Raw genomic sequence first — 56,192 nt, 5'->3', positions numbered from 1 at the left:
CTTGCGCTCGTCATGGTGATGGCGCGCGACGAGGCGGAGCAGGCGCGGGGGCTATCGCTGTTCATCGCGGTGTCCTCGATCGGCGCGTCGGCCGGATTAACCCTCGGCGGGGTACTGACCGAGTATCTTTCCTGGCGATGGGCGCTGCTGATCAACGTGCCGGTCGGTATTCTGGTGGTAATCGTAATCGGTCGTCTCGTCGAGGAGACGCATCCGAAGCCGGCGCGCCTCGATGTCGCCGGCGCGCTGACCGCTACGTTCGGCTCGGTCGCATTGGTCTACGGGTTCATCAGCGCGGCCGACAGGGGTTGGGCGACGGCGAGTATGTTTGCCTCCTTTGTCGGTGCCGCGATCCTGTTGACCGTCTTCTTCCGGATCCAGAAGAGCCATCCGGCCCCGTTGCTCGACCTGCGGCTATTACAGGACCGATCGCGGCTCGGTGGACTCGCGGTTATGGCCCTGATCGTCGGCGTGCACTTCGCGGTGCTGTTCCTGCTCGTGCAGTATCTCGAGCGTGTGCTGGGCTGGACGCCGCTTGCCGCCGGTCTCGGCTACATGCCGCTCACCATCACGGTCTATGCGATCAGCGCGTTCGCGCCGCGGTTGATCACGACCTTCGGCGCCCGCGCGCTGCTGGTTGCGGGAAGCACTGTCGTGTCGGTCAGCCTGGCGGGGTTTGCGCTGCTGGGGGAGAGCAGCCGCTATTTCCCGGACGTGCTCGTTCCGTTGCTGATTCATGCGGTCGGCATCGCCTTCATCTTCGCTCCCGGCACCGTTGCGATCCTGCACGGCGTTCCTGAAGAGCATGCTGGCACCGCTTCGGGCCTGTTGCAGATGGACCAGCAGATCGGCGGTGCACTGGGGATCGCGGCGATCACCTCGATCTACGCCTTCGCCGCGGTGCCCGGACGGTTTGCCTCCGGGCTGCCGGCGGCATTTGCAGGGGGCGCGGTGATCGCCCTCGTCGCAGCCATTATCGCCTGGCGTAGCATCAGCCGGCTGCGGACGGGCGCTCGACAATATGACGCGCCGTCGCGATCGTCCACGTGACCGAGGCTTGATCGATCGCGGCGTGGACCGGCGAGGCCGCCATCTCGGTGGTCACGCCGGTCGCCGCGCGATGCCCCGCCCCGGCAGATTCCCAAACGAGCATGTCTACGACGAACCCATCCTCCCGCTCGCAGATATGGCGGGAGACGAAGCCGGGCTGAATCCCGAGCCAAAGATCGATGTCGGCATTCGCGGCGATGAAGTCGGCCATCGTCAGGCCGCTCGACAGACGGAAGGTGGTGATCTCGATTGCGCGGGGCATGGGCTCGTCCTTGTTAGTGTGTCGGCAATTTGAGATCAGACGACGTAGCCGCCCGCGACCTCGATCGTCAGGGCGTTGATCCAGGCGCTGTCCTCGGAGAGCAGACCGGCGACCACGCGACCGACATCGTCGGGCTCGCCGACGCGGCCAAGTGCGGTCTGCCCGGCCAGCAGCGCTTCGAACTCGTCGTTCAATCCGCCGCCGAGTTCGGTACGGATCGGGCCCGGCGACACCGCGTTGGCGCGGATGCGGCGTTCGCCGAACTCCTTGGCCATGTAGCGGGTCAGCACCTCGAGCCCGCCCTTGAAAGCAGCATAGGGAGCCACGCCGGCGGTGGCGACACGGGTCGTCGCGCTGGTGAGGTTCACGATCGCGCCGCCATCGGCGATCAGAGGCGGGAGCGCCTGCGTCAGGAAGAACGGACCCTTGAGGTGGACGGCAAACAGACCGTCGAACTCGTCCTCGGTGACCGTGGCAATGGATTTGAAGAGGCCATAGCCGGCATTGTTGACGAGATGGTCGAAGGTCGTGCGACCCCAGGTCTGGGCGAGCGCCATCACCACCGCCTGCTTGAACTCGGGAAAGGACGCGATGTCCGACACGTCTAGCTTCAAGGCGACGGCCTTGCCGCCATCCGCCTCGATCGCCCGCACGACCGCGTCGGCGCCTTCGGGGTGGCTGTTGTAAGTGAGGATGACGCCGCTACCGCGCGCCGCACACTGTAGCGCCGTGCTGCGTCCGAGGCCCCGGCTTCCGCCGGTGATGATCGCAATGGTCATTGTTCGTCTCCGCTTGTTGCTGAGAGACGTCTACGGATGGGTGGCCTTTGCGACTGCCCGTGTTTCTGCCGCGATCCTGCCTATTTCTGCTCGATGAACGCCGGGGCGGGCATCGTGCGCGCCGAACCCACCGCTCCGTACCGTGCATCGCGCCATCTCGGGGTAGTATGGTCGCCTGTATGATTCTAGTCAGGTGGATGCCGGGCAGCTTTGAGCGCCTCTGCCCTGGCAAGGACCCTTCCTGTGGACCAACTCCTCGCCATGCGGGTCTTCGTCCGGATTTCGGACGCCGGATCTTTTGCCAAGGCGGCAGACTCGCTCGACCTGCCGCGTTCGTCCGTCAGTAAATTATTGCAGGACCTCGAGCAGCACCTGCAGACGAAGCTGGTCGAACGCAACACGCGCGGGCTTACGATCACGCCGGAAGGCGAGGCGTACCGGGATCACGCCGTGCGGTTGCTTGCCGAACTGGACGAGTTGGACGCGACCGCAGCCGGCACCCAGGCGGTCCCGCGTGGGAGATTGCGCGTCGATATCGGTTCCTCGCTCGCAAACCTCGTACTCATTCCGCAACTACCCGACTTTCGTGCGCGGTACCCCGAGGTCGACCTGTTCCTCGGCGTTAGCGACCGGCCGGTCGACCTGGTGGGCGAGGGCGTGGATTGCGTTATCCGGGGCGGCGAACTGCCGGACAGTTCGCTGATCGCGCACCGGCTCTGCACGTTGAACTCCGTCACCTGCGCGACGCCTGCCTATCTGGCGGCAAACGGCATCCCGACCCATCCGCAAGATCTGGAGACCGCCCACCTGGCCGTTACGTATCTGTTTCCACAAACGGGCAAGTCGTTGCCCCTGCACTACAGCCGGGGTGCGGACGCTTATGAGATCAATCCACGATCCGCTGTGAGCGTCAGCGAGAGTACCGCGCATACCAACGCGGTGCTCGCCGGGCTGGGGATCGGGCAGATCTTCGATTTCAGCGCCCGGCGGCATCTCGCCGACGGCAGGCTGGTTGCGGTCCTAGAGGATTGGCGTCAACCGACACTCCCGATCCATCTCGTCTACCCCGCGACGCGCCACCCGAGCGCAAAGCTCAGGGTCTTCGCCGACTGGGCGGTGGAGATATTCACGCGTGAAAATGTCGCGTTTGGGTGAACGATGGCCCGTGTCGGCTGACTATCCACAGGGGTGGATGATGTCTCTACCGTGACGCGCTTCTAGCCGGTCACGGCCCCACTTACTTGGGTGTCAGGACGTCGACCCGACCTACCGGGCCTGCCCTTCAGTCATCACGGAGACCCACCATGTCAGACCGGCTCGACGGCAAGATTGCCGTTATCACAGGCGCCACCAGCGGCATCGGCCTTGCTACCGCAAAGCTTTTCGCCGCCGAGGGCGCGCATGTCTTCATCACGGGACGTCGCCCAGAGGCGTTGCGTGCCGCAGAGGCCGAAATCGGCGGAAACGTCACCGGAATCCAGGCGGATTCATCGAACGCCGACGATCTCGATCGGCTCTTCGCGCGGGTCAAGGAAGAGGCAGGTCGTATCGATGTCCTGTACGCCAACGCAGGCGGCGGTGGCATGCTGCCGCTCGGCCACATCACCGAAGAGCATGTCGACGATATCTTCGGTCGCAACGTCAAAGCGGTGATCTTCACGGTCCAGAAGGCACTTCCGCTGCTGGTGAAGGGCTCGTCGATCATTCTCGCCGGTTCGAGCGCCAGCATCGAGGGTTCGGCCGCGTTCAGCGTCTATTCGGCCTCGAAGGCGGCGGTCCGCAACCTCGCGCGCAGCTGGATCCTCGATCTAAAGGAGCTGAGCGTCCGTGTGAACGTGTTGAGCCCAGGGCCGGTCAGGACGCCGTTCCTGCTCGGATTTGCGGGAGACGACACCGTGCAGCAGCAAGGAATGCTCGACTTCCTCGCGACGCGTATCCCGCTCGGCCGGGTCGGCGAGTCCGAAGAGATTGCCAAGGCTGCGCTCTTCCTGGCCTCTGACGATTCCAGCTTCGTCAACGGCACCGAACTTTTTGCCGACGGGGGGCAGGCGCAGGTCTGAACGTCTGCGGAGCATCGTCGTCGCGCCGTGCTCCGCATTCATCCGGTGTTTATGGCATATCGCGCGGCCAGCGGGTCGCGCGCTTCGATCAGGAGGACCAACGATGGCGTATGATCTCTACTGGATCAGCGGCAGCCCCAACGCTTGGCGCACGATGCTCACGCTCGAGTATAAGGGCATTCCCTATGTTTCGCATCGGCTCGATCCGAGCAAGCAGGAGCACAAGACGCCTGAATTTCTGGCGCTCAATCCGCGCGGGAAGGTGCCAGTGCTGAACGCGGACGGCGTCGTCATCAGCGAGTCCATTGCAATCATGGCGTTCCTCGAACGCGCACATCCAACACAGCCGCTGTTCGGTGAAACCCCGGAAGAGACCGGACTGGTCTGGCAACGTATCTTCGAGGTGGTCAACACCGTCCGCGAGCCAATCGAGACAGGCATTATTCGGGCACTATCGTACGGCGAAGCCCTCAAAGACCCCGAGGCTATGCGAGCTGCAGCAGCACTCGCGACCGACAGTCTGGACTGGCTGGAAGGCGTATTGACCCAGCAACCGTACCTCGCCGGCAGCAAACTCTCGGCTGCCGACATTGTGACGATGCCGATCCTCCAGATGCTCGTCCGGTTTGGCTCCAGGCCGGACGCGGTTGCGCTCGGGCTGAATTTTCATGCTCTTGCCAACAGCCACCCATCTATCTCGGCATGGCTAGACAGGATCGAGCAAGTTCAGGGTTATGACGCAGCCTATCCGCCCCATTGGCGGGTCTAGCTGCGCTACCTTCGTGCTTGCTAACGCTTCGGACCAAAAACGGTAGGGCACAAACCGGTATTTATCTCAGCGACCGTAAAGTCGGGGCACGACATTTGGCTGGATTGAACACCTGAATGAATGACCGTTTTCGGGACGTTGCATCCAGCCTCTCAATGTCCGGTTATGGGTCAGCGCCACTGCGAAACTGGCGGCAGCTTTCGACCAACTCGAGACATTGGTAACGTTAATGTGACCGACGGCTTTTACTGGAACCCGCCAATCGTTATTCCGATTATCGTTGTTGATGACGAGGCTTCCCCCGTTTCGGCGGAATCGAAGTCAGAAAATCCAATCGACTAGCAACTCGCCACCGGAGACCTCAAGTACCGTCCCGGTGACATATGGGTTGGTCATGAGAAAAACAGCTGCGTGTCCGACATCTCCTGCTGTCCCCAACCGCCTGGCCGGGAACTTGGCGCGTACCTTGGCGCGGATTTCCTCCACGTCCGCCGGAGGCAGCACTTCCCAGAAATTGGTATCGATGAAGCCGGGCCGGATCGTGTTGACGCGGATCGGAGCTAACTCAATTGCGAGCGATTGTGACAGCAATTCGACCGCCGCAAAGGTTGAGGTGACCGCGGCTAGGCCAAGCTTCGCGCGGGCACCGGTCCCGCCCGTCAGGAAGGTCATCGAGCCGCCAGCCTGCAGGTGCGGGGCGGCATATCGAGCGCAGGCCCATGTGCCGAGAAACTTGGCCTCCAGATAGCTGCGGACGCCGCGCATGTCGGGGTCCATGAACGATCCCCAAGCACCGAGCGCCGGTCCGGCGGTGACGATGAGGTGATCGAAGGGCCCGATCGCCTCGAATGCGGCCTGCACTGCTGTCTCGTCGCTGATATCCAGAACGACTTGCTCGAACGCCGCAAGCTCCGGATGTTCCTCGACCGACGTATTGCGGCGGCTGGCGACCGTAACGGCAGCGCCCATGGCATGGGCGGCCTGCGCGACCCCGAGGCCGATCGCCTTCTTACCGCCGACGACGACGACCCGCTTGCCGGTGAGGTCGAACGATGGTGTCGGCGTAGGCACTTGCACTGATGCGGAATTGCTCATGACAAATATTCTTTCATTCGAAGAGGAAAGCCGGCGCGAAGGTCGGTCAGGCTTGGGCGCGATTGGCTTCCTCCGCCGCGCGAGCCAGGGCTTCCACCCATTCCTGGTGGTAGCGATACAGCAGGCCGGGATTCTGGCGTCCGACCATCTCCAGGAAAAAGGAACCCTGCTCGGTCTCTTCGGTGAGGAGGTGGCAGCCCTGTGCAGTGGGGGTGATGACCCAGCCGTGATAGGCGGTGGAGCCCGTGTCGTCACCGTCGACCATGGTGGCCCATGCGAGCCGCCTGCCAGGGACGCATTCGGTGACTTCAAGGCTCATCGGATAGCCCGCAGTCACACGGGTGAGCCTGGTCCCGAGGGCAAGTTCCCGCTCACCGCCGAGAATCTTCACCTGGTTCTCGGGGGGGAAGTGACGGTGCCAGTTCTCGGCATCGACGAGCAGTTTCCAGACCGTCTCGGCGGACGCTTCAACGTCAATATCGTTCAGCCCGTAGATCTCCGAGATCTTGGGGTGGAACTGCTCAGGCCAGATGACGTGGTCGTACATGCGTCAGTGCTCCTTCTTGGGCAGGACTCGGAGGTTCATCTCAGTTGGGCCGGTCTGTCAGGTCAGCGAACACCAAAGCCTGGCGCCATTCGGCAGGGCTGGTTCGCATGCCCTGGCGGAACGCGTCAGCCATCGCCTCGGCCAGCCACGATGCGTCGAGCCCCCCGAGATCCACGGCACCCAGCCCGGCGTCCGCCGCCAGCCCAGCGGCCACCGTCTTCGCCTCCCCGTCGTCGCTGGCCAGCAACACCTGTGTGCCCGACGCCGCCAGCCGTTCGGGAGTCTCCCGCAGCACCCGCATCACGATGGTGTTGAACACTTTCACCACGCGCGCCTGCGGTGCGGCGGCTTGGAGCCGTTCGGCGTAACTCAGCCCATTAGGACGCGGCGAGGCGTAATTGCGGCCGGGATCCGGCTCGCGATTGTTGGGATCGAGCACGATTTTTCCGGCGAGGAGGTTCGGGTCGGCGGGCATCACGCCGCGCGGCGTCCACAACACGACATCGCCGAACGCCACCGCCTGTTCCTGGGTCATCGCGTGAGCACCGGCCAAGCCTTTCACCGTCGCCGCGGCCTTGACTGAGTCACGCGACCCGAAGGCGACCTCGTGACCCGCGCGCGCCCAGATGCACCCCAAGGTTTCCCCAACCTGCCCCACGCCTACGATCCCTATGCGCATCATCTTTCTCCGCTCGTGATACCCTCAACGTAAGAGCGGACAGTCGCTCGAGGAATGACAGGTGGTGTTGTAAGTGAACCAACAGAATGTATTGAATAAGAGATGGACACTCTACGTGCCGCTGTCGTCGTTCTCCGCGTTGCCGAGGCTGGCTCCTTCGCTGGCGCCGCGCGCTTGCTCGGCGTGACCCCGGCCGCCGTCGCGCGCCTCGTCGGGCGCTTTGAGACCGCGCACGGTGCGCGCCTGTTCCGTCGATCGACCCGCACACTCTCCCTGACGCCCGACGGTGAGCGCTTCCTCGCTGAGGTCCGAGGCCCGGCACTCGCGCTCGCAGCGGCCGCCAGTCGGCTCGGCGCACCGCTCGGGGTCGCGGGTACGGTGCGAGTGACCGCCGCCGCCTCGCTCGCTCCGACCCTGCTGCACGCACTGGCTTCGCTTCTGGATTGTCATCCCGCGCTGCGTGTGGAGCTTGCATTCGATGACCACCTTGCCGACCTTGGCGGCGGACGTTGGGACCTCGCGGTGCGCATCGCGCCACGTATCGCCGACGCGAGCCTCCTCGCACGGCGCCTCGCACCGTTGCCGCTCGTCACCCTCGCGGCGCCCGCTTACCTTGCCAAGCACGGTGTGCCGCAGACGCCGGATGACCTAGTAAGACATCGGCTGGTCGGGGTGCGGTTTCCGGCAACGGGGCGCATGATGCCCTGGCTGTTTCGCACACCTAGTGGCACGCGCCGTCTTCAACCTGACTTCGCACTCATCGTCGACGGATCAGACGCCATGCGCGCAGCTGCGGCGCTCGGAGCAGGCATCGTGCAGGCTGGCTCGGAAGGCACGGCGACGCTCCTGGCCTCTGGCGGTCTCGTGATGGTGCTCGAAACCTACGCGCCGCCTCCTTGGGCCGTGTGGATGTTGCGTGCGCCGGGTCCTGCAGGATCGGCGCTCGCCGCAGTCATGGGCGCATTCGTTGCGGCGTTTCGGCGGAAGGAGAACTGACAGCAGACTCGATGGTACGCGTTCCAACTCCGGTGAGGTGAACTCCGCTGCCGATGCCTACAAAGTGGGCATCGAACGAGCGGCGCGGTATGGCCGCAGCTGGGGACTTCCCACGTTACCGAACACGATGGTTCGTCGGGAAATGCCCTTCCTTCGAATACAGCTCGTTGCCGCGAACGGCCGCTTCACCCCAAAACGGTCGTTCGCTGTCGCCCTACTCAACGACGGGTTTGTCCCACCTTCCGCCCGCTCCCGCAGCGCTGCCGGTTGGTCGCGGACTGATGAGTGGATGTCGGAAGTTGGGAACGCGGAAAGGCTTCGGGAATGGCAACTTTTTGGGTCTTTTACGGTGCCGCGCCGTCCAGCGTAGGAGGGGGATAGCATCGATCGGGCGCCAGCTCCGCAAGGAACGTTAGACAGTCATGTTGCCCAACCCGTTAGCCAAGGCGTCGAACACGGTGCGGAAGCGGGCGCTGGTCTTTAGATCCTCATGCATGACGATCCAAATCGGCAGGTGTAGTGCAATTGCAGGAAGAACGCGCACTAAGGCCTTGTCGCGCTGCGCGACAGCGGATTGGCACAGGCCGATGCCGAACCCTGCGCGAATAGCAGCAAGCTGGGCAAGGTTGCTGTCTGTCCTTAACGCGAAGCCGTGCCGATCAAGGGGCGGAAGCTGCTCGACCATCGCGCGCAGCGCCGGCGTTTCGGCGTCATGCCCGATCAGGTCATGGGCGGCGAGTTCTTCCATGTTGGCCGGCGTTCCACGCAGGTCTAGATAGCTTCGGTGTGCGTGAAAACCGAGTTCGACAGGCGGGAGGCGGCGCGCGAGCAAAGAGGTCTGTGTGGGCTCGGTCATGCGAACGGCGATGTCGGCCTCACGCGCGAGCAGATCGTCGACGCGATCCGATAGCATCAACTCGACCACAAGTGCCGCATGGTCGCGTCGCAGCAGCGTCAAAATCGGCGGTAGATGTTCGACGGCGACGACGTCACTGGCGCTGATCCGCACCGTTCCTGTGACGCTACCCAGCGTACCGCTGGCAGTGCGCAGCAGCGCGGCGGCCGTGGTCGCCATAATCTGCGCATGCGATCGGAGCGATTGGCCAAGATCAGTGGGTTCCAGCCCGCGCTGCGACCTGACGAACAGGTCGGCGCCCAGAGCCGCCTCTAGCGCGTCGACATGACGCGCAACCGTGGGTTGCGTGAGCCCAAGGCTGCGAGCAGCGGCAGACAGCGAGCCTTCATCAAGAACGGCGAGCAACGTGCGGTAGAGGGCCCAATCAGGATCGTCGCTCATTGGTTTTTGTATAGCGGATCAACGTTCTTGGGCAATTTTCGATGTTGTTGCGATCGATTAATTCGGTCGTACGGCAACGGAGACAAACGATGACACAGCAAATCACGGTGTTCGGATACGGGGCGGTCGGCCGGCCAATTGTCGAGAAACTGGTGGCTCGTGGAGACCGCGTGCGAATCGCGACGCGCCGCCTACCTGCGAACCTTCCTGCGAACGTCGAGCACATGCCGTGTGACGTCCTCGACGCCGCCGATGTCCGAGCGGCGCTCGCGGGTGCCGCGCAGGCGGTTCTGGCAGTCGGCTTTGCCTACGATTCGCGGCTGTGGCGCACCGTTTGGCCGCGGGCGATGACCAACATGGTTGAGGGATGTGCGGTCGCCGGCGCGCGGTTGGTATTTATCGATAACCTCTATCAGCTCGGACCGCAGACTACGCCGCGCACGGAGGAGATGCCGCTGACCAAGGTCGGTGAAAAACCCGTGATCCTGGCCGAGGTGACGCGCATCTGGCAGTCGGCGCGCGGCCGGGTGCATGTGGCGGCGCTGCGCTGCACTGATTTCTACGGACCTGGCGTAACGGTGTCGCACCTTGGTGCGCTCGCCATCGGTGAAATCGCGAAGGGCAAGCCCGCGCAGATGCTAGTGCCGACCGACACGCCGCACGACTTCGCGTATGTGCCCGATATCGCCCGCGCAACAGTGCTATTGCTGGATGCGCCGGACGAGGATTTCGATCAGGTTTGGAATATGCCCTGCGCGCCGACCCGCACGCCGCGTGCGCTGCTGGCGATGGCAGCTGCCGCTCGTGGCTACACGTTGCGGGTGTGGGGCGTACCGCTGGCTCTGCTGCGTCCGCTAGGGTTGTTCTACCGTTTTGCCAAGGAAGTCGCCGATGTCGGCTTTACCTGGGACCGCTCTTACGTCGTCGACGGCGGCAAGTTTGCTCGCCGCTTCGTCTTCGACCCGACTCCGTTCGAGGTCGGCGTGCCCGTGACCGTTCACGCTTTTGCGGGCGGTCGATCAGGAGGCTACGAGTGAGAAGAACGGAGCTAGCGACGGTTATGCAAAAATGGAAAATGGCCGGTGCGGCGGCTGTGCTGTGCGCAACCGGCGCTGCTGCCGGCGCACCACAGGTAGCGGCGCGGATGGACCTTCCCGTCCAGACGCTCGATCGAACACCGATCACTTCCCCCGTCGATCACCCGTTCCGAGGGACGATCGCGCTGGAAGTGGACGCGCGGGACGTGGCGCACAGGGTGTTCGTCGTCCACGAACGCGTGCCGGTGCAACACGCGGGCGCGATGACGCTGCTCTACCCACGCTGGGAGGCGGCAAGCCACGGGCCAAGTCTCACCGTTACCGAGCTGGCCGGGCTGACGGTATCGGCGAACGGAGAACCGATCGCGTGGCGGCGGGACGCGATCGAGCCGCACGCGTTTCATCTGGAAGTTCCCGAGGATACCAAGACGATCGACGTAAGCTTCCAGATCATCGCGGATGAAGATCGACTGTCGGGCGACGTGGTCGCCGTGGCTTGGCAGCACCTGCTGCTGTACCCGGCCGGGTGGTACGCTCGAAATATCGCGGTAGCACCGTCGGTCATGCTGCCGACGGGATTGAGCGCATTTTCGTCGCTTGACGTTGCCGATCCGGAAGAAGGCAAGCTTAGCTTTAAACCGGTTTCTCTGGAGCGGTTGCTCGACTCGCCGGTCCTCGCAGGACGTCACGCCGCACGCGTGCCGCTCGCACAAGACGGCGCAGGCGCGGTAACGCTCGACCTCGTTGCAACAAAAGCCGGCGATCTTGCCGTTCCCCCCGATCGCATCGCGGATCTGCGTCGCATGGTAACGCAGGCGGGCGCGGTATTCGGCCCGCCGCCGTTCAGCCGCTATGAGGTGCTGGCACGGATGAGCGACGACGGCTCGTCCGGCGGCACCGAGCACCGGGCGTCGGCCGAAATCGGCATGGCCTCGTCCTACTTCCGCGATTGGGCCGGGCAGCTCAACAATCGCGACATCGTCGCGCACGAGTTCGTCCATGCTTGGAACGGCCTCTACCGCGTGCCCGCGGACCTGTGGGCACCCACTCCCAATGTTCCGCAAAGCGGCAGCCTGCTCTGGATGTACGAAGGCCAGACCGAGTTCTGGGCGCGCGTGCTCGCCGCTCGTTCGGGGCTGCGGAGCCGCGAGGAAACGCTCGACAAGCTTGCGCTCGATGCGGCCGAGGTCGTCAATCGACCGGGACGCGCATGGCGGTCGCTGTCGGACGACGTGAACTACCCGTCATTCATGCTCCGCCAATCGGTCCCTTGGCGCGACTGGCAGCGGCGCAAGGATTACTACTTGGAAGGCGTGATGCTGTGGCTCGACATCGATGCGCTGTTACGCGAACAGACCCACGGGCACCGTGGAGTCGATGATTTCGCGCGAGATTTCCTCGCAGGTGCCTCGGCGGAGCATCCTGTTCGCACCTATACCTTCGACGACCTCTGCGCTGCTCTGCAACGCGTTGCGCCATTCGCCTGGCCGAGCTTCATCAACCGCTGGATCGAAGGACATGGGGAAATGGACCCGTCCGAAGGGCTCAAGCGGCATGGATGGCGTCTCACCTATGATGCAGAGCCGACGCTAACATTCCAGCAGAACGAGCAGGAACTCGGAGGAGCGGACCTTTCATACTCGATCGGCCTGACGGTTGCAGATGACGGGAAGGTGCGCGCGGTGAATTGGGCCGGGCCGGCGTTCCGCGCAGGGATGGCTCCCGGCGATCACATTACGGCGGTCACGGGGGCGCCATACACACGTGGCGCGCTCCAAGATGCAGTACGGAATACCCCAGCGAACCCGATTGCGCTCACCTGGCAGCACGACGGAAATTCCGTGACACGAACGATCGATTATCGTGGCGGACTGCGATACCCCCACCTGACACGCGTCCCCGGTCATCGGGATGGGCTGACTGCGCTACTCGCTGCGCGATGAAGGCGCGGTGTGCCACTCTCTTGCTCCAACGAGGTCTTAGATTTACGCCCAAGGATAATTGCGCGCGCAGTTTTGCCGGTGAGGCAATATGAATAACTGTCCGGAGTTGGGGACCGCGAAGCCGGCGCCGAGCGGCCGCTATTGGGTCTGGCCGGAAGCCGTAGGGCAGGGCGCGTTATGCTACCCTTTTTCTTTCGGGGCTGGCACGCGGCCAGTCCCGAACGTTATTGGCGATGGTGGCGCGCATCATCCTGATTGCAGTGAATAATATTGATCGCATTTCGATGTATCTTGAAAGACCACGTTGACCGCCGCGATGAATTATCGAATTATATTTTTGTAAAAATCTTGAATTAGTCTCGGTGTTCGGGGGTTAGCGTAATGCGTAAGCTGTTGTCTGGGGTTGCCGCGTGCAGCCTGATCGTCCTGACGTCCGGCTGCGGTAGCGACGACGGTTCGGCTACGACGCCGCCAATCACGACGGTCCCCGGTGCCACGCCGACGCCGACGCCGACGCCAGCACTGACGCCGGCTCCAACGCCCGCGCCGACCCCTACGCCGACGCCGGCTTCTTATGTCTCCCCTTGCGATTTCACGCGCAGCCAGGCGGTGAGCCTGCTGTTTGGCGCCGAGGTGCAGGCGAAACCCACGTTCCCCTCGCCCAGCACCTATCGGTATGCGTCCGCGTCGGCTGCACTCGTAGATCTAGGAACGAACTCGTCCTTCCAGCTCGACGCCGCGACCCGCAACGTGAGTTTGGTACGCAACGGCGCGACAATCGCCTCATTCACAGGGGCGCAGCGCAATATCCCGGAACCCGGTGACGAAGGTATCGCCTATAGCGCAGGCGCCAATCTTTTCGGATTTGGCTGCATTCCGTCCAGTCTCGCCCTCGCCTATACGGTGACCGCGGTGTACGCGGTCAATCTGGACCCGGTACCGCCTGCTGCGGATACGTCCGGTCTGATCCTGGTCGGCGGTACACCGACGATATCGTTGAGTGAGCTGTCGTCGGGCAGCTACGGCTCATTGGTTTCGCTCAGCATTCTGACGACCGGCTCCGACAATACGGAAGACTCGACCGACGCCCGGACCATCACCACCGTCACCTTCGACCTCGCGAGCGGCGTGCTGAAGGGGACCCTGACCGGGGTGGGCGATAAGACCTATACCGTGAATTTCACGGCCACGCTGATACCCGGAACGACGCGGTTCCAGGGCGTCGTGACGACCGCAAGCGGGGCGACCGGCAAGCTGAGCGGCGGGTTTTTCGGTCCGGGTGGCAGAGAATATGGCTTCACCCTAGCAGTCGACGACGGCACGGCGCACATCACCGGCGTAGGCTTGGGTAAAAGAAGCTAGACTGACACGGCAGCACGGTTGCGGGATCGTGCGCGGCGGCTTCGCCTCTCGCACGGTCCGGCGCCGGAACGATATGCCGCGTCGGTTCGCGTGAGTAGCGCTCTCTCGCCCCTTTGCCCCGCGCCCGGGTAAGGCTCGCGGCATGACCCGTGCTCCCCTTACGCTCTACAACAGCCTCTCCCGCCAAAGAGAGCGCTTCGTGCCGATCGATCCGGGCAATGTTGGCATCTATTCCCTTGGGCCGACGGTCTACAATCACGCGCATATCGGCAATTTGCGCGCCTACGTCTTCACGCCACGCTGTGGCGCGTGCTGACGTGGAAATCCTCGAAAGCAGCCGGACCGCTTTCCTCTCCCATCACGACATTCGCGACCGGATTGCCGCCTTCACAATCGGTTCGTCGCGAAGATTAACCAGCGTCCGAAGTTGGGAAGTGGGGGAAGGGGCGTGAGCGTCCGATTATGGGTCTCAGCAACTACAGAAATTCTATGGCTTGTGAAATCCAAAGTCGAGTCCGCTCCTTTATCCCGATAAAGAAGCGGACCTTCCTGAGAAGTTATTAAATTCGGGCGCGAAAACCAAAGAAAAATGCACGACCTGTATATTCATAAAAGGCAGGAACGTTGCTGTAGGTCGAAAAGCGCTTAGTGGCTGAATCCAGCAGATTCGATCCCTGTGCGTAGATGGTAACCTGGGGAAGAATGTCGTAGGATACGCTCGCCGCCAGTTCGTGGTAAGGTGTCTGCTTGATCGCAAGGCTGTCGATATAGCTGTATTGCGACGATACGAACTTCGACTGGTACTGGTACGACACGGAGGCATTGATCCCGTGCTTCTCGTAGAACAGCTTGGCGTTAGCCGAGAACGGTACCGCGTCTTCCAGATTAACCGTCGGGCGCCCTTCGCGTTCGGCGCGCGAGCGATTGTACGTGGCGTTGGCCTGTACGCCCAGACCATTGTCCAGGAAATACTGCCCACCGACCTCGATCCCGTAGACCGTGGCGCTGTCGCCGTTGACGTAGGTCAGTTCGGTGAATGGGAAGCTCGCCGGCGCGCCTGCGACCTGGTTCGTCGGCACCAACGTGAACGGCACGGCCTGCGTCGTGACGAAATTGGTTAGGTGCTTGTAGAAAGCCGCGACGGTGAGGGCGAGGCGGTTGCTGGGATAATATTCCAGCGACACGTCCGCCTGGTCCGCCGAGACCGGTTTGAGGTCTGGATTGCCCGCGTTCGTTACGACGGGAGTGTTCGACTGGGCGGCCGAATAGTCCTTGGCCGAGGAAAGCTGGCCGAAGGTTGGTCGCGATATGGCCTGAGATGCTGCTAGGCGGAGCCTCAAACCGTCCGCAAGATCGTATGCGAAGTTGGCGGAAGGAAGAAGGCGCGAATAGTCGCCGCCACCGACGATCGGCTGGATCGGGTTGAAGACGACATTGGCGGTACCGACGCCGATGACCTGATAGCTGCGCACCGATGCGCCATAACCGAGCGAGTCCACGCTGGAGTTGACGTAACGCAGGCCGAAATCACCCCGCCAGCGTGTTCCCTCCACGTTGAACTGGAAGTAGGCGTTCCAGGTCCGCTCCTTGATCGCATAGGACGCAAGCAGATCGGGGACGATCTGCTGGTTCGAATAGCCGGTCGGATAGGGCAGGCCGGTCGAGGGATTGAGAACGTTCGGATTATTCTCCGCCTTCGACAATGCCGCCAGATAGGTGTCGATGTCGAATGACGGGATGCTACGTGGGAAGTCACCCGACAGGTTCGGCAGGATGTTCGACACCTGGCCTTCCCGCACCACGTCCGCCCCGATGTCGGAAAACGAGAAGGGGTAGCCGGCAAAGTTTTCGGCGGTGGTGTACTGGTTGTCGATGACGGCGACGGTCTTCTTGCGGTTGAGATAGGCGCCGCCGAACGAGAATGACTTCATCGTTCCGTTGTCGACCTCGTACACCATGTCGAGCTTGGCCTGGGTGCTTTTGTCCGCGATGTTCTGGCCCTGGATGCCGATGTAATGCGCTCGCAGATCGGCATTGCCGGCGTCCTCCAGCGGGCGGTTGGTCAGCGTGCCGTTCGCGTTCGGGATGGTCAGCTGCAGATCGGGCAGGCCGCCGTTGCGGGTCGACACGACCGCCTGCGATCCGGGGATGCCGGCAACGACGAACCGGTTCTGGCCGCCGGTATTGTTGGTCGCCTTGCCGAACGACGCGTCGGCGGCGACCTTGAGATTGTCGAACGGCTTCCAGTCGATATGGCCGCCATATTGATAGGTGATCGAATGGCGCGGCTCGGTCGTCGCCAATATATCGATTGTCGCCGGATTGACCGTGTAGTTGGTGACGACCTTGTTGCTGTCGACCTTGACGTTGTCGAGGTCCCAGCGGACACTGCCATCGTCGGCCAGCGGCGACAGGCCGACCGACACCCGGTGGTTTTCCTGGTTGTCGGTGTAGTTGCTGTAGATGCCGTCGATCCGCAGTTCGAAGCGGTCGGACGGCTTCCACTGATAGGCCGACGACCCACCCCAGCGTTCGCGTTCCCCCAGGACATAGCCGACGCTGTAGAAATACGGCACGATGACGCCGCCGCTGGGAACGTTGACGATACTGCGCTGGCCATTGGCGGCCGTCGCGATGTCGAACGTGTCGGTGCTGGAATATTCGCCGAGATTGTCGGTGCGGAACTTGTACTTGTTGTAGGTGCCGGAGACCAGCAGGCCCATCGTGTCGTTGGCAAAAGTCGTACTGACGACGCCCGACGCCTTGATTCCACCTTTCTTCGCGAACTCGTTATACTGGCCTTCGACCGAGCCAGCGGCGTGGAAGCCCTTGTGATCGAACGGCCGTGCGGTGCGAAGGTCGACGTTGCCGCCGATGCTGCCCTCGAGCTGCGACGCCTGTGCCGCTTTCTGGATTTCCGCGCCCGCGATCGCCTCGGACGGCAGCACGTCGAACGCGAAAGAGCGATCCGGGCCGTCGGTCGGCAGGATGCGACCGTTCAGGGTCGTCAGCGCAAAGCTTTCGCCGAGACCACGGACGGTGATGCTGCGACCCTCGCCGCGACCGTCGCGGCCGACCGTGACGCCCGGTATGTTCGACAACGCTTCGGCGACGTTACGGTTGGGGAACTTACCCAGTTCCTCCGCGGAGATCGCGTCGACGATGGTCGAGGCGTCGCGCTTGGTATCGACGGATCGGAGCAGACTGCCGCGAACGCCGCGAACGACGATCTCTTCTCCGGCGGGCTGTTCGGTTACCTCGGCAGGATCGCCGCTCTGGCCGGGGCCGGACTGAATGGTCGACCCAGGGTTAGGCTGATCGGTCGGCGAGACAGCGGTTTGCGCCGCTGCCTGGGATGCGATGAGAAGCGCCGTCAGACTGACCCCAGCGCGTACGGCGTTATGCCATCGTTTTGCACCGACCATGTGTCGTTCCTCCCTGAGAGACTGGCCGGCTGCAGGGGAGCTTCCGGCGATCACTTTGTTGCGCTTTGCTAACGCACACGCATTTCCGGTGTCAAACGCTTTGAAACGAAACTATCATATAATTACGTTAAGCTGGGTTGGGCGTGATCAATTGGACACACTGGGCGAAGCGGGCAACGCCCTTCGAGCGCGTGGTGCCGAGTTTGTGCTTTTGTGGAGGTCTCACGCAAGTGGCTCAAAATGTTTCGGTTTGCATCGTTTGATTGCGCTTTTTCCTCGGCTTGGTTAGCGTAAGGTCAATTCCCGGGGCTCCTCGAAGCCCTGATCGAGCCGTCTGGTCGCTTCGCCGCGAGCAATCACGGCGCCGTTCAGGACGAGTCAGATATGTCCTGGGATGTCCTTGCGCCGATCTCTGATGGAGCTGCCGAATGCCGACTCAAGACAACGCCGGAATGCTGTGATGAGCCGGGTATCCCGTGCGGTCCTGATTGCTGCAATTGCCATGCCGATCTCGACCGCCGCCGCTGCTCAGGCGCATAGCCAAAGCGATCCACTGGCACCGAGCGGCCAGTTTTCGGTATACCGCACGGCCGCCGCTCAGACGCCACCGATGGGATGGAATCCGTGGAACGCCTTCCATGCCGATGTCGACGAAGCCAAGGTGCGCGCCGTGGCGAAGGCGATGGTCGATAGCGGTCTGGCAACCCGTGGCTACCGCTTCGTCAATATCGACGATGGCTGGGCGTTGCGACGCTTGGCCGATGGTCGACTGAGGATCCGCGACAACACCTTCCCGTCGTCCGCAACCCCCGGCAGCGATACAGGCTCGTTCAAGCCGTTCACCGACTATATCCATGGGCTCGGGCTGAAGGCGGGGATCTACACCGATATCGGCCGCAATACCTGCATGCAGCGCTGGGATGCGGACACTCCGAACCTCCCAGTCGGTACGGTGGCCGAGCGGCAGGTCGGCAGCTACGGCCATGCGGTCCAGGACATGCGTACAATCTTCGCCGACTGGCACTTCGACTATATCAAGGTCGATGCCTGCGGGGTGGCCGATTATACGCACGCCGACCCTCCGGTGACGTCGGGGGCGTACGACACGTTCGCGCCGCTGATCGTGCGCGGCAACATTCCCGCCTCCAACCCGCAAGCCGTCGAGGGGCTATATGCCGCCTTGGGCGAGGCGATCCAACGCTGGGGTGGTGGCAACGCAACGCTGTCGATCTGCGCATGGGGAGAAGCCTTGTCGGCTCTGTGGGGCGGGAAGCGAGGAAATCTGTACCGGACGAGCCCGGACATCGAATCCAACTGGAAGAGCATGGTGTCCAATATCGACAGCGTGATCGATGGCGCGCTCTATGCGGGGCCGGGGCATTGGAACGACCCCGACATGCTGGAGATCGGCCATGGCGATTTCGACGCGGCGCATCTGACCGAGGCGCGGTCGCATTTCACGATGTGGACGATCATGGCGTCGCCCCTGTTGCTCGGATACGATCTTCGCCAGTCTGCGCCCGCATTGTTCGACATCGTCGCCAACCCAGAGGCGATCGCGATCAACCAGGATCCGGCCGGCAACCAGGGCGTACCCTACCGGAACGGCGATGCGATGGTCGTGGTGAAGACCTTGAGCGGAACCGGCGCGCGTGCGGTGGCGCTGTTCAATCGTGGAACTAAGTCGGTCGAGGCCAGCGTGTCCTGGGCTCAACTCGGCTTTGCCGCGGGTAGCGTCGCCAAGGTGCGCGACGTCTGGGCGCATAGCGATCGCGACGCGACCGACAGGATCAGCGTGACGTTGCCTGCGCACGGCTCGGTCCTCCTGCGACTACGAGGAACACCGTCGGAGGTCGCAGCTACCTTCCTGACAAACATGCCCGGCCGGGTGAACGTTGCCGTCGATGGCCTGACACAGGCGACCGCACTGCCGATGGGACAGTTTCCCGCGCGCGTCGGTGCGGCGCCTGACGGCAGGATACTCAAGACCAACGGGATCGGTGCCTTTGCCAATTCACGACTCGAAGTGCGTGCTGATCGGGCGTTTCATCGCTTCCTTACCGCGCCGATCGTGCTGAGTGGCGGGCAGCCGGTTCGCTTCCGGGTCTATGCCGATCGCAAACTGGTAGGCGAGGTCACTGGATCACCGACGCGGGCCGCACCGCCGATCGACGTCGACATCGCGTCCGCCAAGATCGTCGAACTGGTGGCCATGACGAATGCCGGGACGACGCGACCGCCGATGATCGCTTGGGGCAATGCGCGGTTAATGCGCTGAGCAAGCGTGAGGAACGAAACAAAACACGGCATCTGCGCGATTGATGCGCGGTAGTCACGCTGATACCGATCCTACGGCGCGATAGAGGAATGACGATGGTCCGAGACACCAGTGAAAGACGGCTGAAGATCAGCACGCTGGTGCGCGAACGCGGCAGCGTCCAGGTTGCGCCGCTCGCCGAAAACTTCGGCGTGTCGATGCAGACGATCCGCAAGGACCTCCGGTTTCTCGCCACGCGCGGCGTCATGGAGCGATCTTACGGCGGGGCGATCAGCGCGGACGCGGTGAACGTCACGGCCGAGGCACCGGTCGAGGTCAAGCGATCGAGCCACGCCGATGAAAAGGTGCGGATCGGCATGGCGGCGGCGGCGATGGTATCGTCCGGCGAGTCGATCGTGCTCGATTCCGGCACCACGACATTGCAGATCGCACGCTTCCTGCCTGACGACGAGGACATCACCGTCCTCACCAACGATCTCGATATCCTCTCGGTACTCGCGACCAAGGAACGCCTGAACATCGTCATGCTTGGCGGCATGCTGCGTCGCAAGAACCGTGCATTCTACGGCGCGCAGACGGTGGCAGCGATCGAGAATCTGCGCGTTGACAAGCTGTTCCTGGGCGTCGACGGGTTCGATATCGAATGCGGGATCACGACGCATTACGAGCCGGAAGCGATGCTCAACCGCAAGATGGTCGAAGCGGCGCGCGAGGTGATCGCCGTAACGGATGCGTCCAAGTTCGGCCGGGTCTGCCTTCACCGGATCGTCGCTGTGGAAAATATCCACCATCTCGTCACGTCCGCCGCCGTTCCCGAGGACATACGTTCCGCCTCGCAGCGTCTGGGTTTCCGCATCGACGAGGCTTGACCGTCCTCAAGCTGGGCGGTCACGTCCGGCTTGAGGGGGATAATTCAGCCCTTCAGTTTGAAGAAGCGCCGCGCGTTGGCATAATAAATCTTGTCGATAACCGCGCGCGGCAAGGCGAGGCCCGGCGCGTCGGTCTTGATCGCGGCGATCGGCTGCGACAGCGGTGTGGCGAGATAGCGCCAGTCCGACCGCCACGCATCATCGGCTTCCTTGGAGAAGTTGCCGGTCGTCGGCGGGTTCTGCGCCCGCGCGTTCGGGTCTGCCGGGCTGTCGGTCAGGTCGGTGCCGTACATCAGCCGATCCTGGTACTTGATGAAGAAGTCGCGGACCTTGGCGTGGTTCGCGTTCGACTGCACCTGGACCTGGCTCATCCTCGCGGCGAGGTCGACCACCGCGTTGGGATGCCGATCGAGGAACGTCGCAAGTTCGTCGACGCTCCATTCCAGGCTCGCCATGTGTGCGCCGTCGAAGGCGAGCTTGGGATGGCGCGCCACGAACCGGTCGCGCACCGCCATCAACCGCTCGTAGCTCGGCTCCTCGGGGTGCTTGAACATGTAATATTCGGGGTGTTCGCTGAAATAACTGCGATCATTGTCCGTCGTCATCTGATCGAGCGACAGCCAGCAATTCTTGGGCTCCCCCTGGTGCGCGATCAACGGAACGCCGCGAGCCTGGATATGCGCCATGATCGGATCGAAGCGGGGATCGTCGAGAAAGACGCGCTTGCCGCCTGAGTCCTTGGCGATCATGCCGATGTTCTTCCACACCTTCACTGCCACGGCGCCGCGCGCAAAGCCCGCATCCACCGCGTGTTGGGCCGCTGCGGTCCACCCCTTGGTGCCGAAACCGTCCATCGAAAAGGTCGTGGCGAAATGGAAATGCCGGGGATCCGCGTCGTGCATCTTGTAGGCGATCGCCGCTTGTTGGGCGAGCGGGGGGAAGTCGGGATAGTCTACGTTGATCGACAGAAGTTCGAACCCGTCCTTGCGCGCGATGGTCAGGAAATCGCCGCTGTCGCGATTGGCGTGGACATGGGCATCGAGCTTGGCGACTCGCGCGAAGTCGGCTTCGCTATACGTGTCGACGGCAGGCGCCGCGCCGATCAGCGCAACGGGCGCGGTTGCGGCAAACAAGGCAGGAATGAAGCGCATGACGATCTCCAAAGGAAACGTAACGAAATAACCTTATGTTGCGTTTTGATTTGCGCAAGCGATAACGATCGGGCACATTCAGTCCCAGGCCGCTCTCCGTCATGAAGCGACCGAGTTTGCGAGAGGCCTCACAGTGTCGAACTCCCATTTTTCTCGTAGGCGCGTCCTCGCACAGTTATCTGGCGGCGTAGCTACGCTTCTCGCCGCGGCTCCGTCGGTGGCCCGAGTAGCGGTGAAGGGAGCGCCAAATGCGCGTCTCACCGACGGCGTGCTTACCATCGAGTTCGACGCCGGGCTCCATTCCCGGATTTCGCGCGGCGACACGGTCTTGACTGCGATGGAGCCGGGTGAGGCCATCCGCCTCGACGGGCTTGGTTCCAACGGCCAGCGCGTGGTCGACCGTTTCCTGCTGATCGACCAGACGCGCGAAACGGTGTCCGGTCCGCATGGGGCAGGACATGTCCACCGCCTCCGCGGGACAGCGGCGGGTGGCATCGAGAAGCGCGTATCGGTGACGTTCCTGGATAAGTATCCAGGGCTCGCCTTGCTGGATGTCCAATACCGCAACGTCGGGACGGCGCCGCTGGCGGTGGCCGGCTGGCAGGCGGCAACGCACGATCTGCTGCCGCACCCCGACGGTGCATGGAGCTTCTCGGGCGCCTCATACCCTGATCGCCGCGATTGGGTGCAGCGGGTTTCACCCGGGTTCGGCCAACGCAATTTCATGGGAATGAACGCGTCCGACTACGGCGGCGGTACCCCGGTGGCGGTGGTATGGCGCCGCGATGTCGGGCTCGCGGTCGGGCATATCGACGTCGTGCCGCGCCTCGTCTCGCTGCCCGTTGGAGGGCAGCCGGCCGGCACGCGGATCGCGATCGCCGACGATGAGCCGGTATTGCTCGCGCCGGGTGCGTCGCTCGACCTGCCGCCGGTGTTCGTGATGGTGCACGAGGGCGACCATTTCCGCCCGCTCGACGCGTATCGCCGGCTGATGGCGGAGCGCGGGGTGGCTGCTCCCGCGATCCCCGAGCCGAGCTATGCGCCGGTCTGGTGCGCGTGGGGCTATGGCCGCGATTTCACTACCGATGAGGTCCTGACCGCGATGGGCAAGGCCAAGTCGATCGGCCTCGAATGGATGGTGATGGACGACGGCTGGCAGACGTCGGAAGGCGACTGGAAGCTTAACCGCACCAAGTTTCCCCGCGGCGATGCCGACATGAAGGCGTTCGTCGGCAAGATCAGGGCGGCTGGCATGCGCCCGCGGCTCTGGCTGGCGCCGCTCGCTGCCGATCCGGGCACGGACCTGTTGCGCGATCATCCCGACATGCTGCTGCTCGACCGCAACGGCGCGGCGCAGAATGTAAGCTTCTGGGATGCCTTCACATTATGCCCAGCTTACCCGCCGGTGGTCGAGCATTTCCGGGCCCAGGTCCGGCGCATTATCGGCGACTGGGGCTTCGAGGGGCTGAAGCTCGACGGGCAGCATCTGAACGGTGTCGCCCCGTGCTACAATCCCGCGCACAACCATGCGCGCCCGGAAGAATCCTTTGAGAAGCTGCAGGATTTCTGGAAGGCGCTGTATGACGAGGCGATGGCGATCAACCCGCAGGCGGTGATCGAGCTCTGCCCGTGCGGCGATGCGTTCGCGTTCCACAACATGCCGGGCATGAACCACACGCCGGCGTCCGACCCGACATCGTCGTGGCAGATCCGGTTGAAGGGCAAGACGTTCAAGGCGATGATGGGGCCGTCGGCGCCGTTCGCCGGCGACCATGTCGAACTGAGCGACCGCCACGACGATTTCGCCACGCATTACGGGATCGGCGCGATCGTCTCGACCAAGTTCACGTGGCCGCACGATCCGGTCAACACCACCGATCCGCTGCCACCCGGGGGTATCGCGCTGACGCCCGAACGCGAGGTACTGTGGCGTAAATGGATCGCTCTCTACCGCGCGAACATGCTGCCCAAGGGCGAGTATATCGGCGGGCTGTACGATATCGGTTTCGACAAGCCGGAGGCGCACGCGATCCGCGCCGGCGGCGGGATGCATTATGCCTTCTACGCAGACACATGGTCGAGCAACGTTACCCTGCGCGGCCTGCCGCCGGGACGACATCGCCTGACCAACAGCTTCACCGGACAGTCGCTCGGCACCGTCAGCGGACCGGTAGCCACGGTGCCGGCCAAGTTCGACCATTTCCTGCTGATCGCCGCCACGCCCGTCCAGCAGAAGGTCTCCGCATGAACACCAGCGTTACGCCGACCAGCCGCGCATGGTTGTTCAATGCCATGACGACGGTCGTGCTTTGGGGAATATGGGGCGCGTTTTCAGGACTTTCGCCGCAGCACGGTTTCCCCGAGACACTGGTATATTGCGTCTGGGCGCTGACGATGATCCCGCCCGCCCTGGTCGTGCTCGCACAGGCCAAGTGGAAGCTCGACGTCAATCCACGAGCGGTCGCCTACGGCGTCGCGGTCGGCGCGCTAGGGGCAGGGGGGCAGATGGTGCTGTTCTACGCCGTGACCCGAGGGCCCGCCTATCTGATCTTTCCGGTCATCTCGCTGTCCCCCGTGCTCACGATCATCCTGTCCTTCCTGTTCATGGGCGAGCGCACCGGCCGGCTCGGTGCGCTTGGCATCGTTCTGGCCTTACTCGCGTTGCCGACCTTCGATTTCGCACCGGGCGGTGATGCCGCGGGCGGGAGCTGGTTGTGGATGGCGCTGATCGTGATGGCCTGCTGGGGGTTGCAGGCGTATTTCATGAAGTCCGCCAATCGCATCATGTCGGGCGAGAGCATCTTCTTTTACATGACCGTGACCGGACTCGCGCTGGTTCCCGTGGCCCTGTGGCTGACCGATTTCAGCCGCCCGATCAATCTGGGCCTCGATGGCCCGCTGCTGGCGGCGGGGATCCAGGTTCTCAATGCGATCGGCGCACTGACGCTGGTGTTCGCGTTTCGCTACGGCAAGGCGATCATCGTCGCGCCGCTTACCAATGCCGGCGCGCCGCTCGCAACCGCGATCATATCGCTGGTGGCGCTTGGCGTGATGCCCGGTTCGATCAAGCTCGTCGGTATCGTCCTGGCGCTGACCGCCTCGCTGATGCTGGCATTCGAACCCGATTCCATCGCCGAAACCAACGAAATCTCGTCAGACTAAATATCTTTCGTTTTGCTTCGGTTAATTGCGGTTGCGTGTTTCGGCTGCTACGTGGCGATCAAAGGAGAAGACCGTGCAATTGATCGGAAACATCGTCGCGCGTCATAAGCAGGGTGAGCAGATTGGCGTCACGTCGGTCTGTTCAGCGCACCCGTTGGTCATCGAGGCGACCTTCGCTCATGCCCTGCGCCATGACACACCCGTCGTCTTGATCGAGGCGACATCGAACCAGGTGAACCAGGATGGCGGCTATACCGGCATGGTCCCGACCGACTTCCGGCGTTTCGTCGAAGCGATCGCCGATCGCACCGGCTTCCCGCTGGAGCGCCTGGCGCTAGGCGGGGATCATCTGGGCCCCAACGCCTGGACCAGCCTGCCCGCCGACGCGGCGATGGCAAAGGCCGAGATCATGATCGCCGACTATGTTCGTGCGGGCTTTTCCAAGATCCACCTCGACTGCTCGATGTCATGCGCCGACGATCCGTCGCCGTTACCCGAGCGCCAGATCGCCGAGCGTGCCGCGCGCCTGTGCCGTGTCGCGGAAGACGCCTATACCGGCGATGCAGCCGATGCGCCGGTCTATGTCATCGGCACCGAAGTCCCCGTACCGGGCGGTGCGGCGGAGGATCTCGAGACGCTCGCGCTAACCACGCCCGAGGCGGCGCTGGCGACGCTGGACATGCACCGCGACCTGTTCGCCGAGCGTGGGCTGGATGCGGCGTGGAACCGCGTGATCGCGACCGTGGTACAGCCCGGTGTCGAGTTTGATCACATGAAGGTCGTCGATTATCGGCCCGAGGCTGCGGCCGAGCTCAGCGCGGCGATCGTACCGGTCGATCATATCGTGTTCGAGGCGCACTCGACCGACTACCAATCCGCCGCCGCGCTCGGCGCACTGATACGCGACCATTTCGCGATCCTGAAGGTCGGCCCCGGCGTAACCTTTGCGTTGCGGGAGGCCCTGTGGGCGCTCGACGCGATCGAACGCGAGACGGTGGAAGCGTCCGAGCGTGCCAACCTGCGCGACGTCACCCTCGCGCGGATGAAGGCGGAGCCGGCCAATTGGCGTAAATATTATCACGAGACCGGCAAGGCGCTCGATCTCCAGCTGCAATACAGCCTCAGCGATCGCATCCGCTACTATTGGCCGGATCCTGCGATCGCGGCGGCGCAGGCTAAGCTGTTCGATACGCTGCGAACGTACGTGCCGCCGCTGCCGTTGCTGAGCCAATATCTTCCCGTCGCCTATGCCGCCGTCCGCGCCGGCACCGCGACCCTCGACCCGATCGATCTGATCGTCGCGCATATCGGCGCGACTCTCGATGCCTATCATGGAGCTTGCTACCGCGATGCTTGAAACCTTTGTTGCGCCCGCCGATGATGCCTCCGGCGAGGAGAGCTGGACCCGTCGCGAGATCCTGCAGCAGCCGGCGACGCTGCGTGCGACGCAGGCCATGCTTATGGCGACACGCGACGCGATCGATGCGTTCGTCGCGCCGTTGCTCGCGCAGAGGGATCTCCGCATCATGCTGTGCGGTGCGGGCACGTCGGCGTTCATCGGCGAATGCCTTGCACCCTGGCTGACCGCGACGCTCGGCCGTCCGGTCGAGGCGGTCGCGACGACGGACATCGTCGGCGCACCGCATCTGTGGCTGGACGCCGCGCGACCGACATTGATGGTGTCGTTCGGCCGTTCGGGCAGCAGTCCTGAGAGCATCACGGCGGTAGACCTTGCGGATGCGCGGCTGGCCTCGGTCCATCATCTCGTCATCACCTGCAATGCCGAGGGCGCCCTGTCGAAGCGGACGGCGACGAACGTGCATGTCGTGCAATTGCCCGAAGCGACGCATGATCGCGCTTTTGCGATGACCTCCAGCTTCTCCGCGATGATGCTGGCCGCGTTGTCGATCTTCACCGGCATCGACACGATGGACGAGCGGGTGGAGGCGATCGGCGAGTCGGTGGCGGCGATCATCGCGGAGGCGGACGGCACGGCAGCGACGCTTGCCGCACGCGACTTCGAACGCGTCGTCTATCTCGGCAGCGGCGTGTTCCAGGGATTGGCACGCGAAGCGGCGCTGAAGCTGCTCGAGTTGACGGATGGCGCCATACCCACGGCATTCGATTCCGCGCTCGGCTTTCGGCATGGCCCGAAAACGATCGTGACTCCGCGTACGCTGGTCGTCGTGTTCGTGTCGAACGATCCGCTGACCAGGCTCTACGATCTGGACATCATCGCGGAATTGCGCGCCGACGGCAACGCCGCCGCCGTACTCGCGATCACCACGCAGGACGATGCCGGCGAGTCATTGCGCGTGGCAGGTGCAGCGGGCTTCGTCGATGCGGATCTGCTCTTCCCGTATATCGTTCCAGCGCAGCTGTTCGGGTTGCACTGTTCGCTGCGGCTCGGGCGTACGCCGGATCGGCCCAACGCCAGCGGTACGGTAAACCGCGTGGTGCAGGGGGTGCGTATCCACGCGCTCGCTGCATGACTTTGTTTCTCGGCGTCGATGGCGGTGGGACCAAGACCGAATTCGTCTGCATCGACGGCGAGGGTCAGGTCGTTGCGCGCGCGTTGACGGGCACGACCTACCATCTCCAGGTCGGGTTCGACGAGGCGGTCGCGCGGATCGGGCAGGGGGTCGAGGCGGTATGCAGCCAGCTTGCGGTATCGCCCGCAGACCTTGATTACGTCTTCCTAGGCCTGCCCGCCTACGGCGAGGATCCGGCAATCGATCCGCGATTGTTCGAGGCCTGCGGTCGCGTACTCGGCCATGATCGCTATCGCTGCGACAATGACATGGTATGCGGCTGGGCAGGATCGCTGGCCTGCGCCGACGGGATCAACATCGTCGCCGGCACCGGATCGATCGGCTATGGCGAGCGGCAGGGGCGCACGGCGCGCGCTGGTGGCTGGGGTGAAATCTTCAGCGACGAAGGCTCGGCCTATTGGATCGCCATCCAGGGTCTCAACGCCTTTACCCGGATGAGCGACGGGCGGTTGCCTGATGGACCGCTGCGGCAGGCGTTTGTCGATGCGCTTGGCCTTTCCAACGACCTCGACATCTGTGCGCGAGTGATGGGGGAAAATGGCCTGTCCCGCGATGGCGTCGCAGCGCTCGCGCCGATCGTCGTTGACGCGGCGATCGCTGGGGACACGCATGCCAATGCTATCCTTGAGCTCGCTGGATCAGAACTGGCCAACATTGCACAAGCGCTACGTCGACAGTTGAAATTTGGGGAAGACGAAACCGTTCTCGTCTCTTGGTCGGGTGGGGTGCTAACGAAGCAGGATACGGTGAGAACCTCCATGCAGCGGCAACTGCAAAGCGGCGGATCGTACGAGTTTATCGCTCCCCGTCATCAACCTGGGGTTGGCGCTGCCCTTTATGCTGCGTCGCTATGGCGATCCGCTGGCAGCTTGAGCGATCCCTCCTTCCGTTAAGATCAGACAGCCTTCCTAGGCGCTAGCCTCTGTCTAAGCTGTTACGCGCGCCTACGCACTGATAAGGTGAACGAACGTCTGAAGTTGGGAAGCGCGGGAGGCGGCGCGAACGTCCGCAACTGGGTCGTCGCTGACGCGGATCGATCGACGATTTTCCGCGGCGGTGGTCTCAGCTAGCCTAGTCGCGCCGAACCTGTATGCCAGTAAGTAGGTCGCTGACGGGAGTTGATAATGGATTTGGTGTCCAGGCGGACGATGCTCGCTGCCCCGTGCTTCGGGACGCTCGCCCTAGCCATGGCGGCAGATGCAAAAACCGCGACGACACCCGGCATGCTTGCCAACATGTCCACCTGGATGGACCTGGCGTCCGTACCGGGCGCGAGCTGGGCAATGCTGGACCGCTCCGGCGCCATCTCGTCTGGTGCGGTCGGCTACGCAAAAGCTAATGCGGTGCCCGCGACACCCGATACATTGTTCGAAGCAGCTTCGCTGTCGAAGGTGGTTCTGGCGGTCGCGGTTCATGACATGGTGCGGGAGGGCTTGATCGACCTCGACCGTCCGGTGGCGGAGCATTTCGCGTTCACGGATGATGCTGCGACGCGATCGATTACGCCTCGCCACCTGCTCTCCCACTCTAGTGGCTTGCCTAATTGGCGCGACGAAGCGGGCGAGTCACTAACAGCCGCGTTCGCTCCCGGCACACGATTCCGCTACTCTGGCGAGGGCTTCGTCCTGCTCGGCCGGTTGGTCGAGGCAGTTACAGGACAGACCGCCGCTCAGGTGGTTGAAACGCGGGTCCTGCGACCGGCGGGGATGGGCCGAAGCACCTATGGATGGGCGCGAGGCACCGAGCCAGCGGTCGCCTGGGCGCACGACGGAGGCGGCGGTGTACTCGTGGACAAGGGCCCAGCGGGCTATGCGATGCGTCGCGATGCTGGCCCGCCGAAACCAGTCGACCGGTGGACGCTAGGCGAACGGGAGAAAGCGGTCATCGCACTTGGCAAACCGGCGATGCCAATATTCATGACGCCCAACATGGCAGCCGGATTGTGGACCACCGCCAGCGACTACGCGCGGTTCCTAGCTTTCGCACAGCGCTATCCGGGGCTCTCGACGAAGACCACACGAGTGAAGGGAACACTCGACTGGGGGCTAGGCTGGGGAATGGAGAGTGACGGTGGGCGGCGTTTCGCTTGGCACTGGGGCACCAACGATGGCGTCGCGAACCTATTCGTGGTGGACCTCGTGTCGGGCCTGGCGATCGTGGTCCTTACCAATGGCGATGCTGGGCGTAAGGTATACGAGCGTGCTGCCCGCACTGTCTTCGCACGCGAGTTCGATGCGTTCGCCTGGCTGAAGTGACCTCTGGCGGCCCATCCGGCTCTGCTTGCGATATGGAGAGGGCTCCGCTTTCAAGTCGCAACCCTGTTACCCGGCGCATCTCAGTCGGATTCTGGAGTATGAACAAGACGCTCGCAATGGCAGGGGATGGGTCACGCTGATCGTAGATAGCGTATCGCAGCCTCCAAAATGTTGCCGCCCATGAGGACAGGTACATCGGGTTCCAGTTCCCATCTGGGTTTATCCTGGACGTCGTAAACTGGCTCTGCTGAGTATTGCAGCGCCAGACCAGTGCGGTCGAGCCGTAACGGAAAGACCGCGGCACCTACCCGCATCATTGGCGTTCCTACGATAGCTGCACGCCCGAGACCACGCATGCCCATGGGAAAGCCTTCCGCCATGCTGGCGCTCCACCGCGTTGTGAGGACAGCGACCTTACCGGTGTAGGTAAAGGGGCCCCGCGGCTCGACGGTCTCTGTCCAGGCAGCACTCAGTCGGTTGCCGTCGCGCCTGCGCATGCGGGCATAGGGCATCGTCTCGGTGATAAATCGCCCCATGATCGGGCGGGCGACCGCGGTGTCGCCGCCGCCATTCTGACGAACATCGATGATGAGTCCGGGTGCATTCCGGAAACTTGCCAGCGCCGCGTCGAAGGCCGTCACAACCGCATCGTCAGCAAAGCTGCGAACGACGATGCAACCAATGCCATGAGCTAACATCCGGCTCTCGACATTGGGGAGCGTAACAGGTTGCTTCACGCGAACGGGAACGACGTGTTCCGAACCTGGGGTCGACCGCACCGTTAACGTCCTTGGCATGCCGCGCCGCCCCGATACCGCCACGTTAAGCGCAAACGCCGTTGCCGCTGGATCTGGACGGCTAAGACAGCGCGGTATTATGTCCGAGGCGATCTGCCCAATCGGCCGGCCGTCGATCGCCAATACGCTCTGGCCAGGCGTAATGCCCGCATCCGCTGCGGGCGACCCATCGCGAACGCTTGTGACAAACGCCGTACCATCGCGGTTGGGTTCGACCCACAGATCAAAATATGGCCCGCGCGCCGCATCCGGTGCCGGATCATTCAAGTGGGTGTGCGCGTCGTACAGTTCGCCGATCACCCGGCCAACAACGCCGGCGAACGCTTCGGACGATTGGGCGGCAGCGGCGAGCGGGCGATACATTCGCCTTACTGCTCTCCAGTCGGTGCGTTTCTCCCCGAAATAGCAGTAGCGCTCGTCCAGTGTCCGCCAGAGCTCGTCGAAGTCCTCGACATAGGTCACGTCATGAGCCGGCTCTCCCGCCTGGGCCATACCCGGCGGGAATGCCGCAGCCGTACCCAAGGCGATACCAGCATGAATCAGCGAGCGACGGGTCATGGGGTGGTGCATGTGATCGGCTTTCGCTGGTGGTCTTCCATGCGGTTAGCTGAATGAAATCTCGCCGCCTTGAACGATATTGCTGTCGCGCGAACGGTGCGAGCTTACCTGTTTGCGTAGCGTGCCGGCGATACACCGACGATACGCTGGAATTGCCGTGTGAGATGGCTTTGATCGGCATAGCCCACATCAAGCGCAACCTCCGCGATTGGCTGACCTGCCAAAAGCAGGCGTCGTGCTGCGACGATGCGGCACTGATTGCGGTACGCAAGGGGGGTGATCCCGACCGCCTTGCGGAAGCTACGCGCAAGATGGAAGACGCTGATCCCGGATACGGTCGAGAGCGTGCCCAACCCAAAGCCGTCGGCGAAGTGGGCGTCGATGTAGCTTCGAGCGCGCGCAACGGCATCGCTGGATACGCGGGTGTCATCCGACGATTGTTTCACCTGGTCGGCGAACAGGACCCCAGCCAAATCGGCGAGCGCGCTTTCCTGTTCCAATCGCCCCGCGTCGTCGCGACACAATAAAGTGTGCGCATCAGCAACGATGGAGTGAGACCGATCGCCAGCCAACACGGGGGAGTCAAACCGCGGCGCGTTCAGGCGCGCGGCGATGTAGGGACGTATCGCTTCGTCGGGGATGTACGCGACGCGATAGCGTAAGGTCTCACCTCCCGTCGTTCGGTTGGCATGCGGCTGGTCGGGATGAAGACGCAGTACCTGACCTGCCTCGACGTTGTAGGTTCTGCCGCCAACAGCGAGGGCCTCACAGCCTGCCATGACCGCGCCGACTACCCATTCCGCATGGCTGTGCTCGGGAAAGGCTCGCTCGTTATACTCGACGGATACGAGTTCGACGCCTGGTAGGTAGGAGGGGCGGGAGAAGTGGGCATCATTTCTCACTGGCTCACTCATGTTAACGCGCCGCCTACCCAGAGCCGAACGCCGATCAGTCCAAGCAAGTATGTCATTGCGCCTTACCGATCCACGCGCGGCCGGATCCCAAATCGACCGTCAGATCGCGCCTGCCCATCAGTTGCATGCCGATATTGCCGTCCATTATCATATTCGGAAAGACGCGTGCTTGCCCGGTAAATACCACGTCGCGCCTAATCGTTGCGCTAACCGGCTGAGCCGTCCGAATGTCCGCGCGTAAGCCTAGATGCGGCGCGATCTGCGGCGACACGAAGATGGTCGGCCCTGCATTGGCAGAGTCCAGTTCCATCCAGGCACGGCCCCGGGGGGTGTTTACCCCGATGTTGACATCGAGGGCGGCACCTTCTGCTCCCCGCACCAGCCGAACCGGCACTTCAAGACCGGACTTCATACGCGCCGCGAGGGAGCCCGGTGTTTCGATCACGATCTGGCGACTAGCGAAGCGAATAGTGATGATACGGCCAGCGAAGAGGTCTAGTCCGATCGAGCCGTCCAGCCTGGCAGTGTCGGCATCGAGCTTGCCGAGATCGTAGACGATCGTCGTCGGTGCTGTGTAGGCGTGCTCGCCCATTTCAAAAGCAACGTCATCGCAGCGTGGTAGATCCAGGCGCTCTCCGGTCATACGGAACGCCGTGACATTGCCCCAAGGTTCGCAGCCAAGGTCGCGGGCCAGGGCCGGCGTAATCATTGTCACCCCCTCGCCGGTGTCAAACAAGAAGGTCCGCTCGCGGCCGCCAACCGATGCCTGAACAGTGAACTGCTTACCTTGAAAAAGCTCGAGGCTTATCGTTTGTGGGCCGCGGTCTTGCGATGGTCTGGCGGGAAGGGCGGCGAGCAACGCGCCCATCATTAACATTTTCACTAGCATCCCCTTACCCCGCAGGCTTCACTGGCGGCGGGGTCCCCATGCCGGCGGGTGCTGCAACGGCACTGCGTTTGAGCCAAACCCGTCCTTGAGCAAGATCCATGGTGACCACCCAATCTTTGAGAAACGGCATGCCAAGGTTTCCATCGATCACGATGTCGGGGCTGAAGATCATCCCGGACGCTTCGACACCGGGAGCGATCTGGAAGTGGCCTTGTTGCGGTCCCTCGCCGGTAACCTTCTTCAAGCCGAGTAGAGGAAGAAGTTTTGGTGCAATCAGGATCGTGCCGCCATTGCCACTGTCCAGCTCGAGGCGCGCCGGTCCACGTTCGGTGGGGACGTCAATGAACACAGACAGCGCCAGGCCGCCTATTTCACGAGCCAGATGAGCAGGAAGCTCCACCGCGTTCGCCTTGCGCCCAGCCGCGCTTTCAGGTGTTTCCAACGTGAGTTCGCGACCTGCGAAATCGATGGTTACAGTGCGTCCGGCGAATGCGTCGAGGGCAAGCAGACCATCGATCGGTGTGTCGGGAGACCCCACGTCCATGACGATTGCAACAGGGCTCTGTAGGGTCTGGTTCTTCCAGTGGATTGCAACATTGTCGCAACGTGGGGCGGTGATCTTCGTGCCGGTCATATGAAACCCGGTGATTGATCCCCAGGGTTGGCAGTCCATCTCTTTCGCGAGTGCTGGTGAGATCACCGTCAGTCCGCCTGCAGTGTCGAGTTGAAAAAGCCGCTCCCGGCCGGCCACCTTCACTCGTGCCGCTACGCCTTTGCGGTAACTTTCCAACGGCAGCCGCACCGGACCCGTTGGGGCAGCATTCGCTCCAGACGCCAAACTAATGAGCAACCCAGCCGATAATAGCTTTTTCAAAAGAATGCCCCTTTCATGGTGGGATGCGCAGGCATCGAAGTCGTCGAACAGACGATGCATTTTACTGTTTAAGGCTAAAGGGCAGTGATCCAGCGCTCGAGCTGATCGGTATTGCGCATGTCGCCGGTGTAAGCATGTACCGGCCTGGCCGGGACGTTCGAACCGCGTTTCCTGCCGCGATACACCTTCATCGGAATGACGGCTCGGGCAAAACCGCTGGGCAGAGCGACTTGCCGTACGTCCATGTAGAGCGAGTCAGCGCTCGTCTCCTGCCCGACGTTAATGCCGCCTAACGCGGTCCATAGATCGACCGCATCAAGGCATGCCGATCCGCATCCCCAGTCCGTCAGCACGAATACCCGCGCTTTCAGCATGTGAGCAGCGCCGGTTGCCGCTGGCTTAGCTTCGTCGGCATCCACTTCACGCCAGAGCGCTTGGCCGAGGGCGCGGGCAGATGTCATGCCCTTCGCGGTACGCGCGGCCCAGTCTTTCACCGCCTGCGAGACATCGGCGGAATTCTGCCAGGCGGTACGATAGCCTTCAAGCGTGGCGATGTTTCCCGCCGAAGCGCGCCAGTCGACGCCTTTCGATCCTGATGGCAGCGCGTTCACTGCAGCCTGGCCCCAGAGGATAGCCGCAATCTGATACGACCAGTCGGACGATCCACCGCCATTGCCTCGAAGGTCGAGCACGATGCGCTGTGCCGCTGCGATCGCGAGGGCGTCCTTCCTCATCGATTTGATGATTGGCGTTAGGGACTTGGCATCAGCGCTGTCGGGGTCACCGTTGAAGCTGGGGAACGAGAACCAGCGCGTGCCGTCAGCAAGGGTTCGAGCCGCGAACTCTGGACGTGCCCGCGGTGCGGTAGCGGCAAAACGTGCGTCGAAGTCTGCATCAGGCAGATCGCGCCAACTGAGCGTCACGTCCTTTAGCTTGTCATCGACCTTGAAGCGGCAGCGGACTGGACGCTTGATGTAGGGGTTGGCGGCGTCGAGGAACAACCGACCACCATTGGTCGCTCGTTGGCTGACCAATTCCCACCTGCCTCGGAAGGCGCCGACGTTGCGGGCAGCCAGGTGTTCGGCATCAATGCCATCGCAGCTTACGAGTACTGCTCCGAGCGGTAAGGGAGCGTCATCCGCTCGGGTCATCACGACCTGACGTCCGGTGCCGTCAAAGCCGGTCAGAAAGCCGGGCCAGCGGATCGGCAGGGGCGCTGGCTGATCGAGGTCGAGCGCGACATGCCCATCGTTGAAGCTCGCCACGTAACCGCGCATCGCCCATAGATATCCTGGGTAGTCTCCAGCGGTTGCAGCACGACGCAGGGCCAACGCCAGACCGGCATCGTTGCGACGCGCAAAGCCGGGGTCGAGTTTGTTGTAGGGACCAGGGTGATTGTCGGCGATCTGGTTGTGATAGGCCTTGGCGTCCATTCGCAAGGTCGCTGCCCAGTCGCGAGGTACGTTGGTCGCACCGATCAGCAGAACCGCCGCTGGTATGGCAAGGAGCGACGGGTTCATCTCGGCGCGGCCAGTTTGCTGGCTGCCTTCTCGAGATAGGGCCTGACATCAACCGAACTGTAGCCCGGTGTCGTCGAGGCGAAGTGTCGCAGCCAGTACCCGTGTCCAGCCCCGTACACGACGAGGATGCGATCGCCCGGTTTGGCCACATTGATGAGCTTTGCGAAGATCTTCGCATTGCGCAGGTACCACATGGCATTCAGATCTGCGCCGGGCTGCTCGTTACCGTCACCAAGTCGGAGCAGGGAGTAGTATGAATCCTGTCCACCCATGGGCGTGGAGGGGTCGTTATAGCGGATCAGCATCCGTGGTATGCTGGTGGTTGCCTGCTCAGCCTCAAACTTTTTGGCAGACGCCTGGACCGTTTCAAAGGCGGCGTCGAGATAGGCCTGCTGCCCGTGAGCTTTTGCATAAGCTTCGACCCGGCCGATTGGGAAATAGTCCGGTTCACCCTTGTCGGGTTGCTCGTCAATACCTTGAACGGACCGAAGGCCGGCGCGAGCAGCGATGCGGTAGCCGATCTGGGTTGTCTCGCCCCGGTCGGTCTTGAGCATTTTCGGGGAAAACCTTGCGAAGTCCGTCACATCGTAGGTCGGGCCCGGGCGTTGCGCCTCGACCATGACCCGCGTCGGTTCAAACTCAGCGATGGCATCAGCCAGTGCTTCCAGTTCGCGCTGGCGCTGCGGCGTGGTGACATCGTCGACATGGGCATTCACCTTGTCACGACCAGGGTTGCCGAAATGATAGCTACCCAGCACCATCACTTGGACAGGTTGCTGTTGTGCAGCGGTCACAGCAGGCGTTGCTGCCGCAGCGAGTATGGGTAGCAGCATGCAGGAGGCCTCCTTGGTGTGGTGCTCAAACAATACACGTCGAACGGCAGCTGTCTATCTGGATTTGCTGCATTGGACGCCGCTGTAGATGAGGTTGGTCCGACAGCTGGCAACGACACCAGTCCCGGAATCGGTACGTTTGCGAGCAGGCCGAGTTAATCATATCCCCTGTTGATCTCATGCCCTAACAATCCGCCAAGTCAGATTATGATGGGGCGAGGGCAGTTGAGAAGACGTAACTTCCTCGTGGGTGCAGCGGGGGCCGCTTTATCAGGCGCTGTGCGTGGAGCGGACGTCATACCCAATGGAGCGGTGGGCCTCACATGTTCGAAGGCGGGCGTATCGGGAATTATCTCGCAGGGCGAAGATGGCGCAATTCTCGATCCGTCGTTCCGTTGGCACATCGGTTCCAATACCAAGGCAATGACAGCCGCCCTATACGCTCGCTTGGTCGATCGCGGACGGTGCCGATGGGGCGCAAGCGTACCTAGTCTCTTCCCCGCAATTGCATCGCATCCTGCTTGGGTCGACATACGTGTCGAGGAACTATTAAGTCATTCAGCAGGCCTAACCGATACCTTCGTTGACCCTCGGTGGTTGGACGCGAGGCGCGCCGATCCAAAATCTGCCAATGAACAACGGCGCGATCTGGTTGAGCGCGTTCTTAGCAGTGCTCCGCCGGAAAGGCGGGGTGTCTATCGCTACGGCAATCTGAACTACGTGATGGTGGGCGCAGCTATTGAAGAGGCGGTCAACGTTACGTGGGAGGAGGCACTGCGGGGCGAAGTTTTCAGAGCTTTGCGTATTGCCGAAGCGGGGTTTGGGGCACCTCCTCGAACAGGGCCGTGGGGGCGGGAAGCTAATGGTGGCATATTGAAACCCATTGACCCGGCCCTTGTTGAGGCTGACAATCCGGCGGTACTATGGCCATCCGGCGGCGTACACATCAGCGCCTCGGGTTACGCGCAATTCCTGGCCAGTTATTTGGGCGGCGGGCCACCTTTTCTTCGTACAACGACGCTAAAGCACTTGCTTACCCCAGCCCAGCCGGATTTGGGCTATGCCGGGGGCTGGAGCCTTGACGGACCATCCGACTCTCCGGCCAGCAGACTAACGCACGATGGGTCGAACACCCTATGGTTTGCGAGTGCGATTATCGACCGCAAGTCCGGTCATGGGTATGGGGCGCTTACCAACTGCGGCGGCGAACGAGGGGTCGCAATTACATCGCAGATCCTCGAACGCATCTCCCTCAGATCACCAAGCACCTAGCCAGATCAAAGGGCGGGCCGATGAATGAGTGTCCGAAGATGGGAACCGTCTTAGTACCGTTGAATGGCGGCTTGTGGGTCGTTTAGTCGTCGAACTCGAATGCAAGGTGTGTCAAAAATCGGCGCTTATAGATTTATGCCTCGGATCCTTCGATTTCACGAAGTTTATCGCACGCGATCTTTGCTGCTTCTCGGACATGCTTTTGGCAAGCGGCAGCCGCTCCTGATGAATCCTGGCGTTCGATGAGATCGACCATTCCTGCTAGCCGTTTGAGCCCAGAAGCTTGCCGTCCAACGACCGATAGCGTCATCGCGCGTAACTGACTGATCCGACTGTTCAATCGTTGGACGATTTCCCAGGCGATGAGGTGTCCGCCTGTCTTGAAGATGATCTCGTAGAAACAGGTCGTCGCTCTTAACGCTCCAATCGCACTACGCTGTTCATGGGCAAAGGCAATATCCGCCAGTGCCGACTTCAGTGCCGAGACGGTCACCTCTGTAGCGACGCGAGCGCACGCCGCGACCGCGGACGATTCGAGCTGGATGCGAATGTCGTAAATCTGTTCCGCCTGGTCGATCGTGATGATCCCCAAGCGCGGTCCCGACGGTGTTCCCTCAACAAGGCCTTCGGACTCGAGATTGCGAATAACCTCGCGGATCACCGACCGGCTTACCCCCAAGCGCTCGGCTAAATTGCGTTCCACCAAGCGTTCGCCAGGGCTGATACGGCCTTCGAGAATAGCATCGCGAACGCGGTCGAGCGCGATCAGGCGCAGGGTCTGCGGCCGGGATTCGATCCGGTCCAGCATGTTTACGTCGTCATTCTGCATCAGCGTTGTTCCCTCAAAGATCACCATAAATGAACAATTGCCATTGTCCAATCAGGCGGTATACCAACAGACACCATACAGGCAGGAGGGTTGCTAGACATGGCATTAAGCATTCGAAAGATCGTCTCGTACGTTGAAGAAGTGCGTACCGAAGGCGGCAAGGAAGCCGGCACCCCGGTTACCACCGTCATGGTTGCAGCCGTTGTCCAGAATCCCTGGGCCGGGCGAGGCTTCGTCGAGGACCTTCAGCCTGAAATCCGCGCCTATGCGTCCGACCTTGGTGCGCTGATCGTCGAGCGGGTGATCGCGGCGATCGGCGGGGCGGACCGGATCGAAGCCTATGGCAAGGCGGCGGTCGTTGGCGCCGCTGGTGAGATCGAGCATGCCTCGGCGTTGATCCACACGCTGCGCTTCGGCAACCACTATCGCGAGGCGGTCGAGGCAAAGTCCTATCTGAGCTTCACCAACAAGCGTGGCGGGCTGGGAACGTCGATCCAGGTGCCAATGATGCACAAGGACGATGAGGGCCAGCGCTCGCACTACATCACCGGCGAGTTCTCGATTTCGGACGCCCCGCTTCCTGACGAGATCGTCGTCGTTCTGGGTGCGGCGGATGCGGGGCGGGTCCATCCCCGTATCGGGAACCGATATCTCGACCTGGAAGCTATCGCAGCCGAAAAGGCAGCGCGGCAGGCGTCGTGATGGCTTGCGTTCCCGACACGGTGAACGTGCCACTGTCCTACGACGATAGCGGCGGCACGGGGCCTGTGGTCGTCCTCATTCACGGTGTCGGGCTGTCTCGTGGAATGTGGGCGGCGCAGGTGCCGCTACTCGAGACAGAGTACCGCGTCATTGCCGTCGACATGCTTGGTCATGGCGATAGTGCGCGCCCTCCCGAAGATGCCGGTCTAGATAGCTTTGCCGATCACATTGTCGCGGTACTGGATCATGCGGGGGTCGATCGGGCGACCTTTATCGGGTTCTCGATGGGGGCACTTGTCGCGCGCGCCGTGGCCTTGCGTCATCGCAGCCGGGTCGAGGCTCTCGTCCTTTTAAACGGCGTGTTCGATCGCTCGCCAGACATACGCTCGACTATCATGGCCCGTGTCGCCGATGTCGCCACAGACGGTCCAGCCGCGAACATCGATGGCGCGATCGAGCGATGGTTCAGCCCGGCGTTCCGCAACGTGAATGCTAGGTATATTGCGGACCTGCGCACGAGCTTCGTAGCCAACGACCCGGCCGGGTATGCGGTGGCCTACCGGTTGTTCGCAACCGAGGATTGCTATGGCGATGCGGAGCTGTCCACCATCAACGTTCCGACCCTCGTCGCGACCGGCGAATATGACATTGGCTCGACACCGGCGATGGCAAGGTCTTTGGCCGCGCGCATACCCGGCGCGGTCTGCCGGGTCGTGGAGAATGCGCGGCATATGATGCCGGTCGAAATGGCAGATGCGACCAACGCCCTCCTGTTGGATTTCCTGGCTACGATCGGGTGTCACCAACCCTCCTTGGGAGATTGAAGATGACGACCACCACGTTCCAGATGCTCGTGGGTGGGCAATCGGTCCCTGCCGTCTCGGGCGCGACCTACACCTCCCTCAACCCGGCGACAGGAGAGGCATGGTCTACGCTTCCTGACGGCGATGCGGCGGACGTCGATCATGCTGTGCGTGTTGCCGATGCCGCTTTCCGTTCAGACGAATGGCGCCGGCTGACTGCCAGCGCGCGCGGCAAACTCCTTCGGCGCCTTGGTGATCTAGTTGCCGAACATGCCGTCGAACTCGCAGAACTCGAAACCCGCGATAACGGGAAGCTAATCCGAGAGACGCGCGGCCAGCTCGCCTACCTGCCGGAGTTCTTCCACTACGCCGCGGGCCTGGCCGACAAGCTCGAGGGCAGCACGCTGCCGATCGACAAGACCGACATGTTCGCCTTCACCGTCCACGAGCCGCTTGGCGTCGTCGCTGCGATCGTGCCCTGGAACAGCCCGCTCTATCTGACCGCGATCAAGCTCGCGCCGGCGCTGGCGGCAGGCAATACATTGGTGATCAAGCCTTCCGAGCATGCATCGGCCAGCATCCTGCGCTTTGCCGAGCTAGTTGCGCTCGCCGGCTTTCCCGATGGCGTCGTCAACGTCGTGACGGGCTTCGGTGCAGGCGCAGGCGCGGCGTTGACGCGTCATCCGCTGGTTCGTCGTGTCGCTTTCACTGGGGGGGCCGCCACAGCGCGACATGTCGTACGAGCCACAGCGGAGAATTTCGCGAAGCTGTCGCTCGAACTCGGTGGCAAGTCCGCAAACATCGTTTTCGCCGACGCAGATATTGGAAGTGCGGTGAATGGGGTCGTGGCCGGTATCTATGCAGCTTCCGGTCAGAGTTGCGTCGCAGGATCGCGGTTGCTGGTCCAAAACGGCATCTATGACAGGTTCGTCGCCGCGCTGCGCGAGCGCATCGCACGGATCACGATCGGCGATCCGCTTGACCCGTCTTCGGACATGGGACCGATGGCAACGGAACAGCAGCTCGGTGTCGTCGAGACAATGGTCGCGCGTGCCCGTGAGCAAGGCGTGACCGTGCTAACCGGCGGCAAGCGCCCCGAGGGTCACCCCGGCTGGTTCTACGAACCGACGCTGCTCGAATGTGGGTCCGTCGATCTCGACATCGTCCAGAACGAGGTGTTCGGGCCGGTCGCAGCAATCATGCGCTTCAGCGACGAAGACGAAGCGATCCGTTTAACCAACGGAACCGAGTACGCACTCGCGGCCGGGATCTGGACACGCGATCTCGCACGCGGTCACCGGATGGCGCGCGACGTCCACGCCGGGATTGTCTGGGTGAACACCTACCGAGCCGTGTCGGCGATGGCGCCGATCGGCGGCTATGGCGCCAGCGGCTACGGCCGTGAGGGCGGTATCCACTCCGTCCTCGACTACACCGAACTCAAGACCGTGTGGGTGAACCTGTCGGATCAACCGATGGGCGACCCGTTCGTGATGCGATGAAGGAAAGAGACATGACTGCAAGTTCGATCGATCCCGCCGAGTTCCGCACCGCGATGGCGGGCTTTCCCAGTGGCGTGACGGTCGTCACAACGCTGGATACGGAAGGCGCGATCGCCGGGTTCACTGCCAGCGCGTTCAGTTCGCTCTCGCTCGACCCGGCGCTTGTGCTGGTCTGTCCCGCGCTGACGTCGGCAACATACCCCCACCTCGTCAGCCGTCAGAGCTTCGCGATCCACATCCTTGCGGCCGGGCAGCAGGACCTTGCCATGGCATTCGCATCGAAGGGGACCGAGAAGATCGCCGGACTGGACTGGACGCTCAGCGAACTGGGCAACCCCGTACTACCGGGCGTGGCCTGCGTTATCGAGTGCACGCTATGGCGCGAATATGAAGGTGGTGACCATGCCATCGTCATCGGCGCCGTCCAGCGTATCGGCCTCACCGATAGCCCCGTCCTCATTTACCACAAGGGCAGCATGACGGATCACCATTCGCCGGTGCTGGAGGCGGCATGATGCTGCGTACGCTTCATCCGTTCCGGGACTGTGCGTTGATCGACGGCCGGTGGGTCGCTGCGACGGGGCAGGGTAGTGCGGTGTACGATCCCGCGACAGGCGGGATCATTGCTTCCGTGCCGGATCTCGGGCGCGAGGAATCCCAGCAGGCAATCGCGGCTGCCGAACGTGCGCTCGTAGGTTGGCGTGTCCGACCGGCGGGCGAGCGCGCGGACATCCTAATGCGGTGGTACGCGCTCATGCAGGACCACCGCGATGCGCTTGCTCAGATCCTCACCGCGGAACAGGGCAAGCCGCTTGCCGAAGCTGCGGGAGAGATCCTCTACGCCGCCAGCTTCTTGCGCTGGTATGCGGAAGAGGCGCGGCGCGTCGATGGGGAGATCATCCCAGCACCAAAGGCCAGCCAGCGCATCCTAGTCTGGCACGAGCCCGTCGGGGTGACCGCCGCGATCACGCCGTGGAACTTCCCCGCGGCGATGATCACGCGCAAGGTAGGCCCCGCGCTTGCAGCTGGCTGTACGATGATCTTAAAGCCGGCGCCCGAGACGCCGCTCACCGCGTTGGCACTCGCTGCGCTGGCAGAGGAGGCAGGCGTCCCGGCAGGTGTCTTCAATGTCGTGACGGGCGATGCAGCCGCGATCGGCGGTGCACTGATGGACAGTCCTGTGGTACGCAAGGTGTCGTTCACGGGGTCCACGCCGGTCGGTCGCATGCTGTTCGCGCAGGCGGCGCCTACGCTGAAGCGGCTGTCGCTCGAACTTGGCGGCAACGCACCGTTTATCGTGTTCGATGACGCCGATCTCGATGCGGCGGTCGACGGTGCGATGCTGGGCAAGTTCCGGAACGCCGGCCAGACGTGCGTCTGCGTCAACCGCTTCCTGGTACAGGACTCCGTGCACGACAGCTTCGTCGAGATGCTGCGGGAGCGGATCGCGAAGCTCGTTGTAGGACCCGGAACGGATCCTGACACCACGATCGGCCCCCTCATCAACGAAAAGGCCGTGATCAAGGTGGACGATCACGTCGCTGACGCCGTGCGTCGCGGCGGTCGATTGGTGGCGGGGGGTAAGCGGGGGGAAGGTCTTTTCTATCCGCCTACGCTGATTGCGGACGTCCCCGCCGATGCAGCGATCGCGCGGGATGAGACCTTCGGTCCACTCGCAGGCGTCATACGGTTCAAGGACGAGGCAGAAGCGATCCGTCTGGCGAACGATACCGAATTTGGCCTCGCGGCCTACGCCTATACGCGAGACATTGGCCGTGCGATGCGAGTGGCTGGTGCGCTCGAGTACGGCATGGTGGGTTTGAACGAGGCGGCCATCTCCACCGAGGTCGCACCGTTCGGCGGGATCAAGGCGTCGGGCCAGGGGCGGGAGGGCTCCCGCCATGGTATAGCCGAGTATCTCGAGTTGAAGTACGTCATGATGGGCGGGCTGTAGAATCGGAACCGAAGCCAGATGCGCCGCGCTCGCATCTCGCTTCGGCCACCGGTCAGCCTGGAATACCGTCGATTTCCGCGAACACCTCTTTGGCGAGCCGGAAGCTGTCGACCCCGGCGGGCACGCCGACATATACCGCGATCTGGAGCAAGACCTCGCGCAACTCCTCACGGGTTACGCCGTTCGTGAGCGCGCCGCGGATGTGCGCCTTGAACTCGTGACCGCGATTGAGCGCAGCGATCATGCCCAGGTTGAGGATGCTGCGGCTGCGGCGGTCGAGGCCCGGCCTGTTCCAGATATGGTCCCAGCAATACTCCGTCGTCAGTTCCTGCATCGGCCAGTTGAAGTCGTCCGCGCCGGCAAGGGCCTTGTCGACATACGCATCGCCAAGCACCTGACGCCTGGTCTCCAGGCCACGGTCGAAGGCTTCGCTGGTCGTCCGCTCACTCGTCATTCCGGCAATCCTTCCACGATGAGTATCTCGACTTCGGCTGCACCAGCACGGGCAGCTCGCGCGGCGGTGTATTCGGACGATGCATAACAGGCGAGTGCGGCGTCCATGCTCTCGAACTCGATGACGACGTTGCGCTGGCGGGGCTCCGGCCCCTCCAGCGCAACGGCTTGTCCGCCACGCGACAATAGCTTGCCGCCGTTGCCGATCAATGCTGCTGGGCCCAACGCCATGTAATCGGCATATGCTTCGGCATCGGTCACATCGACGCGGGCGATCCAGTAGGCTTTAGGCATCAGGCGAACGCCGGCGCGACCTGATCGATGAACCGTCGGATCGAGTCGCGCTTCTCTTCGAACGACATCGTGTTGTCGAGCCAGATGCTGTACTCGTCGACCCCCATGGCTTCGTAGGTCTTGAGCCGTGCGATGACCTCTTCTGGTGTACCGATCATGATGTTCCGACGAAGCTGCTCGGGCACGAAGTCCGGGAACCGTTCGGCGTCCAACGGCGCGATGTCGTGATGGAAGCCGTTGACCGGGGGCTTCCTGTTGCTCGCCCATGCGCCGTAGTTGCGGAAGAACAGCGAGATCGCCTCCGCAGCGCGCTGACCGTCCTCATCACTGGCCTGAACGTGGGCGTGCTGAAGGATCATCAATTGGGGACGCGGTACGTCCGGACTTGCAGCACACGCCTCGTCGAACTTGCGCGCCAAATCCTTCACCTCGTCGTCATTCTTGAACAGCGGAGTCGCCATCACGCTGCATCCGTTCGCCACCGCGAACTTGTGCGACTCCGGATCGCGTGCGGCGATCCAGATGGGCGGCGTCGGCTTCTGGACGGGCTTTGGCACGCTGGTCGACACCGGGAACTGCCAGATCTCGCCGTCATGGGCGTAGTCGCCTTCCCACAGCTTGCGGACCACCGGCACCATCTCGCGCAGATACTTGCCACCGTCGTTCGCCGAAACGCCGTTGAGCATACGGTCGAACTCGAACTGGTAGGCGCCGCGTGCCAGCCCGATCTCCGCCCGGCCATTGCTGATCACATCGAGCATCGCCGCTTCGCCTGCCATGCGGATCGGATGCCAGAAAGGTGCGATGAAGGTACCAGCACCCAGCCGAATGTTCTTCGTCCGCTCGGCTACCGCAGCAAGCAGTGGGATCGGATTGGGCGAGATGGTATATTCCATCGAATGATGTTCGCCGATCCACACTTTGTGGAGGCCGCCTTCTTCCGCGAGATCGCACAGGGCGAGCAATTCTTCGTAGAGCTGCCGATGCGAGATCGCCTCGTCGTAGCGTTCCATATGCAGGAAGAGCGAGAACTTCATCCGTCGATCCTTTCCTCAAGGGCCTCTTCGAGAGCCCGTTATTTTTGTCTTGCGTCCAACCTTAGCAGGACATACCGTCCTATGGTATACCAAGAATCATAAGAGGACTTGCTGACCATGGCAACCCCAGGAGAGGCGCCAACCGCCATCGAGGCCAACAGCATCGGCTTCGTCCCGCTGGCTGAGAGGCATGGCCGCGTGCGTGATCTGTTCACGCTGTGGTTCACGACGAACATTGCGCCGCTGCCGGTCGTGACCGGCGCTATGGCCATCCAGGTTTTTGGCCTGTCGCTGGGATGGAGCATTTCAGCAATCATCCTTGGCCATCTGGTCGGCGCGTTGGTGCTGGCCGCCTGTTCGGCACAGGGCCCTCAGATGGGCTTGGCGCAGATGATCCAGAGTCGCGGTCAGTTCGGACGCTATGGTGCCCTGCTGGTCGTGACGTTTGCGACTCTATTGTATGTCGGCTTCTTCACCTCCAACATCGTGCTGGCGGCGAAATCGGTACATGCGCTCGTGCCCGGGATCGGACTGCCGGTTGGAGCAATACTGTGTGCCGCCGCAGCGGCCGGCATCGGTATTCTTGGCTACAACGTCATTCACCTGCTCAACCGGGTCGGCATGTGGTTCATGGGTCTCGGCCTTCTGTATGCTGCCTTCAGGCTCGCCGATGGTCTTTCGGCAGAGATCGTGTGGCGGGGAGGCTTCACGATGGTGGGCTGGTTCGCGATGTTCTCGCTCGGCGCTGTTTGGCACATCTCCTACGCCTGCTACACATCGGACTATTCGCGGTATCTTCCGCCCAGCGTAGGCATTCGGGGACCGTTCCTCGCCAGCTTCGCCGGTGCAGCGCTCGGCGCCGCAGCGTCGTTCATTCTCGGTGCTATGGCCGTGGCGAGTGCCCCTGTCGGTGCCGACCCGATGACCCAGGTGAGCGGTGCCGTCGGCGCGCTCGCACCGATCCTGATGCTCCTCTTCATCTTCAACATCGTCAGCCACAACGCGCTAAACATCTACGGTGCCGTCCTGTCGCTCATCACGATGGCGCAGACGTTCTTGGCGTCGTGGATGCCGGGTCGGAGGGCACGCATCGTCTTGTCGGTACTGGTTCTGGGTGCCTGTCTCGTCGTCGCGACGACGTCGGCGGACACGTTCGTGCCCCGCTTCATTGGCTTCGTCATCGGTCTGATGGTCGTGCTGGCGCCTTGGGCGACAATCAACATCATCGACTTCTACGTCGTTCGAAAGGGCAAGTATGACATCGCCTCGTTCTTCGAAGCTGATGGCGGGGTCTATGGACGGCTGAACACGAAGGCCGCGATCGCCTATCTCGCTGGCATCGCGGTACAGCTGCCTTTCCTGACCTCCAGCCTGTATACCGGACCCTTCGCCTCTGCGATCGGCGGACTGGACATCGGCTGGCTCGTCGCGCCGATCGTCACCGGCGCGCTCTATCTGGGTCTTGGTGCCGGCAACACGCAACGTCGCGTCAACATCGCAGCGCATGCTGAAGCCACCGTACGATGACATCGATCACGACCGCCATTGCCACTGACAATTTCAGCAGGAGGGAAACCATGGTTCCCGACACGATGATCCGCGCACGTCCGAACTTCCTGTCTTCGCCCGAGGAAATCATCGAGGAGGCACGCAACGGCCGAATGTTCATTCTCGTCGATGACGAAGATCGCGAAAACGAAGGCGACCTCGTCATTCCAGCGCAGATGGCGACGCCGGAAAAGATCAACTTCATGGCCACCTACGGTCGTGGCCTGATCTGCCTGGCCATGACGAACGACCGGGTCGATCAGCTTGGCCTCAAGCCCATGGCGCAAAAGAACGGCACGCGTCACGAAACGGCCTTCACGACCTCGGTAGAAGCCCGTGTGGGAGTCACTACGGGCATATCCGCCAATGACCGGGCACGCACGATCGCCGTGGCGATCGACTCTGCCAACGGTCCGAGCGAAATCGTCACGCCAGGTCATGTCTTTCCGCTGATCGCACGCGACGGTGGGGTTTTGGTCCGCGCTGGCCACACCGAGGCTGCGGTCGACGTCTCCAGATTGGCCGGGCTCAATCCGTCAGGCGTGATCTGCGAGATCATGAACGACGACGGCACGATGGCCCGACTGAGCGACCTGATCGGTTTCTCCCAGCTTCATAACCTCAAGGTCGGCACGATCCGCGACCTGATCGCCTATCGCCGTCGTCACGACCATCTGGTCGAGAAATGCACCGAGGTGAGGTTCAACAGCCGGTGGGGCGGAGAATGGCGGGCGATCACCTATCGCAACCGTGCGACCGGTACCGAACAGATCGCGTTGGTGAAAGGCGTGCTCGATCCCGAACAGCCGACACTGGTTCGGATGCATGCGATATCGGCGCTTACCGACATCTTTGCGGGCGATGGCCAGGGGATGGATGTGCTCGAGCGCTCGATGCGGATGATTGCGGAAGAGGGGGCGGGCGTCGTGATCGCGATCAATCGGCAGCGTGACGATCGTTTCTCGATGGCGCTGAAAGCACGAGCAGGCACCTTGTCGCCATCGGACATGGAGGAACTTCGTGATTACGGGGTGGGCGCGATGATTCTGACGGAACTCGGCGTCGAGCGGATGATCTTGCTGACGAACACGCACCGTACGCTGGTTGCGCTGTCCGGCTACGGACTATCGGTAGTCGGCGAACGCAGTCTGGTCGCAGTGCCAGCCGCTTAGCGGCCCTGCACAACTGATATCCAAACAAAACAACGCGGAGGCTACTTCCGCGAAGGAGAGCGCATGCCTTGGACAACGCCGGTTCCGATCGTCATCGAACAGCAGTGCGTGCCGGGTGCCGCCTGTCCGAATGGGACAGCTTCGCCCACCGGCAATGCCGATGCGGAAGGAGAGGTAACCCCTCCAGATACCCCTGCTACGAAGCCGGACGTGGCACCGCCGGCATCGCCGGAGAAGGGACTAAAGGTAGGGGCCACGTTACGGGGGCGGTATGATCTACGCTTCAACGACGTGTCCGGAAGCGGCGCGAAACGAACCTCGAGCCACCTCTCGTTCGATACCCTTGCACTGACGGCGGACTATACGTCCGACCGGTTCTTTGGCGCGGCGCAGTACAGATTCTACGGTGGCAACTTCATCTACGGAAAATCGGCAGGCTACCGGGAATATCCTGGGGAGGTGCGTTTCCTGATGTACGCTTATGGCGGGGCCAAGCTCACCGAGTCCGACAGCATTACCGCAGGTATTCAACCGGTTCCTTTCGACGATCGATACTGGGGATCGTCGATCCTCGACGACCTCGCGTTCGTTTACGGTTTCGAGGAGACCTATAATCTCGGTGTCAAGTTCCGCCATGAGACGTCGCGGTATCGTGTGGAGGTCGGGTTCTTTCCTTCCAGCGGGCCTGCCGGTGGCGGTATCAGTTCGGACTCGTCCCGCTACTCCACGAACATTTCCAAAGCCGACAGCTACGTGCCGGACGGTTCGCGTAACGACGAACGCAACATGCTGATCGGCAACGTCAGCTACACGCTTGCGGCTACGAAGACCGTAAAGCTCAGTGCCACCATTTCCGGATGGCTGTCGACAATCCATAACTTTGATACGCGTGCTGACGGTAGCAAGCGTATCTTCGCGGCAAGCCTTACCGGTAGTAAAGGGCCTTGGCATGCAAAGACACTCGTAGCGAGGCAGGACATTGATCCGCGGAATCCGGGTCGTAATGACATGATCACTGTCGGAGGCTTCGACGCCTCCTATAACATCGCGACGAAAGGTACATATGTATTTGGCGAGTTGGGTCGATCCATCGACACCGGAAGCTTGCCGTTCGATGTTACGCCCTACGTCAACTACGGTCGCTTTTTCAAAGATGCAGCTGGCTTCAAGGATAGCGAGCGGCTCGATATCGGGGCGGTCTGGTCGTCCAAGAACTCTCAGCGCATCAAGGTCTATTCAGAATTTCTGATTGGGCGAAATGACCCTTACGTCGGGGCGGGGCAGTTCATATCTGGCGCCGCTCAGGGTGGCGACGGTCGTCTGAAGAGATCGATATTGGTGATTTTCGGATACTCGATCTAGCTCGGGTTGTCCCCGCCGCGCCTGTGGCGTCCATTCTGGACGGTCCCCTCACGCGTTCAAGGAAGATGAACGGGCGTCCAGTTTTGGGCAGCTCAACTTAAGCACTGAACGTCTGCTTATGGGTCGTTGCTGCTAGCCCGAGCCTCAGAGGGGCTTATCGATCTCTATTAGCTCTAAAGGGTGTTCTAAGGTTGCGGTGATAACAATCAAATGCTCAACGCCGACGTTAGCGGCCCAAGCTAGACCCGCTGCTTCAGCCTTCTTAGCACTATCGAATGTTGGTCCGCCAACGATTGACACTGACTCTCCGTCATCTGCGCCAACGCACAGCGCGGACCCAGTTAAGTTAAATATCTTATCAGCGGATTGTTCGATCCGGATACAGTCGGCATCGACCGGTGATTGTTTGCCCACGGGCAACCTTACGACTTTCATCACAGATCCTTTTCAACTTTGATAGTCAACGCGGAGGTTAAGCGTCGGGTTCATGCCAATCCACGGTATCGTGAACGACAGGGGGACGCGACTGCTGCCGGTTGCGCCATCAGCTCGATGTGGCCACCGCCCGTCAGTGGCGGACGCGGCTTTTTTCGTAGGCTACCTTGCCGGCATGTCGGCGGATCGCAATCGCTGCGACGGCACGCTTCGCAGTGAGCTCGTCAATGTCGTGCACGTCGAAGGTGCCACCGTGCCATTGGCGTAGCTGTCGATGTTCCTCGTGAGCCGGATCACTCATGGCCGCGAGAAAGAGCTCGAAGCCAGGGTGGCCGCCGACATCCTCGGGCGGGCAGCGTTGTTCGCCGGCAACGAAGCGCGGATATTTGGTCTCATGCTCACCTAGTCCGACCTCCTCGACAACGACGGTGTGCCGCCAGTCGTCGCCCATGTCGTAGGTATAAGTAAGCTGGCGTACCTCGCGATCGATCAGCGCGCCAAGCTTTACGTTCCGGGCTGCGGCGATGTTGTGGTCCGGCCATTTTGGGTCCGGCATGCCGTAGCGGCGGTCACCCGCCTCGAAGTGCCAGAGATGATAATCCTGCCACCCCATGGCGGCCTGTATCACGTCGTGGAGCATCTTGAGGCTTCCAGTGACCGGCATCTCGACTACGCGCCAGATCGCGGGCTCGATGTCGTTGAGGCTGATGCGCAGTCGCGCAATGGTCTCTTGCGTCATGTCGCAGTTTTGGTTGTTAGAGCGCTCGTTGCCAAGAGGCCGTCTGTTATTGGTGAAGCGGCTGAACGGAAATCGCGTCGCGTAGCGTCTGAATGAGAGGTACGAGTTGGGTAGCGCCGAACGGCATCGGAACGGCGGGTAATGGGTCGTCTGGCGGGTAGTAGCAATGCAAAGGCTTGGCCCTTGCAGTTTCAGGCGGGCTACTGACTGCCTCTCGCCTCGTCGAACGCCAACCGGTTGCTCTCGATTTCCGCAATGTTCGTGCCGGCCCAGTATCCGAGTTCGCGGATCGGATCGGCTAATGATCGGCCAAGGGCGGTGAGGGCGTACTCCACCTGAGGCGGCACGGTTGGGTGGACGGTGCGGGCCACCATGCCATCGCGTTCGAGCGCACGCAGCGTGCGGGCGAGCATCTGTTGGCTAATGCCGCCGATGGTGCGCTTGATGTCATTAAAACGCCGCGTCCGCTCCGTGAGCGTCATCACAATCATGACGGTCCACTTGTCGCCGATGAGGCTGAGAACACCGCTGAACCGTTTGCATTCGACGTGAATCGGCTCGGAGGTGGTCAGCTTCATGTGACTAGGTCCTGCGAAAATGCCTTCTTGGCGGGGGGCTTGAGGTCACATAGCTGGCCTAGGTCACTTTTCCAGACCGGAGCTGAACCTATGAACATTCTGCACATCGATGCAAGTGGGAGCGAAAGCGCTGTCTCTCATACGCGCCGCCTCTCCAGTGAACTCGTCGAGCGGCTCAAAACCGCCAATCCCGGCGCAACAATCGTGTACCGCGACCTCGTCGCCAACCAGCTTCCCCACGTGGACATGACGATGCGGCATGCCTGGACGGCCGAGAACACCGGCGACACCAAGCTGGCCGAAACGATGAGCCGATCAAAGGCGCTGGTTGACGAGCTCAAGGCGGCGGACGTGGTGGTGGTCGGCTCGCCGATGTACAACTTTACGGTGCCCTCGACGTTAAAGGCGTGGGTCGACCATGTAGCGATCGCCGGGCAAACCTTCAGCTACACGGCCGAGGGGCCACGCGGCTTGCTGAACGGCAAGGTCTATCTCGTCCTCTCATCGGGCGGAATTTATTCCGAAGGACCGTTCGCCGCGTACGATCATCTGTCGACTTACCTTGAGGCGATCTTTAACTTTCTTGGCATCCTGGACGTCGAGGTGATCCGAGCGGAAGGCATCGCGTACGGACCGGAGCAGGATCAAGCGGCGATGGCGAACGCCGCTCAGAGAATTGAAGCGATCGTCGCCTGAACAGGTCGGCAGGGAGGTCAGCCTCGGAGATCAAGCCGCAGCTGGCCACCTAATTAGAACTTGGAGTAGACTTGACAGAACGGTCGGGTTTGGAACGCGGTGGGTTCAGTCCGAACGATCGGTATTGGGTCATTCGATGTTTGCCAGTGCGTGAACGCCCTCTAAAGTCGACCTTCCTTTGATATTTCAGCAATGCGCTCACGGACCGTCTGAAGGCATTCGTCTGCTCTAATACCGATAATAGGCTCATTGCATCGATCAGCAACATCCATGGCTTGCTGAGCGGCTTGCTCTATCAAAGCAAGCTGTTGCAAACGTACTTTTACTTCTGGCATCCTTGTATCTCCGGCACTTTAGCGGATTTCAAAATGTCTTGCGGCATATGCGATCTTTGCCTTCGCGTTTGAGCCTGGTTTTCTAACCACATTCGGGTCTCTGCTCGAAACTCGCTAGGAACTCGTTTGGCGGCCTGATCAGCCATGTCACGAAGTGTTCTCGCTTTCAGAACATCCTTCATTCGCGCGTCGGCTTCCAGCATCACGGCATGGATCCCGCATACGCCTGAGGTCGCCCAAGAAGGGGGCGTTTGACCGTACAGGGGACAGGCATGTCTGACGTTGCGGCAGTCGAAAAGTGCCTTTTGACCATCGACTGCGACCACCACGTCGTAAAACGATATGTCTTCCGCCGGGCGGGCAAGGCGAATGCCGCCACGCATGCCTTCGGTTGCAACGATAATCCCTGCCTTGTTCAACTTGGTCATGACGCCTGCCATGAACTTCACCGGCAGCGCGCGCAGGGTAGCCAGATCCCTCGAGCTTGGCGCCGCTGCCTCTTCCGGCAAGTCTATGATGTAAAGGAGGGTATGAAGCGCATACTCAACCGCCGTACTTATATGGCTCAATTGAAACTCCGACTACGTCGGTGGCAGTTATAGCCGCTCGCTAGCTCACGACAACCGTTCAATTTGCCGCGCCTCGAAAGGTCGTCTGGTGCTTCGCGCACGCCTCAGCGCGAAGCGCTAGGGTGATGGATGCGCCCGATCGTCACCGCTCCAAATCACAGAATTGCTGTGCATTATGGATGGTTTCTAAAGTGTGCTAGAAGGAGTCTGTGTCCGCGGCTAACAGAGATATACGAACTGATCGAGCCAAGTCGAGCTTGCGTAAGGGCGGCAGAACCACAGCATATTCATTTGGAAGGCGCTAAATGCCCGTCGCTCATTGTGTATCTAGTATGACAGGTATCATTTTGGACTTTGACGAGGGATTTTGTCAGCTAGTTCGACGGCGACCAGATCAGCTCGTTGGATTGTCGTACAAAGTCATTACTGCACCTGCCGATCTGTTAAAGAGTAGTGAGATGCTTGTAAGTTTAATTAATAAGGCCTCGCCAACGCACATACGCAAGGGATATGTACGTCCGGATGGGAGCGTGATCAAAGCGGATCTGCTGGTGTCAAAGTTCGGTAATGAGGGGCGCTTGATAGCGACACTGTCTTGGACAGAGGGACAGCAAGAATCGTCGCCGTCAAAGCTTTGGAAAGCCGCGTTGCGGGTCAAGCATATTTATGATGCACGCATAATAGAGCTTGGAAAGGACCTGTTTAGTGATCATGTCGGACTGATCCTATTGCATATGTATTTGGCAGAAGCAGAAGGTCGAGTGGTCACGGCATCCCAGGTTGCCAAACTCATAAGCCTTCCCGCCCAGTCCATGGACCGTTGGGTAAAGGCACTGACGCAGCGTGGATTGCTGGAGGTCATTGACGATGCTTCGGGGTATATTCAGCTTAGCCAGGATGGTATTTTGAGGCTGGAACGCTTGTTCGCGGCGACATTAGCACCTGAAGCGCTTGCGGTCGGAGAGGCGTAACGACCAAGGAATATTCGTGGGCAACTAAACTACCGTATTCTCTTCTTCAACTGCGAGCTCACGAAGAACCGAATGCAACCTGTCGCCGCTGAGCCGAGACGGATCGAAGTCGCTTGCTGTTGCGACATTTGCGAAACGAGCGGCATTCGCGTCGGATAGGCCTACGAACCCCATCGCCCAATTCGGGAAGCTGCGCTCTGCAATTGGCTCCATCGCAAGGAGGGAGACTTCGCTATGTCGATCATCCTGCTGGATCCTCTCGAACGCGATCTCCACCACGTCAAGCGGCCCCTCAAGCACTTGGGCGAAGCACCCGGCATTGAATATCAAAGCGCCGGTGATGCCGTCCCGCTCATTGTTAACACGGCTAGTTGCGAGGATGTCATCCACCTCTAACGCAAATCTGTTAGCGTCATCCGCTGTGAGGTTGCGGCTGTAATATACCAAACGATAAATGTTAGCGGACATCGCCGTCTCCTTTGCGTTTGATAGTAAGAAATGACTGGACGTCAGCTTGCGCCATTGGCCGTCCAGTAAGGTACCCTTGCACATGGGTACAGTTCTGATCACGTATGCGCTTAAGCTGCTCGGCGGTTTCGACGCCCTCGGCTGTAATTGCCATACCGAGGCTAGTTCCCAGACTGGAAACCGCTCTCAGGATGGCCTCGCTGTCGGGATCGTCGCCAGCAACGAACGAGCGGTCGATCTTGATTTTGTTAAATGGAAATTTCTGAAGGTAGCTCAGCGAGGAATAGCCCGTGCCGAAATCATCCATCGAAATTTTCACACCTAAGGCCCGAAGCGCGTGCAGTGTTGCCAGCACGTTGTCCGTGTCGGCGAGGAGGGCGCCTTCAGTAATCTCAACCTCAAGGCGTTCTGGCTTCAGCCCTGATCTGGCAAGCGCTAACGACACGGACGCGAGCAACGTGTCGGCCTTGAACTGTAGCGGCGAAACGTTGACTGCCACCACGAGATCACCAGGCCAGGCTGCCGCTTCCATACATGCCTTCAGGAGTACCCACTCCCCAATCTTCACGATAAGCCCGTTTTCTTCGGCGACGGCGATGAAGTCGAGCGGGGGCACATTGCCGCGGACAGGATGATGCCAGCGCAATAGTGCTTCAAAGCCCATCACGGTATCGGTCGAGAGATCGAGAAACGGCTGGTAGTGGAGCTCAAACTGCTTGAGCGCTAACGCGCGGCGAAGGTCGATCTCCAACTCACGGCGCTCTTGGAGAAGCGTGTCCATGCCGTGTTCGAAGAAGCGGTAGCGTCCCCGGCCTGCCCTTTTCGCCTCATAAAGTGCCAAATCAGCATTCCGGAGGAGGTCGCGAGGCTGCATCGAACCGACCCCGAGCGCTACACCGACGCTGATGCCGATGTTCACCGTGTGCCCACCGAGCACGTAGGTCCTGCCGATAAGGTCAACCAGACGTTCGGCAAGCAGCTCAGCATCGCGCGGCGAGCGGATACCACGTTGAAGAATGACGAACTCGTCGCCTCCAAGTCTGGCAACGAGATCGTCCTTGCGCGAGGCTTTGCGCAACCTATCCGCTACCTTCTTGAGTAGCTGGTCGCCGATGCCGTGGCCCAGCGTGTCGTTGATCATTTTGAAACGATCAAGATCGAGGCAAAGCACCGCGACTGGCTCCCCCCCCTCGGCGGTGCCCGGTAATGCACGTTCAAGTGTCGCCATGAAGGTATTGCGTAAGGCTAATCCCGTCAGGTCATCTGTCTTCGCTTCCGTCTTCTCAATGGGAGCTAGGGCAACCGGCCAGAAACTGACGCAGATATTGCCCCCACCGACCGGATTGAGCAGTGCGTCGTATGCTTCGGACTGACGCGTCATGAGCCGCATGCTCGATGGGCCGTCGCCGATCGAGGCAGGGCGCAGGTAGTCGGAAAAGATATCGGCCAGTGTCAGCCCGACGATCCAGCCACCAATACTGGCCGCAGCGGTTGCATTAGCGTAGGTAATTTCACTGTTGGCATCAACGACTAGAACCGGGTGCTGCAACGATTCGAGGATCTGCGTCGATGAGACCATTTCGGCCTCGGAATTCTGCATAACGTGCTGAAACATAATCAATTGCTCCGCTGCCATGGCAGGTTAAAATTTGTTGCAAGCACGGAAATGGGTGGGCGCTACAAGCAGTAGCTACTGAGCAAACCTAGGTGGCAACAGCGCCGGGCGTCCGGCTTTCGCGAATTAAGCAACTTACAGATTGGAAACTCGAACCCTGGTCACAAGCAAGGTACAGGTTCGGCAAGGTACCTGAGGCCAGTACGGCCCGGGAACGCCCTTTTTGCTTCGCAGCGTACAATGCCCCGTCTGCATCGAGCATCAAGGTTGAAAGGTCTGGGCCTGCTTGCGACCGGATCGAGATTCCCACGCTTGCGCTGATTTTCACCGCGTTGCCATTAACCACGAACGACGTGCCGCGTAGCGTGTCGATGAGGCGCTGCGCTGTCTGACGAGCGGTGGTAGGATCCATCTCATTGGCAAGAATGATAAATTCGTCGCCTCCAATCCGCGCAACGGCGTCCATCGTCGGCGTTACTTGTCTCATCAACTGGCTGACCTCGACTAGCAGTTGATCACCGGCCGCATGGCCGAGCGTGTCATTGATCGTCTTGAAGCCGTCGAGGTCGATATAGAAAAGCGTGGCTCCGCTCTCAGTGCTGTCTGCACGACGAGCAACGACGTCCTCAAGACCGGCACGGTTTAACAGGCCGGTAAGCGTGTCCTGACATGCGCGACGTCCGTTCTCACGCTCTGATCGCATTGTCTGAACGAGCATCGCATTCAGCCGATAGGCGGCATGCGTCATGGCATAGATATACATCGGTATCTGCAGCGCGGTTGCGAGCATGATCAGTTTACCGGATATGACACCAGCCATGGCGCATGGCCCGAGGCTAGGGTCAGGACCCATTGATGTGAGAGGCGCGATCTGATTCAGGCTCCGTGAGGAGAGCGTGGATGAG

General features: G+C 61.7%; 53 protein-coding genes and 1 pseudogene (1 of these 54 running past the window's edge). 28 read left to right on the top strand and 26 right to left on the bottom strand.

Going from position 1 to position 56,192, the window contains the following annotated elements; translation table 11 throughout:
* Positions 1-1,050, top strand: partial view of an MFS transporter gene (locus tag IFT67_RS19035; RefSeq protein ID WP_192239672.1) — the 3' portion only. 381 nt of this gene lie to the left of the window's left edge; the window shows 1,050 of its 1,431 coding nt (coding positions 382-1,431); the start codon falls outside the window, past its left edge; its stop codon occupies positions 1,048-1,050.
* Here IFT67_RS19035 and IFT67_RS19030 read toward each other — a convergent pair.
* Both IFT67_RS19030 and IFT67_RS19025 read right to left on the bottom strand, forming a co-directional pair.
* Positions 992-1,312, bottom strand: a complete 321-nt coding sequence (locus IFT67_RS19030; protein ID WP_192239671.1) for a hypothetical protein — start codon at positions 1,310-1,312, stop codon at positions 992-994. The two genes, IFT67_RS19035 and IFT67_RS19030, sit on opposite strands and share 59 nt — an antisense overlap.
* A 35-nt stretch (positions 1,313-1,347) precedes the next feature.
* On the bottom strand, positions 1,348-2,091 hold the full coding sequence (locus IFT67_RS19025; RefSeq protein ID WP_192239670.1) for an SDR family NAD(P)-dependent oxidoreductase: 744 nt from the start codon (positions 2,089-2,091) through the stop codon (positions 1,348-1,350).
* Between the two features lie 243 nt (positions 2,092-2,334).
* On the opposite strand from IFT67_RS19025, the gene IFT67_RS19020 reads away from it, so the two are divergent.
* The 3 genes from IFT67_RS19020 to IFT67_RS19010 all read left to right on the top strand — a co-directional run bounded on the left by IFT67_RS19020 (position 2,335) and on the right by IFT67_RS19010 (position 4,920).
* Positions 2,335-3,246 (top strand): LysR substrate-binding domain-containing protein, encoded by a 912-nt coding sequence (locus IFT67_RS19020; RefSeq protein ID WP_192239669.1) that lies wholly within the window; start codon positions 2,335-2,337, stop codon positions 3,244-3,246.
* A 149-nt stretch (positions 3,247-3,395) separates the two neighbouring features.
* Positions 3,396-4,151, top strand: a complete 756-nt coding sequence (locus tag IFT67_RS19015) for an SDR family NAD(P)-dependent oxidoreductase (protein WP_192239668.1) — start codon at positions 3,396-3,398, stop codon at positions 4,149-4,151.
* A 103-nt stretch (positions 4,152-4,254) separates the two neighbouring features.
* A complete protein-coding gene (locus tag IFT67_RS19010) occupies positions 4,255-4,920 on the top strand; it encodes a glutathione S-transferase family protein (protein ID WP_192239667.1) in 666 nt (221 codons plus the stop codon).
* A 321-nt stretch (positions 4,921-5,241) separates the two neighbouring features.
* Here IFT67_RS19010 and IFT67_RS19005 read toward each other — a convergent pair whose 3' ends face one another.
* From IFT67_RS19005 to IFT67_RS18995, 3 genes are read right to left on the bottom strand one after another with little or no spacing between them, the layout of a single operon-like run.
* Positions 5,242-6,015, bottom strand: coding sequence for an SDR family oxidoreductase (locus IFT67_RS19005; protein ID WP_192239666.1), 774 nt, complete (start codon positions 6,013-6,015; stop codon positions 5,242-5,244).
* 46 nt (positions 6,016-6,061) lie between these two features.
* Positions 6,062-6,562: an SRPBCC family protein gene (locus tag IFT67_RS19000; protein ID WP_192239665.1), complete on the bottom strand. Its 501-nt coding sequence runs from the start codon at positions 6,560-6,562 to the stop codon at positions 6,062-6,064.
* Between the two features lie 40 nt (positions 6,563-6,602).
* Complete coding sequence (locus tag IFT67_RS18995) at positions 6,603-7,244, bottom strand: NADPH-dependent F420 reductase (protein WP_192239664.1); 642 nt, start codon at positions 7,242-7,244, stop codon at positions 6,603-6,605.
* Positions 7,245-7,343: 99 nt separating this feature from the next.
* On the opposite strand from IFT67_RS18995, the gene IFT67_RS18990 reads away from it, so the two are divergent.
* Complete coding sequence (locus IFT67_RS18990) at positions 7,344-8,237, top strand: LysR family transcriptional regulator (RefSeq protein ID WP_192239663.1); 894 nt, start codon at positions 7,344-7,346, stop codon at positions 8,235-8,237.
* A 412-nt stretch (positions 8,238-8,649) separates the two neighbouring features.
* Here the strand turns inward: IFT67_RS18990 and IFT67_RS18985 are convergent, their stop codons facing one another.
* Positions 8,650-9,534 (bottom strand): LysR family transcriptional regulator, encoded by an 885-nt coding sequence (locus IFT67_RS18985; protein WP_192239662.1) that lies wholly within the window; start codon positions 9,532-9,534, stop codon positions 8,650-8,652.
* 41 nt (positions 9,535-9,575) lie between these two features.
* Here IFT67_RS18985 and IFT67_RS18980 point away from each other — a divergent pair, with 41 nt between their 5' ends.
* The 4 genes and pseudogenes from IFT67_RS18980 to IFT67_RS18965 form a co-directional block, all read left to right on the top strand.
* Positions 9,576-10,571: an NAD-dependent epimerase/dehydratase family protein gene (locus IFT67_RS18980; protein WP_244647559.1), complete on the top strand. Its 996-nt coding sequence runs from the start codon at positions 9,576-9,578 to the stop codon at positions 10,569-10,571.
* 23 nt (positions 10,572-10,594) lie between these two features.
* The gene (locus tag IFT67_RS18975; RefSeq protein ID WP_197983169.1) at positions 10,595-12,514 is read left to right on the top strand and encodes a M61 family metallopeptidase; all 1,920 of its coding nucleotides are present in this window, start codon (positions 10,595-10,597) and stop codon (positions 12,512-12,514) included.
* Positions 12,515-12,895: 381 nt separating this feature from the next.
* Complete coding sequence (locus IFT67_RS18970; protein WP_192239661.1) at positions 12,896-13,876, top strand: transferrin-binding protein-like solute binding protein; 981 nt, start codon at positions 12,896-12,898, stop codon at positions 13,874-13,876.
* 142 nt (positions 13,877-14,018) lie between these two features.
* Positions 14,019-14,200, top strand: a pseudogene (locus tag IFT67_RS18965) (cysteine--tRNA ligase); the annotation flags it as partial.
* A 236-nt stretch (positions 14,201-14,436) separates the two neighbouring features.
* Here the strand turns inward: IFT67_RS18965 and IFT67_RS18960 are convergent.
* Entirely contained in the window at positions 14,437-17,301 is a 2,865-nt protein-coding gene (locus IFT67_RS18960; protein WP_192239660.1) for a TonB-dependent receptor, read from the bottom strand.
* A gap of 460 nt (positions 17,302-17,761) precedes the next feature.
* Between IFT67_RS18960 and IFT67_RS18955 the strand changes: the two genes are divergently transcribed.
* Both IFT67_RS18955 and agaR read left to right on the top strand, forming a co-directional pair.
* Positions 17,762-19,579, top strand: a complete 1,818-nt coding sequence (locus IFT67_RS18955) for an NPCBM/NEW2 domain-containing protein (RefSeq protein ID WP_192239659.1) — start codon at positions 17,762-17,764, stop codon at positions 19,577-19,579.
* Positions 19,580-19,674: 95 nt separating this feature from the next.
* On the top strand, positions 19,675-20,448 hold the full coding sequence (agaR, locus tag IFT67_RS18950) for a transcriptional repressor AgaR (RefSeq protein ID WP_244647556.1): 774 nt from the start codon (positions 19,675-19,677) through the stop codon (positions 20,446-20,448).
* Between the two features lie 44 nt (positions 20,449-20,492).
* On the opposite strand, the gene IFT67_RS18945 is transcribed toward agaR, so the two are convergent.
* Entirely contained in the window at positions 20,493-21,599 is a 1,107-nt protein-coding gene (locus tag IFT67_RS18945; protein WP_192239657.1) for an amidohydrolase family protein, read from the bottom strand.
* Between the two features lie 232 nt (positions 21,600-21,831).
* Here IFT67_RS18945 and IFT67_RS20960 point away from each other — a divergent pair, with 232 nt between their 5' ends.
* The 6 genes from IFT67_RS20960 (at position 21,832) to IFT67_RS18915 (ending at position 29,568) form a co-directional block, all read left to right on the top strand.
* Positions 21,832-23,847 carry a glycoside hydrolase family 36 protein gene (locus IFT67_RS20960; protein WP_342450653.1) on the top strand — a complete coding sequence of 672 codons (2,016 nt, stop codon included), beginning with the start codon at positions 21,832-21,834 and terminating at the stop codon, positions 23,845-23,847.
* A complete protein-coding gene (locus IFT67_RS18935; RefSeq protein WP_192239655.1) occupies positions 23,844-24,761 on the top strand; it encodes a DMT family transporter in 918 nt (305 codons plus the stop codon). Before IFT67_RS20960 ends, IFT67_RS18935 begins: the two co-directional genes overlap by 4 nt.
* Positions 24,762-24,834: 73 nt before the next feature.
* Positions 24,835-26,118 (top strand): D-tagatose-bisphosphate aldolase, class II, non-catalytic subunit, encoded by a 1,284-nt coding sequence (locus tag IFT67_RS18930; RefSeq protein WP_192239654.1) that lies wholly within the window; start codon positions 24,835-24,837, stop codon positions 26,116-26,118.
* On the top strand, positions 26,111-27,253 hold the full coding sequence (locus IFT67_RS18925; protein WP_192239653.1) for an SIS domain-containing protein: 1,143 nt from the start codon (positions 26,111-26,113) through the stop codon (positions 27,251-27,253). Before IFT67_RS18930 ends, IFT67_RS18925 begins: the two co-directional genes overlap by 8 nt.
* Entirely contained in the window at positions 27,250-28,206 is a 957-nt protein-coding gene (locus tag IFT67_RS18920; protein ID WP_192239652.1) for an N-acetylglucosamine kinase, read from the top strand. Before IFT67_RS18925 ends, IFT67_RS18920 begins: the two co-directional genes overlap by 4 nt.
* Positions 28,207-28,437: 231 nt before the next feature.
* Positions 28,438-29,568: a serine hydrolase domain-containing protein gene (locus tag IFT67_RS18915; RefSeq protein WP_192239651.1), complete on the top strand. Its 1,131-nt coding sequence runs from the start codon at positions 28,438-28,440 to the stop codon at positions 29,566-29,568.
* A 131-nt stretch (positions 29,569-29,699) separates the two neighbouring features.
* Here the strand turns inward: IFT67_RS18915 and IFT67_RS18910 are convergent, their stop codons facing one another.
* The 6 genes from IFT67_RS18910 to IFT67_RS18885 form a co-directional block, all read right to left on the bottom strand.
* Positions 29,700-30,935: a S41 family peptidase gene (locus IFT67_RS18910; protein ID WP_192239650.1), complete on the bottom strand. Its 1,236-nt coding sequence runs from the start codon at positions 30,933-30,935 to the stop codon at positions 29,700-29,702.
* 92 nt (positions 30,936-31,027) lie between these two features.
* Positions 31,028-31,837, bottom strand: a complete 810-nt coding sequence (locus IFT67_RS18905; protein WP_192239649.1) for an AraC family transcriptional regulator — start codon at positions 31,835-31,837, stop codon at positions 31,028-31,030.
* Between the two features lie 52 nt (positions 31,838-31,889).
* Positions 31,890-32,714, bottom strand: a complete 825-nt coding sequence (locus IFT67_RS18900; protein ID WP_244647566.1) for an aspartyl protease family protein — start codon at positions 32,712-32,714, stop codon at positions 31,890-31,892.
* Between the two features lie 16 nt (positions 32,715-32,730).
* Positions 32,731-33,660 carry an aspartyl protease family protein gene (locus IFT67_RS18895; RefSeq protein ID WP_192239647.1) on the bottom strand — a complete coding sequence of 310 codons (930 nt, stop codon included), beginning with the start codon at positions 33,658-33,660 and terminating at the stop codon, positions 32,731-32,733.
* Between the two features lie 14 nt (positions 33,661-33,674).
* The gene (locus IFT67_RS18890; RefSeq protein ID WP_244647547.1) at positions 33,675-35,033 is read right to left on the bottom strand and encodes a S41 family peptidase; all 1,359 of its coding nucleotides are present in this window, start codon (positions 35,031-35,033) and stop codon (positions 33,675-33,677) included.
* Between the two features lie 83 nt (positions 35,034-35,116).
* Positions 35,117-35,953 carry a DUF5694 domain-containing protein gene (locus IFT67_RS18885; RefSeq protein WP_192239646.1) on the bottom strand — a complete coding sequence of 279 codons (837 nt, stop codon included), beginning with the start codon at positions 35,951-35,953 and terminating at the stop codon, positions 35,117-35,119.
* 207 nt (positions 35,954-36,160) lie between these two features.
* Here IFT67_RS18885 and IFT67_RS21020 point away from each other — a divergent pair, with 207 nt between their 5' ends.
* On the top strand, positions 36,161-37,225 hold the full coding sequence (locus IFT67_RS21020) for a serine hydrolase domain-containing protein (RefSeq protein ID WP_446740828.1): 1,065 nt from the start codon (positions 36,161-36,163) through the stop codon (positions 37,223-37,225).
* A gap of 133 nt (positions 37,226-37,358) precedes the next feature.
* Here the strand turns inward: IFT67_RS21020 and IFT67_RS18875 are convergent, their stop codons facing one another.
* Entirely contained in the window at positions 37,359-38,054 is a 696-nt protein-coding gene (locus IFT67_RS18875) for a GntR family transcriptional regulator (RefSeq protein WP_192239644.1), read from the bottom strand.
* 99 nt (positions 38,055-38,153) lie between these two features.
* On the opposite strand from IFT67_RS18875, the gene IFT67_RS18870 reads away from it, so the two are divergent.
* The 5 genes from IFT67_RS18870 to IFT67_RS18850 are packed head-to-tail and all read left to right on the top strand — an operon-like array spanning position 38,154 to position 43,015.
* Positions 38,154-38,756: an amino acid synthesis family protein gene (locus IFT67_RS18870; protein WP_192239643.1), complete on the top strand. Its 603-nt coding sequence runs from the start codon at positions 38,154-38,156 to the stop codon at positions 38,754-38,756.
* A 26-nt stretch (positions 38,757-38,782) separates the two neighbouring features.
* Positions 38,783-39,580 carry an alpha/beta fold hydrolase gene (locus tag IFT67_RS18865; RefSeq protein WP_197983168.1) on the top strand — a complete coding sequence of 266 codons (798 nt, stop codon included), beginning with the start codon at positions 38,783-38,785 and terminating at the stop codon, positions 39,578-39,580.
* A 2-nt stretch (positions 39,581-39,582) separates the two neighbouring features.
* The gene (locus IFT67_RS18860) at positions 39,583-41,061 is read left to right on the top strand and encodes an aldehyde dehydrogenase (protein ID WP_192239642.1); all 1,479 of its coding nucleotides are present in this window, start codon (positions 39,583-39,585) and stop codon (positions 41,059-41,061) included.
* Between the two features lie 11 nt (positions 41,062-41,072).
* On the top strand, positions 41,073-41,576 hold the full coding sequence (locus IFT67_RS18855) for a flavin reductase family protein (RefSeq protein WP_192239641.1): 504 nt from the start codon (positions 41,073-41,075) through the stop codon (positions 41,574-41,576).
* On the top strand, positions 41,573-43,015 hold the full coding sequence (locus tag IFT67_RS18850; RefSeq protein WP_192239640.1) for an NAD-dependent succinate-semialdehyde dehydrogenase: 1,443 nt from the start codon (positions 41,573-41,575) through the stop codon (positions 43,013-43,015). Before IFT67_RS18855 ends, IFT67_RS18850 begins: the two co-directional genes overlap by 4 nt.
* A 52-nt stretch (positions 43,016-43,067) precedes the next feature.
* Here IFT67_RS18850 and IFT67_RS18845 read toward each other — a convergent pair whose 3' ends face one another.
* From IFT67_RS18845 to IFT67_RS18835, 3 genes are read right to left on the bottom strand one after another with little or no spacing between them, the layout of a single operon-like run.
* Positions 43,068-43,469: a carboxymuconolactone decarboxylase family protein gene (locus tag IFT67_RS18845; RefSeq protein ID WP_192239639.1), complete on the bottom strand. Its 402-nt coding sequence runs from the start codon at positions 43,467-43,469 to the stop codon at positions 43,068-43,070.
* Positions 43,466-43,762 (bottom strand): DUF1330 domain-containing protein, encoded by a 297-nt coding sequence (locus tag IFT67_RS18840; protein WP_192239638.1) that lies wholly within the window; start codon positions 43,760-43,762, stop codon positions 43,466-43,468. The genes IFT67_RS18845 and IFT67_RS18840 overlap by 4 nt, the downstream gene beginning before the upstream one ends.
* Positions 43,762-44,799 carry an LLM class flavin-dependent oxidoreductase gene (locus tag IFT67_RS18835; protein ID WP_192143303.1) on the bottom strand — a complete coding sequence of 346 codons (1,038 nt, stop codon included), beginning with the start codon at positions 44,797-44,799 and terminating at the stop codon, positions 43,762-43,764. Before IFT67_RS18835 ends, IFT67_RS18840 begins: the two co-directional genes overlap by 1 nt.
* 117 nt (positions 44,800-44,916) lie before the next feature.
* Between IFT67_RS18835 and IFT67_RS18830 the strand changes: the two genes are divergently transcribed.
* From IFT67_RS18830 to IFT67_RS18820, 3 genes are all read left to right on the top strand, one after another.
* The gene (locus IFT67_RS18830; protein WP_192239637.1) at positions 44,917-46,326 is read left to right on the top strand and encodes a purine-cytosine permease family protein; all 1,410 of its coding nucleotides are present in this window, start codon (positions 44,917-44,919) and stop codon (positions 46,324-46,326) included.
* A gap of 50 nt (positions 46,327-46,376) precedes the next feature.
* Positions 46,377-47,519 (top strand): 3,4-dihydroxy-2-butanone-4-phosphate synthase, encoded by a 1,143-nt coding sequence (ribB, locus tag IFT67_RS18825; protein WP_192239636.1) that lies wholly within the window; start codon positions 46,377-46,379, stop codon positions 47,517-47,519.
* Between the two features lie 63 nt (positions 47,520-47,582).
* Positions 47,583-48,881, top strand: coding sequence for a hypothetical protein (locus tag IFT67_RS18820; protein ID WP_197983167.1), 1,299 nt, complete (start codon positions 47,583-47,585; stop codon positions 48,879-48,881).
* Between the two features lie 144 nt (positions 48,882-49,025).
* On the opposite strand, the gene IFT67_RS18815 is transcribed toward IFT67_RS18820, so the two are convergent.
* The 3 genes from IFT67_RS18815 to IFT67_RS18805 form a co-directional block, all read right to left on the bottom strand.
* Positions 49,026-49,316, bottom strand: coding sequence for a hypothetical protein (locus tag IFT67_RS18815; RefSeq protein ID WP_192239635.1), 291 nt, complete (start codon positions 49,314-49,316; stop codon positions 49,026-49,028).
* A gap of 133 nt (positions 49,317-49,449) precedes the next feature.
* The gene (locus tag IFT67_RS18810; protein WP_192239634.1) at positions 49,450-50,055 is read right to left on the bottom strand and encodes a plasmid pRiA4b ORF-3 family protein; all 606 of its coding nucleotides are present in this window, start codon (positions 50,053-50,055) and stop codon (positions 49,450-49,452) included.
* Positions 50,056-50,255: 200 nt separating this feature from the next.
* The gene (locus IFT67_RS18805) at positions 50,256-50,633 is read right to left on the bottom strand and encodes a winged helix-turn-helix transcriptional regulator (protein WP_192239633.1); all 378 of its coding nucleotides are present in this window, start codon (positions 50,631-50,633) and stop codon (positions 50,256-50,258) included.
* Positions 50,634-50,723: 90 nt separating this feature from the next.
* Between IFT67_RS18805 and IFT67_RS18800 the strand changes: the two genes are divergently transcribed.
* Positions 50,724-51,329 (top strand): FMN-dependent NADH-azoreductase, encoded by a 606-nt coding sequence (locus tag IFT67_RS18800; RefSeq protein WP_192239632.1) that lies wholly within the window; start codon positions 50,724-50,726, stop codon positions 51,327-51,329.
* A gap of 161 nt (positions 51,330-51,490) precedes the next feature.
* Here the strand turns inward: IFT67_RS18800 and IFT67_RS18795 are convergent, their stop codons facing one another.
* Both IFT67_RS18795 and IFT67_RS18790 read right to left on the bottom strand, forming a co-directional pair.
* The gene (locus IFT67_RS18795; RefSeq protein WP_192239631.1) at positions 51,491-51,664 is read right to left on the bottom strand and encodes a hypothetical protein; all 174 of its coding nucleotides are present in this window, start codon (positions 51,662-51,664) and stop codon (positions 51,491-51,493) included.
* A complete protein-coding gene (locus IFT67_RS18790; protein WP_192239630.1) occupies positions 51,652-52,233 on the bottom strand; it encodes an RrF2 family transcriptional regulator in 582 nt (193 codons plus the stop codon). Before IFT67_RS18790 ends, IFT67_RS18795 begins: the two co-directional genes overlap by 13 nt.
* A gap of 332 nt (positions 52,234-52,565) precedes the next feature.
* Between IFT67_RS18790 and IFT67_RS18785 the strand changes: the two genes are divergently transcribed.
* Positions 52,566-53,204, top strand: a complete 639-nt coding sequence (locus tag IFT67_RS18785) for a PAS domain S-box protein (protein WP_192239629.1) — start codon at positions 52,566-52,568, stop codon at positions 53,202-53,204.
* A 24-nt stretch (positions 53,205-53,228) separates the two neighbouring features.
* Here IFT67_RS18785 and IFT67_RS18780 read toward each other — a convergent pair whose 3' ends face one another.
* From IFT67_RS18780 to IFT67_RS18770, 3 genes are all read right to left on the bottom strand, one after another.
* The gene (locus IFT67_RS18780) at positions 53,229-53,672 is read right to left on the bottom strand and encodes a BLUF domain-containing protein (protein WP_192239628.1); all 444 of its coding nucleotides are present in this window, start codon (positions 53,670-53,672) and stop codon (positions 53,229-53,231) included.
* Positions 53,662-55,308: a putative bifunctional diguanylate cyclase/phosphodiesterase gene (locus tag IFT67_RS18775; RefSeq protein ID WP_192239627.1), complete on the bottom strand. Its 1,647-nt coding sequence runs from the start codon at positions 55,306-55,308 to the stop codon at positions 53,662-53,664. The genes IFT67_RS18780 and IFT67_RS18775 overlap by 11 nt, the downstream gene beginning before the upstream one ends.
* 67 nt (positions 55,309-55,375) lie before the next feature.
* Positions 55,376-56,192: GGDEF domain-containing protein (locus IFT67_RS18770; protein ID WP_197983166.1), on the bottom strand; the 817-nt coding region annotated here is incomplete at its 5' end.

This window comes from Sphingomonas sp. CFBP 13728, assembly GCF_014841895.1.
GTDB lineage: Bacteria > Pseudomonadota > Alphaproteobacteria > Sphingomonadales > Sphingomonadaceae > Sphingomonas.
This window is presented reverse-complemented; position numbering and strand designations above follow the sequence as displayed.

What these genes read in the sequence shown, in the direction of transcription:
- IFT67_RS19030 (WP_192239671.1), bottom strand. Translation starts at nt 1,312, where the DNA reads ATGCCCCGCGCAATCGAGATCACCACCTTCCGTCTGTCGAGCGGCCTG.
- IFT67_RS19025 (WP_192239670.1), bottom strand. Translation starts at nt 2,091, where the DNA reads ATGACCATTGCGATCATCACCGGCGGAAGCCGGGGCCTCGGACGCAGC.
- IFT67_RS19015 (WP_192239668.1), top strand. Translation starts at nt 3,396, where the DNA reads ATGTCAGACCGGCTCGACGGCAAGATTGCCGTTATCACAGGCGCCACC.
- IFT67_RS19010 (WP_192239667.1), top strand. Translation starts at nt 4,255, where the DNA reads ATGGCGTATGATCTCTACTGGATCAGCGGCAGCCCCAACGCTTGGCGC.
- IFT67_RS19005 (WP_192239666.1), bottom strand. Translation starts at nt 6,015, where the DNA reads ATGAGCAATTCCGCATCAGTGCAAGTGCCTACGCCGACACCATCGTTC.
- IFT67_RS19000 (WP_192239665.1), bottom strand. Translation starts at nt 6,562, where the DNA reads ATGTACGACCACGTCATCTGGCCTGAGCAGTTCCACCCCAAGATCTCG.
- IFT67_RS18995 (WP_192239664.1), bottom strand. Translation starts at nt 7,244, where the DNA reads ATGATGCGCATAGGGATCGTAGGCGTGGGGCAGGTTGGGGAAACCTTG.
- IFT67_RS18990 (WP_192239663.1), top strand. Translation starts at nt 7,344, where the DNA reads ATGGACACTCTACGTGCCGCTGTCGTCGTTCTCCGCGTTGCCGAGGCT.
- IFT67_RS18985 (WP_192239662.1), bottom strand. Translation starts at nt 9,534, where the DNA reads ATGAGCGACGATCCTGATTGGGCCCTCTACCGCACGTTGCTCGCCGTT.
- IFT67_RS18980 (WP_244647559.1), top strand. Translation starts at nt 9,576, where the DNA reads ATGTTGTTGCGATCGATTAATTCGGTCGTACGGCAACGGAGACAAACG.
- IFT67_RS18975 (WP_197983169.1), top strand. Translation starts at nt 10,595, where the DNA reads ATGCAAAAATGGAAAATGGCCGGTGCGGCGGCTGTGCTGTGCGCAACC.
- IFT67_RS18970 (WP_192239661.1), top strand. Translation starts at nt 12,896, where the DNA reads ATGCGTAAGCTGTTGTCTGGGGTTGCCGCGTGCAGCCTGATCGTCCTG.
- IFT67_RS18960 (WP_192239660.1), bottom strand. Translation starts at nt 17,301, where the DNA reads ATGGTCGGTGCAAAACGATGGCATAACGCCGTACGCGCTGGGGTCAGT.
- IFT67_RS18955 (WP_192239659.1), top strand. Translation starts at nt 17,762, where the DNA reads ATGAGCCGGGTATCCCGTGCGGTCCTGATTGCTGCAATTGCCATGCCG.
- agaR (WP_244647556.1), top strand. Translation starts at nt 19,675, where the DNA reads ATGGTCCGAGACACCAGTGAAAGACGGCTGAAGATCAGCACGCTGGTG.
- IFT67_RS18945 (WP_192239657.1), bottom strand. Translation starts at nt 21,599, where the DNA reads ATGCGCTTCATTCCTGCCTTGTTTGCCGCAACCGCGCCCGTTGCGCTG.
- IFT67_RS18935 (WP_192239655.1), top strand. Translation starts at nt 23,844, where the DNA reads ATGAACACCAGCGTTACGCCGACCAGCCGCGCATGGTTGTTCAATGCC.
- IFT67_RS18925 (WP_192239653.1), top strand. Translation starts at nt 26,111, where the DNA reads ATGCTTGAAACCTTTGTTGCGCCCGCCGATGATGCCTCCGGCGAGGAG.
- IFT67_RS18920 (WP_192239652.1), top strand. Translation starts at nt 27,250, where the DNA reads ATGACTTTGTTTCTCGGCGTCGATGGCGGTGGGACCAAGACCGAATTC.
- IFT67_RS18915 (WP_192239651.1), top strand. Translation starts at nt 28,438, where the DNA reads ATGGATTTGGTGTCCAGGCGGACGATGCTCGCTGCCCCGTGCTTCGGG.
- IFT67_RS18910 (WP_192239650.1), bottom strand. Translation starts at nt 30,935, where the DNA reads ATGCACCACCCCATGACCCGTCGCTCGCTGATTCATGCTGGTATCGCC.
- IFT67_RS18905 (WP_192239649.1), bottom strand. Translation starts at nt 31,837, where the DNA reads ATGAGTGAGCCAGTGAGAAATGATGCCCACTTCTCCCGCCCCTCCTAC.
- IFT67_RS18900 (WP_244647566.1), bottom strand. Translation starts at nt 32,714, where the DNA reads ATGTTAATGATGGGCGCGTTGCTCGCCGCCCTTCCCGCCAGACCATCG.
- IFT67_RS18895 (WP_192239647.1), bottom strand. Translation starts at nt 33,660, where the DNA reads ATGCATCGTCTGTTCGACGACTTCGATGCCTGCGCATCCCACCATGAA.
- IFT67_RS18890 (WP_244647547.1), bottom strand. Translation starts at nt 35,033, where the DNA reads ATGGACGCCAAGGCCTATCACAACCAGATCGCCGACAATCACCCTGGT.
- IFT67_RS18885 (WP_192239646.1), bottom strand. Translation starts at nt 35,953, where the DNA reads ATGCTGCTACCCATACTCGCTGCGGCAGCAACGCCTGCTGTGACCGCT.
- IFT67_RS21020 (WP_446740828.1), top strand. Translation starts at nt 36,161, where the DNA reads ATGATGGGGCGAGGGCAGTTGAGAAGACGTAACTTCCTCGTGGGTGCA.
- IFT67_RS18875 (WP_192239644.1), bottom strand. Translation starts at nt 38,054, where the DNA reads ATGCAGAATGACGACGTAAACATGCTGGACCGGATCGAATCCCGGCCG.
- IFT67_RS18870 (WP_192239643.1), top strand. Translation starts at nt 38,154, where the DNA reads ATGGCATTAAGCATTCGAAAGATCGTCTCGTACGTTGAAGAAGTGCGT.
- IFT67_RS18860 (WP_192239642.1), top strand. Translation starts at nt 39,583, where the DNA reads ATGACGACCACCACGTTCCAGATGCTCGTGGGTGGGCAATCGGTCCCT.
- IFT67_RS18855 (WP_192239641.1), top strand. Translation starts at nt 41,073, where the DNA reads ATGACTGCAAGTTCGATCGATCCCGCCGAGTTCCGCACCGCGATGGCG.
- IFT67_RS18850 (WP_192239640.1), top strand. Translation starts at nt 41,573, where the DNA reads ATGATGCTGCGTACGCTTCATCCGTTCCGGGACTGTGCGTTGATCGAC.
- IFT67_RS18845 (WP_192239639.1), bottom strand. Translation starts at nt 43,469, where the DNA reads ATGACGAGTGAGCGGACGACCAGCGAAGCCTTCGACCGTGGCCTGGAG.
- IFT67_RS18840 (WP_192239638.1), bottom strand. Translation starts at nt 43,762, where the DNA reads ATGCCTAAAGCCTACTGGATCGCCCGCGTCGATGTGACCGATGCCGAA.
- IFT67_RS18835 (WP_192143303.1), bottom strand. Translation starts at nt 44,799, where the DNA reads ATGAAGTTCTCGCTCTTCCTGCATATGGAACGCTACGACGAGGCGATC.
- IFT67_RS18830 (WP_192239637.1), top strand. Translation starts at nt 44,917, where the DNA reads ATGGCAACCCCAGGAGAGGCGCCAACCGCCATCGAGGCCAACAGCATC.
- ribB (WP_192239636.1), top strand. Translation starts at nt 46,377, where the DNA reads ATGGTTCCCGACACGATGATCCGCGCACGTCCGAACTTCCTGTCTTCG.
- IFT67_RS18820 (WP_197983167.1), top strand. Translation starts at nt 47,583, where the DNA reads ATGCCTTGGACAACGCCGGTTCCGATCGTCATCGAACAGCAGTGCGTG.
- IFT67_RS18815 (WP_192239635.1), bottom strand. Translation starts at nt 49,316, where the DNA reads ATGAAAGTCGTAAGGTTGCCCGTGGGCAAACAATCACCGGTCGATGCC.
- IFT67_RS18810 (WP_192239634.1), bottom strand. Translation starts at nt 50,055, where the DNA reads ATGACGCAAGAGACCATTGCGCGACTGCGCATCAGCCTCAACGACATC.
- IFT67_RS18805 (WP_192239633.1), bottom strand. Translation starts at nt 50,633, where the DNA reads ATGAAGCTGACCACCTCCGAGCCGATTCACGTCGAATGCAAACGGTTC.
- IFT67_RS18800 (WP_192239632.1), top strand. Translation starts at nt 50,724, where the DNA reads ATGAACATTCTGCACATCGATGCAAGTGGGAGCGAAAGCGCTGTCTCT.
- IFT67_RS18795 (WP_192239631.1), bottom strand. Translation starts at nt 51,664, where the DNA reads ATGCCAGAAGTAAAAGTACGTTTGCAACAGCTTGCTTTGATAGAGCAA.
- IFT67_RS18785 (WP_192239629.1), top strand. Translation starts at nt 52,566, where the DNA reads ATGACAGGTATCATTTTGGACTTTGACGAGGGATTTTGTCAGCTAGTT.
- IFT67_RS18780 (WP_192239628.1), bottom strand. Translation starts at nt 53,672, where the DNA reads ATGTCCGCTAACATTTATCGTTTGGTATATTACAGCCGCAACCTCACA.
- IFT67_RS18775 (WP_192239627.1), bottom strand. Translation starts at nt 55,308, where the DNA reads ATGGCAGCGGAGCAATTGATTATGTTTCAGCACGTTATGCAGAATTCC.